Consider the following 56,890-nt stretch of genomic DNA (forward strand, 5'->3'; position numbering starts at 1 on the left):
AAGGTCTTCGCCTCCGTGTTGCCCAGCTTGGTCTTCGTCTGACCCTCGAACTGCGGCTCACCCAGCTTCACCGAGATGATCGCCGTCAGACCCTCACGGATGTCCTCACCCGCGAGGTTGTCGTCCTTCTCGCGCAGGAACCTCCTCTCCCGCGCGTACCGGTTGACCAGACCCGTCATCGCCGCGCGGAAGCCCTCTTCATGGGTACCGCCCTCGTGCGTGTGGATCGTGTTCGCGAAGGAGTACACGCTGTCGGAGAACTGGGTGTTCCACTGCATCGCGACTTCTACCGACAGCAGGCGCGCGGTGTCCTCCGCCTCCAGCGAGATGATCGACGGGTGGACGGGTTCGCCCTTGCGCGCGTTCAGATACTTCACGAAGTCGACGATGCCGCCCTCGTAAAAGTACTTCACCGTCCGCGCCACCGGCTCGGACACGTCCGCGTCCGGGTCGTCGGCGCCCACCGTGGCCTTCGCGGATTCACGCTCGTCGGTCAGCGTCAGGGTCAGGCCCTTGTTGAGAAAGGCCATCTCCTGGAAGCGGCGCGACAGCGTCTCGAAGGAGTACTCGGTGGTCTCGAAGATGTCGCCGTCGGCCCAGAACGTCAGCGAGGTGCCGGTCTCGGAGGTCTCCTCGTGCTGCTCGAGCGCGGCGGTCGGCACGCCCTTCTCGTACCCCTGGATCCAGCGGTGCCCGCCGTAGCGCACCTCCGCCTCCACCCGCGTCGACAGGGCGTTGACCACCGACATGCCCACGCCGTGCAAACCGCCGGAGACGGCGTAGCCGCCGCCGCCGAACTTGCCTCCCGCGTGCAGCACCGTCAGTACGACCTCCAGGGCCGGCTTGCCCTCGGACGGCACGATGTCCACCGGGATGCCACGCCCGTTGTCGACGACCTCGATCCCGCCGTCGGCCAGGATCGTCACGTCGATCCGGTCCGCGTACCCCGCGAGGGCCTCGTCGACCGAGTTGTCGACGATCTCGTAGACCAGGTGATGCAGACCGCGCTCGCCGGTCGAACCGATGTACATGCCAGGCCGCTTGCGGACTGCCTCCAGGCCCTCCAGGACCTGGATCTGGCTGCCGGTGTAGGACGTGTCCCCCACATTGCCCGTGGTGGGCGCGGGTGCGGTGGCGTCGGCCGAGGGGTCGGAGGGAATGCCGGGATCGGTCACAGGGGCGCTCTCTTTTCTGGCACGACGAACCGCACCCCCACCCGGTGGGGCGGGAGCGGCATGAGTCGGACGGAGGTCGGTGCAGGGCCCCGCCGACCGGCCAGGCCCTGTTCCGCAAGGTTCACCATAGAACCGAGAACTAGGTTTAGCACACCCCGCACGAGCATTGCGAGTAGGACTACAAGCCCCTCACGTGCCATCGTGAAGGCCGAAAAACCATAGAGACGATCCCCCCTGCACGTGACGCACGGGAGCCCCTTAAATCGCCATACAGAGATTCTCCCGTCTGGTGTCGCGGTCCGCTGAAAAAGGGACCCGGGCGCGGCCTGGAATTGCTCCGTAGAGCTCCTCGAAGCCGCGCACAGAGGCATGCGACGTCCACCTCAAGGTCATCTACCCGCTGTCCCGGGTGGAGGCGCCCACAGCGCATTGCCGCCGATTCGTGGGCGGCGGCGTGAAGGGCCTCGGGGCACTTCGCGGTGGCGGTAGAGGAAGGTGTGGTCGAGACCGGCGGGGATCGCCACGACATCACGGTCGGCGACTGCCTGGAGCTGGCGGAATTCCTGAGCGCCCTCGGCAGCCGCTCGACCGATACGAGCCCGTACTACTACCCAGTTGCACCGACGCCTGCGGGCACACATGCACGTGACGATGTTGGTGACGTGATGCGCAACGGGATTGGCGGGTCCCAGGGCCAGAGCGCTTCCCGGACGGCTGCAACTCCGACGAGACAGCCTTGGCCGAAGTCGGTCAGGTCATGGACGACATCCGCAGTGAACAGCTCTTCCAACCGCTCAAGGCTTCCATCGTCGACAAGGTGGCCGTGCAACGAGACCGATTCGGAGATCGCCAGGCGGTCTTCGGGAGCGAGCGCCACACACGTGTCCCCTCCGACCCGACAGCCCGAGCCGTACCGTTGGTCAACATCAGGGTGGCACCACTCCAACTACGCACGGCTGGAGACACACATATGCAGAAGCGCAGCGCAGGGCTTGCTGGGCCCGCACGCGTCCCACACCCAGCGCCAGCCCCCGGGCAAGGATGTCCAGAACGCAGGTTCCGTCCTCTCCCAGGCAGAAACATGGAAGACAACTGCCGCTGACTCCGAGACCATCAGCCAATGACCACAGAACCGCATCTGCTGTCCCTCCGCATCGTCGTGCCACCGCTGGGAAGTCGACACGGCAGCGTGGAATGCCGACCGCTCATCAACGGACGAGACGTCCTGGCCGAAGTGTTCGATGAGGGTCCGGCAGATGACCTTCGCTATCTCCTGGGGCCGGATACGCCGCTTCACGCGACAGACACCCCCCGTGAGGTTCGGCTTGCCACGGCCGAGTGCACAGAGGGATGCTGCGGCGCTGTCTACGTGACCATCAGGCGCGAAGGGCAACACGTGATCTGGAGCGGCTGGCGCAATCCGGACCAGGAGGACGTCGATCTCCCAGAGTTTCGATTCGACGTCGATCAGTACGAAGCGGAGGTCCGCCGGGCCTCGACGGACCACAGCTGGGAATGGCCGGCCCGAACAGTCGCCAGGCTTCTGGAGGAAAGGCTCCGGGAGGACGTCGGTCGGCTGGCGGCTTGGGAATGCGAGCTGGGAGCCGTCTCGGCTTGGCACTGGGAGCCTGACCAGATCAATGTCTTCCTGTTCCATCCCGGCCGTTCCGCGATCAGGGAAGACCGTCCCTGGCTTCAGTTCAGAATGGTCCTTCCGATCTCCGCAGACGAACCGGCCGATCAAGCAGTGCTCCTGGAGGCGCGTCTCACGGCCGAGGACCCCCGCGAGGTCGCCGAGATCTGCGGCGGCTCGCAGGGGTCCGCTGATCAGCTCGGCTAACCCTGGCCGGGCCCCCGGCGGCGTGCATGAAGCACGGTTGAGGCGAGGAATACGACACACCAGGAGTAACGTGCCGGCCCGCGACAGACTTTGGGCCAGTTGGTCTGCGGATTTCGGCAAGCGGGTGGTTCAGCAGGCCGTGGTGCGGACGTGCACCGGCTCGGTGCCCGGGTTGTGCCGGATGGGTCGTTTGGCGGCGCGGTCGGAGACCAGGGCAGCGATGGCGAGGTGGGGTTCGCCGTAGGTTTCTCTGCGGCCTGGGTACCGAGGACCCCACCTCGTAGTGCACGCCCGACGCGTCATGGGTGAACCAGATCCGCAGATGGACCAGTGTCACCAGGAGCCGGTAGGTGAAGGCCGGTTCGTACTTCGGCCCGGCCCACACCTCCCACCGGCGTTCGCCTTCCCGTCGCCCGTGACGTCCTGACTCTCAGCGCGCCACCCGGCGCGGGGAGAGTTCCGCGGCCAACTCGCCCAGATACCGGCGCGACAGCCTGCAGAAGGCACGGTGGGACATGACCGCGCGGGCCTGTTTGATCTCCACGCACCAGGCAACTCACGCGGCCGACTCCACGCCCCCGCCCCTACCGACCGAGGTCACTCGCAGGTCGGCTCGTCAGGGTCGGAGGCATGCCGGCACCCCTTGCCGGCAGTGCCTTCGACTCGCTCCGCCTCGACGCCGTGCCCGACCAGGAGTCGCTGCGCAGGGCCTACGATTTCCCCAGCGAAGCAGCCGTGCGCAAGCAGATGACCGAACTCACCGAGCACACCCGGCGGTTGAAACGCCTCGTGGATGTCGTCGCGGATCTCCCAGCGGATTCGTAGCCGTCGGAAGCCGTGGATCCACGCGTTCGCCCGCTCGACTACCCAGCGGACCGAGCCCAGGCCGGAGCCGTGCGGAACTCCACTTCGGGCGACGACCGGCTTGATGCCGCGCTTCCACAGGAGCCGACGGTACTTGTCGAAGTCGTAGCCTCGGTCGGCGAACAACTGCCGCGGCCCGTGACGGGGGCGACCGGTCACTCCGCGGATCCGCGGGATCGCGTCGAACAGGGGCAGCAGCTGGGTGATGTCGTGGCGGTTGCCACCGGTCAGGGTGATGGCGAGCGGGGTGCCGCCTGCGTCGGTGATGACGTGGTGCTTCGAGCCGGGCCTGGCACGGTCGACCGGGCTCGGCCCGGTTCTGGGCCGCCCTGACATGCCTGGTGGCTCCTGCGGCAGCCACTCCCACTGGATCCCGGTGTGCAGCACGAACAGAATGCCCTGCAGGCAGCCACGGTTGTCCAGTGGCAGCCGGCCGGGATGGCGCGGACGCCGCTGCCTGACCGGCAGCAACGGCTCGATCCGCCCCCACGGTCATCCTGCACCATCCACGGAGGACCGTTCCCCTTCCCATGACTCGTTCAACGAGCCAGCCAGGAAGGGGATATGGCTACGACCAGGCCTTCCATCAGGTGCTCAAACTCCCGCAGCTGACGGCCTGGAAAATAGGGTGCAGTCGGCTGAGCCGGGGTGATAAGCAAGCGATGTGACAGAGAGTCCTGAGTACTCCGCCCTGCTGCAACTGATCGACGAGCGGTCGGCCGCGTTCCGGAGTGCGGTTGCCGCCGCGCCCAGCCTTGACGCGCCGGTGCCATCCTGCCCCGAGTGGACGTCGTTCGATCTGGTGCAGCACCTGGGTACGGGCCAACGCTGGTGGGCCGCGATCGTCGCCGCGGGCCCGGCCGAGGCTCCGCCGGCCAAGGGCGCCGCGGAGGTGCCGCGCGAGCTCGAGGCGCTGCTGGCCTGGTACACCGAGTCGAACGAGCTGCTGCTGAGTGCGCTGCGCGAGGCCGGCCCGGAGCGCGAGTGCTGGGCGTGGTGGGGCGCCGGCGTGTCGCCGGCGAATGCCTGGGGCGTTGCCCGGCGCCGGGTGCACGAGCTGCTGGTGCACACCTACGACGCCCAGCTCGCCGCAGGCGCCGTGCAGCCGATGCCGACGGACGTCGCGATCGACGGCGTGGCCGAGTTTCTCGACACCTGCAACTCCACCCCGGCGGCCTGGCCGCACGAGGCCGCCACCGTCCACTACCACGCCACCGAGGGCCGCTCCTGGCTCCTCGCGCTGGACGGCACCGGCGCCTGGCCCGCACCCCTCACGGACGACACCGCGCCCGCCTCCGCTTCGGCCACGGGAACGGCCGAGCAGCTGCTCCTCTTCGTCTGGGGCCGCCTCACGCTGAGCGACCTGAAGATCGAGGGCGACCAGCAGGTGTTCGAGCAGCTGATCGCCTGGGAGCCCGAGGAGTAGCCAGTCAGTCCCGCCAGCGGACGGCCTCGATGACGTCCGCGTCGGTGAACATCGCGAACAGCTCCGCCTCCGCGCGGCGGACGGCCAGTACAGCCTCGTACGGCTCGGGCCCGAACGCCCTCCACAGCACTGCCGACTCAGCCAGGAAGGGGATACGGCTACGACCAGGCTTTCTGTCAGGTGCTCTAAACCATCACGGCTCGGCCGTAGCGCGGCACCTGGAGATACGAGTTCACAAGTCGCACCCCTGACGCAGCACCCATGCCCCGCGGCTCCGCACCGGCCCGCGCCGCGCGATGTGGGCTGCCCCGTCCCCAGGTCGGCATCGTCCTCAACTTCTGCTTGGGAACGACGCGCAGCCGGTTCTCAGACGACCAGGACCCGGCGCCCGCGCGTGTGACCGGCCTGGCTGTCGATGTGTGCCTCCACGGCCTCGGCGAGCGGGTACGACTTCTCGACCGGGATGCGGAGCTTTCCCCGCGAGATGAGGCCGACGGCCTCGGCGAGCGCTTCCGGCACGCTTCCGGCCACGCCGGAGAATCGGACACCGAACTCCGGCGCGGCGAGGTCGGCGATGGAGATCACCTTCTGCGGATCCCCGGTCAGCTCGACGAGCTCGCGGATCACGCCCGAGCCGGCCAGATCGAGAGCCGCGTCGACATGGCCGAGCCGCCGCACCCGCTCGACCCAGCCTTCGCCGTACGTCGTGGCGAGGGCACCCAGGCCGCGCAGGTAGTCCTGGTTCGCGGCTCCGGCCGTGCCGATCGTCCTGATGCCGCGGTCGCGGGCGATCTGCAGCACCGCCGATCCGACTCCTCCGGATGCACCGTTGACCAGCAGCGTCTGCCCGGCCTGCACACCGACCTCGCGGATGATCCGCAGCGCGGTCTCCACCACGGAGGGGTACCCGGCGGCCTCTTCGAAGGTCAGCCTCTCGGGCATGCGGGCCCAGGCCGACAGCACGGCGAACTCGGCATAGGTGCTCGATCCTTCGCCGAACACGTGGTCGCCGACCTCGACCCCTTCGACGCCCTGGCCGACCTCGTCCACCACCCCGGAGGCGTCCAGCCCGACTCCGGAGGGCAACTCGAGCGGATGGGCCTTCAGGATCTGCCCTTCGCGGATCCTCCAGTCGACGGGGTTCACGCCCGCCGCCCGCACGGCGATGCGTACCTGGCCGGGGCCCGCGTGGGGCTCCTCGGCGTCGACGAGTCGCAGGACGTCCGGACCGCCGAACTCGGCGAAGCTCACTCTTTTCATGCCGTCGACCGTAACCCTAACGGCTAGCGTTTAACAACGGTTACATCTTTGTATCTGATAGCGTGAGGATATGACCGTGCCATCGGGGCGACGCGAACGCAAGAAGGCCGCGACCCGCCAGAAGATCACCGACACCGCCCTGCGACTCTTCCTGGAACGCGGGTACGACACGGTGGGCATCCGCGATGTGGCCGCCGAGGCAGACGTCGCCGTCACCACGGTCTTCTCCCACTTCGCCTCGAAAGAGGCCCTGGTGTTCGAGCGGGATCAAGACTTCGAGCAACGCCTCACGCAGGCGGTCACCAACCGGGCACCGCACGAGCCGCTCATTCCCGCGCTGCGCCGGGAGATCCAGGCCCTGGTGCGACATTGCACGGCGGACAGCGCCGCCCCGGTCCGGCGCATGATCGACGAATCCCCCGCCCTGCGCGAGTACGAGGAGTCGATGGGACTGCGCCATGCAGAGTCGCTGGCGACGGCCATCGCCGCCGATCCCGACCTGTCACAGACCACAACGGCCTGCCGGACGATCGCGAGGTTCGTGATCGACGCCTACTCCCTGGCCCGTGACGCGGCCGATCCACAGACCGCGGTGGACGAGATCTTCCAGATGATCGAGGCCGCCTGGGCCGTCACCCGCCCCTCCGGAAATCCCACCGGCACGGCCTGACCCCGGTCAGGACTCGGCTCCGCCCGGCGCCGTCCCGCCGAACCCCAACGGCAGAGCGAAAGCGTCTGGGGCCGGTACGCCACCGACGATCACCATCCGGCCGGGCACCGGGACGAACCGACGACAGGCGAATGGGAGAGCCCACCGGTATCACGCCCGCACTCGCCGTTCAACGACTCGTACGCGAGCCGGCCGCCGCAGTACTTCGCATCTCACACAAGTACCGAAACCTCCACCGTTTCCCACCGAACCCGTCCCCGGAACGGTGGCCGTCACCCTTGCGGTGGGCGGGGAAGACCGGAACGAAGTCCGGCACCGAGGTCGGTGGTGCCGCGTTGGTTCCGACGGCCGGCCTCGGCGCTCGCAGCGATGCTTCGTACGCCTCACGGTAACGTAAGTACCCGATCAGAAAAGGGACTTGGCAGCAACTCGTACATCGGCGCAGCCGTTGGCACTGGGAGCGATCATGGTGTCCAGGGCCTGACCCTGATCACGTGACGGGACAGGCAGTCTCCAGGGTGGGAGTCTGCACGGGGCCGGCGAACGGCTCCGAACCGGCAGGTGTTAGCTTCCTTCCCGTGGTGGAGCACCAGGACGAGACCAGGGCGGCCTACAACGAGGTCGTCGAGTTGTATGCGTCGTTGTTCGCCGATCGGCTGGAGACGCAGCCGTTCGCGCGGGCCATGCTCGGCACCTTCGCCGAGCTGGTGCGCGGGACGGAGAACCTGCGGGCAGCCGACGTCGGGTGTGGGCCCGGACATCTGACAGCCATGCTCCACGACCTGGGGCTGGACGCCTTCGGGCTCGACCTCTCCCCCGGCATGGTCGACCACGCCCGGCGGGCCCATCCGGCGCTGCAGTTCGACGAGGCCCGGATGGAGGCCCTGCCGGTCGAGGACGGGGCGCTCGGCGGCGTGCTGGCCCACTACTCGATGATCCACACCCCTCCTGGCGAACTACCCGCGCTGCTCGCCGAACAGGTGCGTGTCCTGGCACCGGGAGGCCTGCTCCTGGTCTCGTTCTTCGCGACCGCCGGATCCGAGCCGGTTCGGTTCGACCACAAGGTGACGCCCGCCTACAGCTGGCCGGTGGACCGGTTCGCCGAGCTGCTGGCCGGGGCCGGGCTCGTCACATTCGCCCAGCTGATCCACGATCCGGCCTCCGAGCGGGGCTTCCTCGACGCCCACTTGCTTGCCCGCCTCCCCTAGGGCCTGTCTGGAGTCGTGATCGCTTGGCCTGTTCTTGCCCGTCGGCGGTACGCACGAAAGCGGCTTGAGCTGACCTTGTGCGAGCACTGTGAAGCGGGAGTTCCCACTTCGTGGTGATCCTTACCCGGATACGACAATGCTCGCGCACAGCGATGTCGGCGGAATTGCCGTGTTCGACAACTGCCCGAAGCAATGGGAGTAGTCGACTTGGTCGGTGATGACGCCGGCCCAGAAGAGGGTGTCGTGGACCTGCTCGTGGATCTCCCGGATGCCCGTCACACGCTCCGAGTCCGTGAAGGCGGCACGGGCGAATGGGTCTTTGGTCCATCCGTGCTCCATGACCTTGAGCGGTTTGAGGCTGCGCTTGCCCGCGACGCCCCGGAGCACCTCGAGGGCTTCTGCGTGGCGTTGGCGAGCGGGCATGGCCAGCAGACGCTCAGCCTCCGCCTCTTCGGCTCCCGCGGAGACGATCCGCCCCGAGCGGCGCGGTGCTCCCATGGCCTCACTCCTCAGCCACCACGGCACGCCCGCCTCGACGACGTGGTCGGCGTCCTGCGGGAACACCGGCCGGGCGAACTCCATGAGGCCCTTCGAGATCGCGAAGTGCGGCACAGCCTTGAAGGCGTCCGCCTCCTTCGGCAGCACCGGGGAGTTCGACGGCGCAGGCGTTCAGCACAGCCACCGGCGGCGCCACCACCGCGGCACGGGGCGGTAGGTGACGCGGCGCCCCTGCCGTTCGGCTTGGACGACCACTGCGCCTGGAAAGTGTTCTGATCACAAAGGCGGTCAGGGACTCGGGCGCTGCCACGGTCCAAGGGCTCGCGCACCGGAAAGTCCCTGCCCGCGTCGAGCACGCCTTCGCCCGGACGTAGACCTGGAAGATCCTCCGCGACTGCCGCCTCAAGGGCGACGGCGTCCACCACGTCATGCTCAGCATCGCCCGCCTGCACAACCTCTCCCTCGCCTGGTGACGAAGGCACAAGCAAGTCAGCGAACACGTCATAGATCATTTACGGGACAACGCTCAGGCGCGGTTGGCCCGGGAGGGGTGGGCCCTGTCGGCGGCCACCGTGTCCGTGCGGGCGCGCGGACGCCCGACCGGCCCGCGCACCGCCCCGGTCTGCCGGGTATCGGCTGCCCCTTTTCCTCGGCAAGCGCAGTCCAGCGGGCCGGGACAAGCCAACCGATCAAGACTCCAGGCAGGGCCTGGAGCGGCATCTTACCGGTGAGCTCTCGTATTCAACTGTCGTCAGTTGCCGGTGGAGTCCAGCCCGCTGGTGACCTTGTGTGATCGTCAGCGGCGTACGGCTCCGGGCCCCGCCGGTCTCCTCCAACGAACGCGGCAGAGGGCCTTCGAGTCCGCTGATAGATTCCTACGGTGAGCGAGCAACTGCCCCGCGGCGGCATCGAGCTGTCACCCGACGAGATCGAAGCCCTCCATGCCAGGTGGGCATCCTGCTGGACCCCGAGTGAGGTCGCGCAGCGGTTGGCCGGGGTCAGCACACCCTGGTACGTGGCCGCGGGCTGGGCGCTGGACCTGTTCCGCGGCAGGCAGACGCGCGCTCATGGAGACATCGAGATCGCGATTCCGGCCGCGAGCTTTCCCGAGATCCGCTACCGCTTCCCCGAGTGCGTCTTCGATGCGGCAGGCAGCGGACGGATCTGGGAGGACGCCACACCGGAGGTGCTGGCCGCCGTACACCAGACTTGGCTCCGCGATCCGGTCAGCGGAAACTACCTGCTCGACGTGTTCCGCGAACCACACGACGGTGACACCTGGATCTGCCGACGCGATGAGAGGATCCGGCTTCCCTACAGCGACATCATCCTCCACACCCAGGACGGCATCCCGTATCTGGCACCCGAACTGGTCCTGCTGTTCAAGGCCAAGCATCTCCGTCGAAAGGATCAATCAGACTTCGACGCGACCGTCCCGCACATGACCCTGGCTCAGCGCGAAACCCTGACCGAGCTACTCGCCCGCGTGCACCCGGGGCATCCCTGGCTTGCGGACCTGTAGCCGACCCTCTACCGGTGGGCTCTCGTATCAACTGCCGCCGGTTCCCCGAGGAATCCAGCCCGCAGTGGGGGCTGGACCTGAATCCTCTCGCGCGGGTCGACCTTCTCGGCGGTAGCGGATCCGGAGCCGCCTGAACCGGTGGAGCGGACGCGAGCCGGCCGGCCCGGAGTGATGCGGAGTTCGTCGCGGGCGAAGTCGACGAGGCGGCAGGTGCAGCCACCGTCGGCCCGGGCGAGGCTGGTCTTGCGGTAGTGGGCAGCCAATTGGAGCAGCATGGCGTTGGGGCCGCCGCCTGTTCGGTTCGTTGATCCAGACCTGCTGCCGAAGCACCGGCCTTCGCCGGATCAGGCCGGATCGTCTGGTCGCGGCCGCCTCCCGGCCGCTTCCTGGCGCATCCTTGCGGCGAGGGCCAGGAAGACCGACAGATTCTCGACCATCTCTACGGGGAGCCTGGCCCACGGCTTTCCGTCGCCGTGCCGATGGATCTCCAGCCGGCCTTGTTTCACCGTGACCCGGTCGACCTCGCGCCAGCCGAGCCGGTGGTCGAGGTACCCGACTCCGGCGGGATCGAGGTGGGCCCCGAAGAAGTCGACTCGTTCGCCCGCCTTCAGCCGGTCCCTGTCCTGCGGCAGCCGTACGCGCGTGAATGTCTTGTCCAGTTCGTCGATGAACCGTGCGACCCCCTTGTACGCGTCGGTCAACGTGATCTCGGCACCCTCACGGGGACGCACCCAGAGTTCGTGTGTGGTGACGCTGGTGATCCCGTTCGTCACTTTGGTGCTGCTCCGCCGAATGCCGTCGATCTCGTCCCATGAGTACGCCTCCGGCAGGTGCCCGGCAACCTCCCGGACGATGCCGTGCTGGTAGTGACCTACCCAGACCTGCGCCTGCCGTCTTGTGAGCGCGAGGAAGAGGAAATACCCGGCTGCAGCGACTATGGCGGCCCCCAGGATGAGCAGCGGCAGCCCGTAGTACCAGGCGCCGTGGCTCCGCTGACCCTCCACTGCGGCCGAAATCCCCAGCCAGAGCACCGGCAGTCCGACCAGTGCCGGCAGCAGCACCACGATCCACGGAAAGCGCTTGGGCTCGGTCCATACCAGCCCCTGGCGCGAACCAAGTTCGAACTCCCGCGCGACTCTGCGCATGGAGGGCGGAACAGGAGTGGAACCACGATCCGACACAAGCCCCCCCAAGGCCAGACAGTTGGGGGCCATTGTCGGGGAGAGGAGCCCGTACGGGAAGAGCGCCCCGGCCCGGCGCATCGGCTACGCGGATGGTTCCGCGCCCTCGGACCGGGACGGTCCCCCGCTCTCCTCGCCCCCCACTTCCCGGCTCTCATCCTCACCCCGGACTGGTCCAAGGTCCCGTACCAACGGTCTCCTCGGGCCGCGAGTGCTCGGGACGAGTCGTGGGCCCGACGCACCGTTCGGTGCCGGTGGGGAAGCGGTCGAGGAAGCGTCGTCTCCCTCTCCGGCCCACCGTGCCGGATTCGACGTGCTCCGGCACGGTGGCGTCGCTGTCCTGGGCCCGGCTCCTCGTGCTCCTGGGCCAGGGTGTCCTGTCGAGCAGCGACTGAGCAGGGCCGGGGACGGGAGGCGGAGCATCAGGCCACCGCGTCGGCCCCGATCCTGTTGAGGCGGTCCTGACGGGTTCCGCGGCCGGGCCCGCGTGGGCGGTAGCAGGAACACCGCCGCCGACCCGGCGCCGCCTCAGGACACGCCGAGGGTGCCGGAGTGTGTCAGGCTCCGCGCTCGACCGGACCGATGAGGGTACCGGCGGCCACGTTCAGCCTGCCGTCGGCGAAGGACGTGCCGGGGATCTCGCCGTCCGGGGCCCGCAGTGTGAACGATGCTTCCTGCGCGGCGGTGCCGCGGCCGCTGTTGGGAACCTGGATGTCGAAGTGGATCGGGTGTCCCGGACCGAAGGTCACTACGGTTGTCTGGTCGCCGTAGCGGCCGGGGATGATGCCGACGTCCGAACCATGGTTCGAGAACCGCACGTCGGTGGGCGATCCGGCCAGCTCGCACGGCTCGTACCCGCGCGGCGCCGTCAGCGTCACGCGGTAGTGGCTGTGCCCGCTGCTGGCGGGCCCCTCGGTGATCTTCGCGAGGTGGTTGGCCGGTCGGCAGGCCGAAGGGGCGGAACCGTCGGCCGTCGCGGGCGAAGCCTGTGCGGTAACCGCACCGACGCCCCCCGTCATCAGCGCGGTAGTGGCTACGGCGACGGCGAACTTTCGGGTCATGCGCATCCTGAACACTCCTTGCCTTGCTCAATGGTTCTGCGGGTGTTCTCCACCGGAACCATGGTCAATGCCATTGATGCCCCCGAACAGCCGCGGGGAATGTCTCAGGACTGCCACGGCGTGCGGCCAGGAAGCCAGGACCACGATGTACGGGAGGAAGCCGTCGGCGACGGCAGGTACGGGAGCGGTCCGCCTCCGTCCAGAACGGCTGCCTGGTGCTGTGGACGCAGAGGTTCGGGAATCGTGATGAATCCGACGCCGGGGAGGACCGGATGGCCGGGGCCGTCGTCCAGCGCCACGAACACCCCGAACCGCTCGATGGCCGCAATTGTGCCGGAAAGGATCTCGCCGCGGTGGCGTGATCGCAGGAACGTCCACAGTTCCGGGCTCTCGGCGGCGGTCAGTGACAGCCGGGCGTGGCCCTCGTCCAGCTCAACGGCGATCACCTCGGCGGTGATCCGCTGGCCGACCTCAACGGCCGCCGAGCGATTCCACTCCCAGGAGACGTCCGAAGGCCAGATGGTCCCCAGCGGGCTCGCGGAGAAACCGTCCAGGGTGACCGTCACTCCCTGAGACCGCGTGACCTCTGTGACGGTCCCGGTGCAGAGGTCGCCGATGCGGATCCCTGCCAGGAACTCCCGAGAATCCTGACCGTCCGACGCTTCCCCCATGCCGTCCAGCCTCTCATGGAGAGCGGTACGCCGGCTCGGCCATGGTGTTGTCAGGCTGCGGCCCCAAGCAGGCGCCCGCCCCGGCGGATGTCTTTCTCGCTGCGGACCCGCGCACGTCCCGGTCGGCCGATCCGCCGAAAGGATGAGACGGCCGTCGTCTCCCGCGCCGGAACCGGCCATCGGGTGGATGCCCCGTCGAAGGTCCGTGGCCGAGGGTGGAGCCATGGACGACGAAACACTGTTGGCTCCCTCGGCCACCGAATCCGGCGCTGTCGGGCGCCCGCGCCACCGGCGCTGCCGCCTTGTGCCCATGAGCGCGGGTGCGCTGGGAACCGCTCTCCTCACGGTCGTGACCGGGACGTTCCCGGCACAACCGGCGCACGCCGCGCCTCCCGGACCGGTGATCCGAGCGGACACGAACCGGGACGGCCTGATCGCTCCGGACGACGACGCCGGCAAGGACACCTGGACCAGCCGCCGCGGTGCGCTGATGCTGCCCAACGTGGACGACGACCAGCGGCGTTGCCCCACTGCCGGCCCCGGAGGGGCGCGGTTGCCCGACGAACGCCTGGCGGACTGCAACGATGCCGCGGACACCGTGGTCAACGGCCCTGCCGACCTCGCGGACCTCGCGCCGGTGCACATCACCGCCGCCCCGCGCGTCATGGCCGGCACCACCGCCACCGTCGCTGCCGACCCGGCCTCCCGGAAGCGTGTCCGGATCTTCGCCGAGCGCCGTGGCCGTATGGTTCCGCTGGAGCCCGACGACCGGCTGACCACCGGCGAACTGCGCCACGGCGTCCGACTGGGTGTGGAGGCCGAGGACTTCGTACGCGACCCTCAGAAGTGGGCGGGATTCACCGACATCGTTCTCAAGGTGGAACGCGGTGGTGCCATGGCCGAGGACCGGGTACGACTACGGGTCGCGCCCATCGTATTCCAGCACGACCTGATGCCTATACAGCACATGATGACGGCCGATCACAACATCTCGCCGGCCGAGGTGGAGCGCGGCAAGCACTACGATCCCGCCGCGCAGCCACGGCCCGTGCGACCGGGGGAAGCCGCGTTCCGCCGCGATCTGCGACGCGGCCTCGACCGGGCCGGGCTGCCCGCCCCGCTGTACAACTACCCCACCGGCGGCGATGTCTGGATGCAGGACCTGTTCAAGGCCGCCTACGCGTCCATTCCCGCGCCGGGCGGCCGTGAACACCGCGTCACCGTCATCGTGCGGTCCGCGGACGTGATGCCCGGCACGGCCACAGGCGCTTTCCCGCTCAGGGATGCCTCGCGGAGCGTGTTCCCGCTGCTCCGCGGTCCCGGCACGGGAGTGCTTCAGCAGTACGATCCCCAGCGCGTCGGCAGCGACGACAGCCTGTACTACGGCTCGTTCAGCTCCACCGGGAACTTCGGCACCGTCCCGCCGTACACCTGGCGGGGCCACCGCTACCCGGTGGGCCGGGTCATCTACGGTGGCACGGGAGGCAAGGAATCCCCGGACGCCTCCTTCACCCGGATGCTCGCCGCGCAGGGCTACCAGCGGCCGATATCGGTGGACACCAGCTGGCTGGGGGTCGGTCACATCGACGAGTTCCTGTCCTTCGTCCCGGCCAGGAACGACCGGGGCTGGGTGGCCGTTGTCGCCGACCCCGGCCTGGGACGGAAACTGCTGGAAGATCTCGTGAAGCGCGGCCGGGGCGAGGAACCGCTGGTCCGCGGAATCGCTCCGCAGGACACCGAGGACCCCGGTCTCACGGTCGCCGACGCGTTGCGCAAGCCCTCACTGACCCGGGGCACGGAGATCGCCCGAAAGGGCATCGAATCCGCTCTGCGTACCCTTCGCGAGCAAGCGGGGCTGGCGGAACGCCATGTCGTGCGTGTTCCGGCTCTGTTCAACCGGCTCGACGTGCCCGCCGGGTATCCGCGCCGGGACGTTGTTGCCAACTACCTGCCCGGCGCGGCCAACGGCGTGAGCACCGGCACCGGGGTCTACCTGGCACCACGCCAGCACGCTCAGGAGACCGCCGGCCGGGATGTCTTCGAGCGGGCGGCCGAGAAAGCCCTGAGCGGCACGGGCACCCGGATCCACTGGGTGGAGGACTGGGCCTACTCGCACCACCTCGGCACCGTCGGCGGGGAAGTGCACTGCGCGACCAATGCGCTGCGAAGCCCGTCCGGGACCCGGCCGTGGTGGACCGAGCGGGACTGATCCCGGTCCCGGGGCGCCGTCCGGGCGAACCACCCCGCCTCTTAGGGTGGTTGCTCATGAGCGATCGACACCTGCCCGTCCTGCGCGTCCTCGGCGGCCTTCTGTTCCTGGGGCTGGCCACCGCCGCGTGGGCGACGGCGTCCACCGCGGGTGTCGCGATCGTCGCCGTGGGTCTGGTGACGGCCGGTACGGCGGTGGCGACGGCGGCCCGCCTGCCGCTGCCTCATGCGGCCGGGCGGCCGTGGCTTGCCGCCGCTGCCTCCTTGGTGTTGACGGCCTGCTTCCAGGGGCCGGTTGTCAATGCCACGGGCTGGTGGTGGGCCGTGGAGACGTGCGCGCTGCTCGCTCTTCTGGTGCCGACGGTGCGCCGGATGAACGGGCGGGCCGGGGCGATCGCATGCGCCATGGCGCATGGCGCGGCGGTAGCGGTGCTGCCGCTGCGGATCGGCCTGCATCTGACGCCGCCCGCGGCAGCGGCGGAGATCGGCGTGCTGTGTCTGTTCTCGTCCTTGCTGGCGGCGGGCGCCGCGGCGCTGGGCGGGTACTTGCGCGGCCAGGACTCCCGGAGGCGCCGGGCGCTCGCGGACCAGCGACGTGAGCAGCTTCTCGAAGTGGCCCGTGATCTGCACGACTTCGCCTCGCACGATGTCATGGGCGTGGTGGTCCTTGTCCAGGCCGCTCGGCTCCTGGCATGCGAGGACCCCGAGCGGGCGGTGGAGTTGCTGCCGCGGATGGAGGAGGCGGGTATGCAGGCGCTGGCCGCGATGGACCGCACGGTCCGGACGCTCAACGGGCAGGAGGACCGGGACGGTGAAGCGGATGCTGCCGGTTCGGGCGACGCCCGCGGCGAGCCGTCCGGACGGCCGCCCCGCGCGGAGTGCACCGCCCGTACCCTCGACCGTCAGCGCGACCTGAGTGAACTGCCCGCCCTGACATCACGGTTCACCCGCACCGGCACCGTTCCGGCCCGGCTCGATGTGCCCGCCGGTGTGCTGGAAGGCTTACCCCCGCACGTCAGTGCGACCGGATACCGCATCGTGGTGGAATCCCTCACCAACGTGCGCCGCCACGCCCCCGCTGCCGTCACCGTCTGCATCGCCGCCCGGCGGGTGCCGTACGGCAGTGGGACGGCCCTTCACCTCACTGTCGCCGATACGGCTGAGGCCGGGGCCCGGGCCGCCGAGCGGACCTCCCCGCTCCCGGAGCGCTCGCGGGGCGGCCTCGGACTGGCGGGCCTCACCGACCGTGTCGAGGCCCTCGGCGGCACGCTGGCTGCGGGGCCGCACGGGACCGCGGGCTGGCAGGTCGCGGCCACGCTGCCGCTGCCCGACAGCGCGGCACCGACCAGCGGCCGGCACGGGCGTACGGCCGCCGCCCGGCACACGGCACCCGAGGAGACCGTCGCATGAGCGGCACCGGCACCATCCGCATTCTGCTGGCGGACGATCAGGAGACCATCCGCGCCGGTTTCCGCCTCGTCCTGGACGCCCAACCCGACATGGCCGTGATCGGCGAGGCGGCAGACGGTGTCACCGCGCTGTCCGCCGCCCTGAGGCTCCGCCCCGACGTGCTCCTCGCGGACATCCGGATGCCGGGTCTCGACGGTCTGGAGCTGACTCGCCGACTCGCCGGACCCGGCGCGGACCCGCCCCTCCGGGTCGTGGTGGTCACCACCTTCGACCTCGACACGTACGTGCACACCGCGCTGCGCGCCGGAGCCTCGGGTTTCCTGCTGAAACGCTCCGGACCGACGCTGCTGGTCGAAGCGGTACGCGCGGCGATGTCCGGCGACGCCCTCATCAGCCCCCAGATCACCGCGCGCATGCTGCACCGGCTGGCCCCACCGGTGCTCGGGGAGGGGAAGCCGTCCCCCGAGCCGCTGACGCCGCGCGAGGAGGAGGTCGCGGCGCTGGTGGCCGGGGGGCTTTCCAACACGGACATCGGCGAGGAGCTGTTCATCTCGCTCGCCACCGTCAAGTCCCATGTAGCCAGCCTTCAGCGCAAGCTGGACGTCCGTAACCGCGTCGGCATCGCCGCCTGGGCCTGGCAGTCCGGTCTGGCACCCACCGATCAGGTCCGCTAGGACGTTCTCCTGTGTGGTGATCGCTCGTTGGGCCGTTCATGGGGCGGGCTACGTGGATCTGCATTGTTCCGGATGGAGTGTGGGAGTCAGGAGCACGAGGACAGGTGCCTGGCCGGGGTCTTCTCCTGTCAGGCGCCCGTCTGCCACTCGTCAGGTGCTTCGCCGGCCGGAACGCAATCGCGCTGGACTACTGGACGGTCCCGCCTGCCCAGGCGTGGGCCCATGCCTGGAGTTCCGGTTCGGCCAGAGTGCGCAGCCACAGGTCGGCTCGGTCAGCTCCCTCCTCGGCCGGCCGAGGTCCCACGCCGAGCACGCGCATGCCTGCTCTGCGGGCCGACTCGACGCCGGTGACGGAGTCCTCCACAGCCATTGCGTCCTCCGGCTGCACGCTGCAGAGGCGGACCGCGGTGGCGTAGACGTCGGGATGGGGTTTCGGCAGCAGCCCCTCCCCCGCGACGACGACATGGGCGAAGTAGCTGCGCAGGCCGACCCGGGCGAGGCAGAACTCGACCACATCCAATGGGCAGTTGCTGGCGACCGCGAGCGGGACATGGCGGGCGGCGAGGCGGACCAGTGCCGCCGCACCCGGCATGGTCACCGGGTCTTCGGCGACGAGCGCCATGAAGTGGCTCAGGAGCGCCTGCGCCATGTCGTCCGCGAGTTGAGGCTTCCCGGTCTCTCTGGCCATGAGGCTGCCGCATTCGATGTAGTGCACGCCCTTGGCCCGCTCGGCGAAGCCCGGGCGGGGCTTCAGCCCGAACTCCCTGAAGACCCGACTGCGCGCGTCCTGCCAGTGCCGTTCGGTGTCCACCAGGGTTCCGTCGCAGTCGAAGACGATGGCAGCCGGGGACCAGGTGAAAATGTGACGAGATGTCATTTGCCTGCCGTTCTCGAAGAGCGCGCCACCCCGCTTCGTCAGTGCTCGCAGTGCGAAGCAGGGGACTGCGGAGAGGCCCGCTCGGCCGCAGAAGGTGCGCGGCCGAACGAGCCCCGCTCGACCACGCGTGAAGGCCGATGCTTCGCCTCCGGGTCCTCCAGCGATGGACGTCGTCCGCTCTTCTCCGGATGACCCCAGAAACATCGTGATGACTACGTTAATTTCCCGTCAGAGAGGGCGCAATCATCATTTTGAGTGTTTGACGGCACGCCTATTTCCAAGTACTCGCGAGGCGCGCGCGGCAACCGGCGACCGGCGGATGAAACGCCACACCCTTCCAACTCCCATGCAAATGGCGTGACTTGATCCCAGAGATCGAACCCTGGAGAGGGCGACCGCACTCGGCAGCACCGGGGAAGCATGATTTTCCGCCATTGGCCGTACTCACACACAGCCCAAGAACAATAATAATCTCCACGCATTAACGGCACGGAGCGCCGTCAGTGCGCCGCGGCGCACGACTTTCCCGTATCAAGAGAATTGGCACTGGTGAACGAAGGCGGAACACACATGCAGGACAGGGCGCGCGCGACCCGAAGGTCTCTCCTGGAAGCCGCAGCACATCTTTTCGTTGAACAAGGGTACGTACGGACGAGCATCAATGAGATCAGCAACCTTTCGGGGCGCACCAGCGGAGCCGTCTACTTCCACTACTCCAGCAAGGAGAGGCTCGCGCTGGCCGTCGTGCGCGAGCAGTTCGCAGCCTGGCCGTTGCTGGCCGACCGCTATGCCGCCCCCGGGATACCGCCGCTGGAGAAGCTGGTCGCCCTCAGCTTCGATATCGCCGCGGCGCTGTGCGACGACGTCATGACCCGGGCCGGCGCGCGGCTGTGGGCTGAGCGCCGCACCATCGACATCGCCATACCCACGCCCTTCGCCGTCTGGACCACTGCCGTCACACGCCTTCTGGCCGAGGCCCGTGCCGACGGCGAACTGGCTGACGAAGTCGAGCCGTCGGGCACCGCCACGACCTTGGTGTGCGCGTTCTTCGGGCTGTACGACCTCACCGAGGAGATGGCGGAGCGTGAGGACCTCTCCGACCGGCTGCACCGGTGGTGGCTGCTGATCCTCAAGGCGTTGCAGGCACGCCCCGAGCCCGCCGCCCTGGTCGCACGGGCCCTGGCACACCACCGGCCGGCGCCCACCGGATGAGCCTCCCGTACTGACCGTCGGGCCCGGTCTCCACAGAGACGTACCGCACCCGCGACGCCGCCACCGGACTCGATCACGAGCCGACCGGCCGACGCAGGGCCGTAGCGGTCCGGCACCGTTCCGCGTGATCGCTGCGTGATACGCAGGCCGCACGTGACACCAGCGGGTGAACGGTCCCCGAGGCCGACCACGATCACTCCGCTGGCTCGCGGGCGTACCTCGCTGATCGGGTGACATCGGATGGTTGTGGCCGCGTGTACCACCGCGCCACCGCCGAGATGTGGGCGGATGTCGCTCCGCCGTCCCACAGCTGCGATGCACCGGGATTCGTCCCCGCCCGCGCCCCGGTGCAGCCCCTTCCTGACAGGGCACGCACCACTCGCATGCAGTACATCGAGGCGCATGCGCGGCTCATCGCCGTACCGCCGGGCAAGGTCGTGGACGAGTAGTGGACCGGGAGAGCCATTGCCGCACCACTGCCACCGGGTTCGAGTGGCAGCGGTGCGGTGGTCGGCTAAGACTGAGGCAGCGGTTCGGGATCAGGACAACAGATCCCGATCTCGTGGTTTCCGGACCACTCGCTCCGGCCATCGAAAAACGCGAGTGCGGGGCGCCGACCGTAATGGCGGCGACGCTCGAAAGTTCCTCAAGGAGCTCGCATGGAGGAGAAAGCCCTCGACGTCCTGACGCCCGGGCCGGACGAATCCGCAGTCGGCATACGCAAGTACACCAGCCCGGAGGGCGGCGTCGAGAAGGACCTCGCAGAGGTTCTGGCTGATGTCATGTGCGTCGAACGGGTGTCGATCGACGACCATTTCTTCGATGACCTCGGCGCCAACTCATTGGTCATGGCACATTTCTGTGCACGTGTCAGGAAGCGCACGGACCTTCCCTCGGCGTCGATGAAGGACATCTACCGGCATCCGACGATCCGCGGTCTGGCGACAGGGCTCGCGAATGCCGCGCCCGTCGAGCCGTCGGTCCCGGCACCGACCGAGGTGGTGACCCCTGTCCGCACGGCGCGGTACGCGCTCTGCGGAACCCTGCAGTTCCTGCTCTTCCTGGGCTACTCGTTCCTCGCCGGGCTTGTTGCCGACCGAGGCTATTCATGGGTCTCCGCCGGGTCGGGCGTGATCGATGTCTACCTGCGGTCGTTCATCTTCGGGGGCGTCGGTTTCGTCGCTCTGTGCACCTTCCCCATCGCAGCCAAGTGGCTCCTCGTCGGCCGTTGGAAACCACGCGAGTTCCCGGTCTGGGGTCTTACCTATCTGCGCTTCTGGACCGTCAAGGTCCTGATCCACGCCAACCCGATGATCTTCTTCGTCGGCAATCCCCTGTACGTGCTGTACCTGCGAGCGCTGGGCGCACGGATCGGCAAAGGGGTCACGATCCTCTCCCGCAACGTTCCGGTCTGCACCGATCTGCTCACGGTCGGCGCCGGCACGGTGATCCGCAAGGACTCGTTCCTCCTCTGCTACCGGGCGCACGCCGGCCGTATCCAGACCGGTCGGATCACCCTCGGCCGGGACGTGTTCATCGGCGAGAAGACCGTGCTCGACATCGACACGTCGATGGGTGACGGGGCTCAACTCGGCCACACATCCACGCTGTACAGCGGCCAGGCCGTGCCGGGCGGTCAGCGCCGGCACGGGTCCCCGGCGCAGCTCACGGAGCACGACTACGTAAGGATCGGGCCCGCCCCATGCGGCACGCTGCGCCGGGCCGGCTTCGGTCTCGTCACCTTGCTCCAGTTGTTCTTCCTCTACCTGCCGCTGGCGGTCGGGGGCGCGTACATGCTGGTCACCCTGGTTCCGGCGCTGCACGACCGGCTGGCAGCGGGCACGGTGCAGCTCACATCGCCGGACCTCTACCTCGACGCGCTGCTCCTCTCCCTGCTGCTGTTCTTCGGCTTCGTCGTCGTGGGCATGGCCGTGATGTTCACCGTTCCGCGCCTGCTGAACCTGGTCGTCAAGCCGGACAAGGTCTATCCGCTGTACGGGTTCCATTACTCGGTGCACCGGGCGATCGGGCACCTGACCAACATCAAGTTCTTCACATGGCTGTTCGGTGACAGCTCCTACATCGTCCACTACTTGCGCGGCATCGGATACGACTTGTCCCGGGTCGAACAGACCGGGTCCAACTTCGGCACGGAAGTCCAGCACGAGACCCCGTTCCACTGCTCGGTCGGGAGCGGGACGATGGTCGCCGATGGACTCTCCATCATCAACGCCGACTATTCGAGCACGTCCTTCCGGGTTTCCCGGGCCTCGATCGGGTCGTACAACTTCCTCGGGAACAACATCGCCTTTCCCTCGGGGGCCAGGACGGGCGAGAACTGTCTCCTCGCGACGAAGGTGGGGGTTCCGCTCGAGGGCGAGGTGCGCGAGGGAGTGGGGCTGCTCGGCTCGCCGTGCTTCGAGATTCCCCGGTCGGTCGAGCGCGATTCCCGGTTCGATCATCTGCGCACCGGCGACGAGTTGCGCCGCAGCCTCGCTGCGAAGAACCGCTACAACATCCGCTCGATGGTCTTCTTCCTGCTCGTGCGGTGGCTGCACTTCTTCGTGCTCACGATGTTCGGCCTGGCCAACGCCGAGCTGTACGACTCCTACGGGCACGTCATGATCGCCGCGTTCCTGGTGTTCAGCCTCGGGTTCACCGCCGTCTATTTCGTGCTGGTGGAGCGCGGCATCGCGGCATTCCGCACTCTGCAACCGCGGGTGTGCTCCATCTACGATCCCTACTTCTGGTGGCACGAGCGCCTCTGGAAGGTTCCCGACACCTACCTCAACATCTTCAACGGCACGCCCTTCAAGAACGTGATCTGGCGAATGCTGGGGGTTCGGATCGGCAGCAGGGTCTTCGATGACGGCTGCTACATGACGGAGCGGACGCTCACCACCATCGGGAACGACTGCACGCTCAACGCGGGAAGCAAGGTCCAGTGCCACTCGCAGGAGGACGGCACCTTCAAATCCGATCGCAGCACCCTCGACGCCGGCTGCACCATCGGTGTGGGAGCCCATGTCCATTACGGCGTGACGATGGGCGAAGGCGCGGTGCTCGCACCCGACTCCTTCCTCATGAAGGGCGAAGAGGTCCCCCAGCACGCACGTTGGGGAGGAAACCCCGCCGCGGAGATGCGAGAAGCCCCCCACCGGCCCGAGGCGCTGACGCGGAAGGGATAGCGGCTGCGCCCCTGTCGGCACGGAACAGCACGGTAGCGAAGGCGAATGGAGAGAGACGGCCAGATGGGAATCCAAGCGCAGGCCGACCGCGAATTCTGGCGCGATGTGCTCGCCGCCGGCGGATTCACCGAGATCCCGCGGTGGACGCTCGATGGGGTGCGAGGCGTCGGCGAACACGTGGTGCCGGTCCCGGACGATGTCGTGACGGCGTTGGAGCGGCTGGCCGAGGATCTGACGGTGCCGCTCGGCTCGGTACTGCTGGCAGCGCACGCCAAAGTGATCGCCGCCCTGTCCGGCGAGCACGAGGTCGCAACCGGATATGTCGGTGCGGAGGGCGGCCCTCCACTGCTGTGCCGGCTGACGACCGAGCCCGGCTCGTGGCGGACGCTGCTGCTGGACGCCCATCGAGTCGCGGCGGACCTGCTCTCGCACAAGGACTTCCCGGTCGATGAGCTCAGACGCGAACTCGGCCTGGCCGAGCCGTCGATCGAGGTCGTGTTCGATCCGCACGGCATGAGCGGCGAAGTCACCGGTGACACCGTGCTGTGGGTGGGATTCTCACAACGCGACAGCCGCCTTGTGCTGCGGCTGCGGTTCCGGACCGACGCGCTCGACGAGGACTGCGCCGTCAGGATCGCCGGTTACCACCTCACCGCACTCGCGCGGATCGCCGCCGACCCCGACGCCGAGCACGGGCGGCAGAGCCTGCTCTCCGCCGGGGAGCTCCACTTCCAGCTCGAAGAGCTCGCCGGTCCGCGACGGGAACTGCCGGACCACCGGTTCCACGAACTGTTCGAGCAGCGGGTGGCATCACACCCGGACGCCGTCGCCGCGGTGCACGGGGAGCTGCAACTGACGTATCGAGAACTCAACGCGCGCGCCAACCGGCTGGGACGAGCCCTGCTGGCGCGGGGGCTGCGCCCCGAAGGTGTCGTCGCGGTGGTGACCGAGCGCAACCTGGACTGGATGGCCGCCGTCCTCGCGGTCTTCAAGGCCGGCGGCGTGTACCTGCCCATCGAGCCGCATTTCCCGGCCGACCGCCTCGCGACCATGCTCTCCCGTGCCGAATGCGGGCTCGTGCTGACCGAGCCCGGCAGCACCGCCACGCTCGACCAGGCCCTCGGCTCACTGCCCGGGGTCCGGAAGCTGTTCATCGGCGAAGCCTGCGAAGAGGACCATCCCGACGATGATCTGGGCCTCCACGTCGCTGCGGACCAACTCGCCTACATCTACTTCACCTCCGGCTCCACGGGTGAGCCCAAGGGCGCGATGTGCGAGCACGCGGGCATGCTGAACCATCTCTACGCCAAGATCGACGACCTGGGAATCCAAGAGGGGCAGGTGGTCGCCCAGACCGCACCCCAATGCTTCGACATCTCGCTGTGGCAGCTGGTGTCCGGGCTCCTGGTCGGGGGGCGGACACTGCTGGTGGAGCAGGAGGTGATTCTGAACGTCCAGCGGTTCGTCGACAGGATCGTCGACGGCCGGGTCGCCGTACTCCAGGTCGTGCCCTCCTACCTGGACGTGGTCGTGTCCTGGCTGGATCAGCACCCCCGCGAGCTGCCGGACCTGCGGTGCGTGTCGGTCACCGGCGAGGCGCTGAAGAAGGAGCTCGTGCAGCGCTGGTTCGCCGCCCAGCCCGGGATCAAGCTGGTCAACGCCTACGGTCTGACCGAGACCTCGGACGACACCAACCACGAAGTCATGGACCGTGCGCCCGACGGAGACCGGGTCCTGCTGGGCCCCGCGGTCAACAATGTGCGCGTCTACGTCGTCGACGAGCACCTGGTCCCGGTGCCGCTCGGGGCCCCCGGCCTGATCGTCTTCTCCGGCGTCTGCGTCGGCCGCGGATACGTCAACGACCCCGAGCGCACCCGGCAGGCCTACCTGACCGATCCGCACCGTGAGGACGCCCGGCTCTACCGGGGCGGCGACTACGGCCGCTGGACGCCCGGAGGGAAGCTGGAATTCCTCGGCCGCCGCGACACCCAGGTGAAGATCCGTGGCTTCCGCATCGAGATCGGCGAGATCGAGAACACCCTGTTGCAGGTACCCGGTGTCCGCGACGGTGCGGTCGTGGTCGCCGAGCGGGCCGACCGGAGCAAGTACTTGGTGGCGTTCTACTCCGGTCGGCGGCCGCTCGATGCCGACGTCGTGCTGGACCGGCTCGGTGCGTCGCTGCCCGCGTACATGGTCCCGTCGTCCTTCCACTGGCGGGAGACCCTGCCGCTGACGGCCAACGGCAAGATCGACAGAAGGACTCTGGAGGCGCTCGCCGGGGAACCCGATGCCGTCCGGGACGACTTCCAGGCGCCGGATACGCCCACCGAACGGCAGGTGGCGGCCGCCTGGGCGAAGGTGCTCGGCATCCCGCAGGACCGGATCGGACGGCGGGACCACTTCTTCGACCGGGGCGGCACGTCGCTGTCGGCAGTGAAACTGGCCATCGTCCTGGACCGTGCGGTGTCCCTCAAGGACGTCACCCGCCACCCGGTCCTCGCCGATCTGGCCGGGCTGGTCGACGGCAGGTCCGAGCGGCGTGCCGGGCTGCTTCAGCCGCTGTCGGAAGCGGAACCGGACGGTGCCCGGACCGCGGCCCTGGTGTGCTTCCCCCACGCCGGTGGCAACGCGGTGAACTTCCGGCCGATGGCCAGGGCGCTGCCGGACGGCGGACCGGCGGTCTACGCCGTCGAGCTGCCTGGTCATGACGTGGCAGCCGAGAGCGAACCGCTCGCACCGATGACGCAGGTGGTCGAGCAGGTCGTCGGCGAGATCACCGGGCGTGGTCTGACCAGGGTCCTGCTGTGGGGCCACTCCTCGGGCGCCGCGTTGGCCGTGGAGACGGCCAGAAGGCTGCGGGAGCGCGGGGTGGACGTCCAACGGGTGTTCCTCGGCGCGCAACTGCTCGGTGATGCCGAGGACCGGCGCGCGGCCGTCGCCGGGCTGACCGGGCGGAGCAACGCCGAGATCGCCGCGAGCCTGGGCACGGACGGCGACCGCATCGCACTCGGTGAGCTGGGTGCGCGGCACGCCGAGCACGTCGGCGCCGCCTACCGGCACGACTACGTGTCCGCTCACCGCTACTTCACCGACGCCCTGGAGCACCCGCCCGCGCAGAAGCTGTCCGTACCGGTCACCGTGGTCGTTGCCGCGGACGACCCGAGCACGGCGGAGTACCCGCACCGGTTCCACGAGTGGCGGCTCCTGGCCGAAGAGGTCGACCTGCACGAGCTCGCCGACGGCGGCCACTACTTCCTGCGTACCCGTCCGGCCGAGGCGGCGAAGGCCGTGCTGCAGGCCACCGAATTGTTCGCTTCTTCCTGAGTCTCAGTCGAAAGGAAACCGAGATGTCGTCCACATCCACGGCGTCGCTGGTCGACGTGGAACTGGAATCCGGCAGACCCCCGCGGCTGCGGGCCGAGCCCACCGGCGACGCGCCGGCCTGGGCGGCCGAGCACCGGGACGCGCTGCGCGCAGTCGTCGCCGAGCACGGATCGGTCCTGGTCCGCGGCCTCGGGCTGCGTGACGCGGCCGAGACCGGAGCCGTCTTCTCGAAGCTGGCCACCGGTCTGATGACCGAACGGGAGGCCTTCGCGCCCCGGGAGGCCTACTCCGACGGGGTGTACTCCTCATCGAAGTGGCCGCCGAACCAGCCCATGTGTATGCACCACGAACTGAGCTACACGCTTGAGTTCCCCGGCCTGATGATGTTCGCCTGTCTCAGCGCTCCCACCGACGGCGGGGCGACCGCGGTGGCCGACTCACCGACCGTGCTCGACGCACTGCCCACCGAGCTGACCGAGCGGTTCGAGCGCGAGGGCTGGCTGCTGACCCGCAGCTACAACGACGAGATCGGCGCGTCCGTCGCCGAGGCCTTCGGCACCGAGGACCGGGGCGCCGTCGAGCGCTACTGCCGCGCCAACGCGATCTCGTTCGAGTGGCAGCCCGATGGCGGACTGCGCACCAGACAGCGCCGCAGCGCCGTGGTACGCCACCCGGTCACGGGCCGACGCTGCTGGTTCAACCAGATCGCGTTCCTCAACGAGTGGACGATGGCCCCCGAGGTGCACGAGTACCTGGTGGATGTCTACGGCGCCGACGGGCTGCCGTTCAACACCCGTTTCGGCAACGGCGACCCGATCGGCGAGGACGTCGTGCAGCTGCTCAACGGCGTCTACGAGGCGAACACCGCACGCGAACCGTGGCAGGCAGGAGACCTGATGATCGTCGACAACGTCCGCACCGCGCACAGCAGGGAGCCCTTCGAGGGACCGCGCGAGGTGCTGGTCGCCATGGCCGATCCGGTGCGCCTGGACGACTGCTCGCCGACCGTGGAGGTGACCGCGCGATGACCACCGTCGACTCCACCACGAGAGAGCCCGCAGGGGCCTCACCACCTGCCGTGCCACCGTTCGCGGTGATCTCCGGTGCCCAGGTCCAGCGCGCGCTGCACGGCTGCGAGAAGCGGATCACCGAGCTGGTCGAGGCCACCTACCGGGTGCACGGCGCCGGTGATTCGGTGAACCCGCCGTCGTACTTCCTGCGTTTCCCCGACCGCCCGTCCTCCCGGATCATCGCGCTGCCCGCCTCGATCGGCGGGAAGACACGGGTGGACGGCCTGAAGTGGATCTCCAGCTTCCCGGAGAACGTGACGGCCGGTATCCCGAGGGCATCGGCGGTGCTGATCCTCAACGACCACGACACCGGCTACCCGTTCGCCTGTCTGGAGAGTTCGATCATCAGCGCCACCCGGACGGCCGCGTCGGCGGCGTCCGCGGCCGACTGGCTCAGCCGCGACCGGCCGCGGCCGACGCGCGTCGGATTCTTCGGGGTGGGCCTGATCGCCCGCTACATCCACAGCTTCCTGGTCGGCACCGGCTGGTCGTTCGACGAGATCGGCGTGCACGACCTGTCCCCCGACAGCGCGGCAGGTTTCCGGTGCTACCTGGAGCAGTCGGACACCGTCGGCCGGATCACCGTGCACGAAAGCGCCGAGCAGCTGATCCGGAACAGCGATCTGGTCGTCTTCGCCACGGTCGCCGGTCAACCGCACGTCAGTGACCTGTCCTGGTTCGCACACAATCCGCTGGTGCTGCATGTGTCGCTGCGCGACCTCGCGCCGGAGATCCTGCTCGCCTCGACCAACATCGTCGATGACGTCGAGCACTGCCTCAAGGCCGACACCTCGCCGCATCTGGCCGAGCAGCTCACCGGCGGCCGTGACTTCCTGCACGGCACGTTGGACGACGTGATGGCCGGGCGGGTGACGGTGCCGGCGGACCGGCCGGTGGTGTTCTCGCCCTTCGGCCTAGGGGTCCTCGACCTCGCGGTGGGCAAGTACGTGTACAGCGAAGTGGCCCGCTCCGGGGAGTTGCACGTCGTCGACGACTTCTTCCACGAACTGAGCCGGTACGGATGAGCTGCCGAAGAGCGCAGGACGCGCCTTCGAGGCCGATCCCAGGAGAGACCACCGGTCACGTCGCAGCAGGTCCTGACGAGCAGGACAGCGGCTGCTGACGCAGGGCCCGTCCCGCCGGCCGGAGACGGGGGTCCCGCCCGCACGAGCGAGGAGCCCGCCCATGGCCGGACGGCTCCGAAAGTGCTCTGCACCAGACAGAGGAGATCATGGTGCCTGTCGTATCCACTCCCTACGCCTTCAACGAAGAGAACCTCTATGTCGACCTCCGGTCGATCTTCGGGCAATCGCTCTTCCTGAAGTGTGAGGGCTTCAACTTCGCCGGCTCGATCAAGTTGAAGGCCGCGACCGCGATGGTGGAGGCCGCTGAGCGGGATGGAATCCTGACACCGGAATCGATCCTGGTCGAGTCCTCGTCCGGAAATCTCGGCGTGGCGCTGAGCATGATCGCGGCGAGCAAGGGCTACCGGTTCCTGTGTGTGACGGACTCCCGCGGCAATCTGTCGAACAGAATGATGATGGAGGCGCTGGGCAGCCAGGTGCATGTGATCACCGAACAGGAGGCGGGCTGCGGTTTTCTCGGTGCGCGGCTCGAATACCTCCGTGCGCTGTGCGCCTCCGACGACCGGTATGTGTGGCTCAGTCAGTACACCAATCCGAGCAACTGGAAGGCGCACTACCGTACGACCGCGCCGGAGGTGGCCCGTCAGTTCCCGCGGCTGGACGTGCTGTTCGTCGGGGCCGGCACCACCGGGACCCTGATGGGCTGTGCGCGCTACTTCCGGGGATGGCACCGGCCCGTGCGGATCATCGCGGTGGACAGCGTCGGCTCGGTCTCGTTCGGCGGTGCGCCGGGCCGCCGCATGATTCCCGGTCTGGGTATGAGCATGCGTCCGCCACTGCTCGACGAGTCCTATGTCGACGAGGTGATTCGTGTCGAGGAGGCGGACACCATACGTGCCTGCCATCGTCTGGCCAGGCGCGGGTTCCTGTTCGGTGGCTCCACCGGCACGGTGATCAGCGGCGCGACGGACTGGTTGGCCCGGCACGACGCGGACGAACTCACCGCGGTGGCCGTGGGCCCGGACCTCGGCGAGCGCTACCTCGACACCATCTACCAGACCAACTGGCTGCAGGATCTCTACGGTGAGGACGTGCTCGAATCCAGGGAGGAGGCCGCCGGCTCCTGGGCTGTCGCTCCCCCGCCGGCGACACGCTAGGCCCTGTCGGCCGGGCCCTGCGGACCGGCAGCCGGCATGGGCGCCCGCGTCGGGCGCGACGCTCGGGATCCCTGTATCGCCTGCGCTTTTGAGGAGCGGTGCTGGGCCATTCGTGTTGTGATCGATGTCGGAGGAGGCGGCGCTTTCGGAACGGGAGGAAATCATGACCGAGAAACTGCGGGCGCGAGACATCATGTCCGGTGGCGTGCAGTGCGTCGGTGCGCACCAGTCGTTGTTCGACGTGGCGAAGACGATGCGCGATCTGAACGTGGGCTGCCTGCCGATCTGCGGCGACAACAACAGACTCACAGGCTTGATCACCGACCGTGACATCGTCGTCAAATGCTGCGCCGAGGGCATCGACCCGGCAACCGTGCAGGCCGGATCGCTCATGGGCAAGGTTCACTGGATCGACGCCGAAGCGGATGCCGGCGATGTCCTGGCGACCATGGAGGAACACCAGATCAAGCGGTTGCCGGTGATCGATGTCCAGGGCGGCCACCGACTGGTCGGCATGATCACGGAGGCGAATCTTGCGAGGAATCTGAGCGACGAGCAGATCGCCGAGTTCGCGAGCCACGTGTACGCGGGCGCCGGGATGTCCGGCGGGTCCGGGGGCTGAGGTCACGCCGCCGAATCCCACAGGAGAAGCCGGCCCTCGGGTGGGATATCCGTCCCCGGGTGCGTGATCCCGGCACGCGGCCGGTCAGCTGTGGGTTCTCAGGGCCTGGAGGAGCATCGGTAGCGAGGAGTGCAGCTCACGCTGCCAGTAGGGCCAGCCGTGCGTCCCCGGTCCGTAGAAGTTGGTGGTCACATGCTTCGCGCCCTTGCGTTCGAGTTCGCTCGCGAGGGCTTGGTTCTGTCTGTTGAAGTCCGCCTCGAGTTCGCTCACGGTGCCCGGCGGGTCCAGGGGGCCGGTGGTGCCGTCGCCGCACGACAGGTACACGGGGAGCGACGTGAGGCGCTTGGCCAGGTGGAAGGGGTCGTGGGCCGCCCAGACGTCACGTTGCGCGACGGGGTCGCCCCAGACCCTCAGCGGGTCGTTGCCCTGGCCGGCGAAGAACCCCATGATGCGGTTGGCCGACTCGTCGTCGAGCAGCGGGTGCACGGAACCGGAGTACGCGGCGGCCGCCTTGAACAGCCCGGGATGCCGGGCGGCGTACAGCAGGGCGCCCTGGCCGCCCATCGAGAGTCCCGCCACGACGCGGTTCCCGCCGGCCCCCCAGCCGTGCTCCAGGAGCAGGCGCAGTTCCTTGGTGTGGAAGGTCTCCCATGCCGGGTCACCGCCCTGGCCGTAGTTCCACCAGTCGCTGTACCAGCCGTTCCAGCCGGCCTCCGGCATGACCACGAGGACGTCGCGCAGGCTGTCGGTCCGCGCGATGTCGGTGCGAGCGGTCCATGACGTGTAGTCGCCGCAGCAGCCGTGCAGCAGCCAGAGCGTCGGCCAGCGCCGGCTGCGGTCGCCCGGGTCCCAGCCATCGGGTGTGAGCAGGCGTACGTTCACCGTCCGGCCGCCGAGGGCCGGTGAACGCACCGACAGGTCGACCTGCCGGTCGGCGACCCGGGTGACCGCGACGACCTCGGCGCCCCGGGACGGAACCCCGGCCCCGTCCACTTCCCGGGCAGGTGACATTACCGAAGCGGTGGCGAGCGCCGGCGGGGTCGTTGCGACGGCGAGCAGCAGCGCGGCAAGGAAGAACAGGAAGCGCGATCGGTGGATCGGGACGGCGGTCATGGCGGCTCCCGGCGGTCGGTGGTCGATGGCTGCGGTGTTCTCGGACCGGGCCGGCTCAGCCCCGGTCCGGCAGGATCAGCAGTGCATCCCCGACAGGGCGTTCACCGGCCGCGTCGGACGGGTTGTTGATCACTTCTCCGTCGACCACCGTCGTGGTCGACCCGCCGCCGTCGAGGTTGACCGCGTCGCGCAGGCCGAGTGCTCTGGCGACGGCGGCGCTCTCGGGGATGGTCAGCCCGAGCGCGGCCGTGCTGCGTCCGTCGGCGGTGACGAACACGGTCCTGCCGGCGGCGTCCACCCCGGCCAGCGTGCGTGGGTTGCGCTTGTGCACCCAGCCGTAGTAGAAGCTCTCGTTGCCCGGCTGCACCATTCCGTCGGTGGCGGGCGTGATGTGCAGCCGTCCGTCGCGGACCAGTTCGGGGCCGCCATTGACGATGTCGGTCGCCGGTGACGGGGAGACCGTGCGACCGCTGCCGTCCCGCAACGTCCCCTCGATGCGCAGGGGTCGGCCGACCTGTGCGAGTGCGGCCAGCTCGGCGACGCGTGTGCCCGTCGCCTGCACGGAGCTGCCCTCGGCCGGCAGTGGTCCGCCGCGCGGTGAGCGGAGTTCGAGGACCCGCCCGCGGGCGTCCAGTACGGCCTCCAGGCCGTCTCCCTGTGGCGTCCGCCGCCCGTAGTCCGGTGTGAACGCCACGAGTTCGTCGCGGTCGGTGCAGGTCACGTCGTGCAGCGGCAGCCGGGTCGGGGTGTCGTCGGCGGTGCCGCCGCAGTTCCTGATCAAGCCCGGTACGCGGTCGACACCGTCCAGGGGTCGCGACGCGCCCCGGCCGATGACCCGTCCCTTCCAGGTGAGCCGGACGATCCCGCTGTGCCGGCCGGAGTCGCGTATCACCAGGCCGGGGCGCCCGTTCACCGGCTCGCTCAGCAGCCGGCCGTCGTAGACGCCGACGCCGGCCGGATCGCCCGGTGCTCCGGCGCTCGGGTCGAGGACGAAGAACCCGCCGTTGACCGCCGCGGTCGCGCCGGCGACGGCCGCCAGCTCGCTGGTCCTCTCGCGGTTCTCCAGATCGGAGCCGTACGATGCCGTGAGCTCGCCGCGGAAGCGGTGCGGGTCGATGGTGAGTACGTCGATCCGCCACGGACCGCGGTCCGCCGGGTTCCCGTCCCAGCCGGTGTACACGACGGACCCCGTGTATCCGGCTCCGCTCAGCCGGGTGCGCTCCGCCGTCCCGGTGGACTGCGAGTCGAACCGTCCGACCCGGACCCGCCATCCAAGCGTTCCACCGGCGTAGTCGGCGACCGCCGGAGTCGTGACCTCCTCGACCCGGGCCTCGAAGCCGTCCTCCCGCAGGTCGCCGGCCAGCTCGTCGGCGCTCGCCCGGTCCTTCAGCGCCGTCGGCGGCGCGTCGGGGTCCGGCGAGGTGGCACCGCCCGGGATGGAGACCTCGACCGTCCACGCGAGCGCCGCGGCGTCGGTACCGCGCACGATCCGCGTGAGGGTGACACCGGGCTGCAAGGTCCGCGTGCTGCGGGTCTCGGTCAAGCCGACGGCGCCCAGCGGCAGGGCACGCGTCGGCGCCGGCCGCGGTTCGGAGGCGGCGGGCACCGGCAAGGCACCCACCACGGCGAAGAGGGCCAGACCCGTACACGCACCGAGCAACTTGCTGTTCACGTACCCCCCTTGGAAAGAACGGCTCAGCAACGGTGCGTGCGGGGGCGGCCACCCGTCAAGACGTGTGCGTGTCCATCTCCTCTCCCGTTCCGGGCAGTTCAACCATGCCGAAGGACGCAGGGCATGGCCGGTCGGGGAAGCCGGCTCGGTAGGTCCGCGGAGTGCTGAGTGCTCCCCTTCGCGGCAGGCCGCGCCTACGCTGGCACGTATGACCATGGGGGACGAACTGCTCCTGCTCGCGATAGTGCCGGGCAGGCGGCGCATACGGATACGGGGCGGGGACCGGATCCGGTTCGCCCTGCGGGCCTCGGAGTTGGCGGATCTGGGCCTGGCCGGACGGATCGCCGTCGGGCCCCGGCGGATCGAAGTGGTGGACCCCCGGCCCGTCGAGGACCGCCGCCTGAGCAACGTCCTGCACACTCTCGGCGCGGCTGCTCCCCCGCCCGACCTCAAGGACTGGCTGCGCCGGACACCGCGCTCCCTGACCGTCGAGTACCTCTCCCGGCTGCAGGACCAGAAGGCGGTCCGTGTGCGTAGGTGGCGCGACTCCAGCGGCCGTACCCGCCACGACATTCTCTCTGTTGACCTGCCGCGCCGCCGGGCAGTGCTGACCCGCCTCGACAGCGTGGTCCGCTCCGGCTCCGCAAGGTCCACCGCCGACCACGACCTCACCCTCGCCGTGCTCGTCCAGGCCGCGCGCCTCGCCGCTGCCGCCTATCCAGGACTGCGCGGCATCACCGACCGCCGCCGTATGGCCGCCCTCGCCACAACCCGCCGTCTCGCCCCCGCAACCGCCGAAGCGGCCCCGGTGGCCGACGAGGAACTCGCTGCGGCACTGACCGCCGGCGCCGATGTTCTCACCCGCCAACTCCTCGGCGAGCTCCGTGACCTCTACGCCGACTTCACCACCGGCGGCCACGGCATCGGCCACAATCTGGACCCGGGCAGTTGGTCCGAGGGCGGCGCAGGCCACCACGGCACCGGCCACCACGGCGGCGGGCACGCAGGCTGGTGACACCGACAGCCGGAGCCGTGCGACTCCTGACCGAGCCCGGACCCGGCGCGGCGGGCCGTGGGTCCTGATCCAGGCGATCAGCGTACGGACGCCGATCGGTTCGGTGTCGAGCAGGCCAGGTCAACCGCCCCGACCGCGCCGAAGGCCGCCGTATCGGCAGGTCAGACCCCATCGACGCCTACGCCGCCGCCCGCGCCTCACTCTCCGGGTGCGCGGCCGGCACACCCAAGGACGAGACCGTCACCGGCGGACGCGCGCTCCGCAACGCCGCCCGGTCAACGGTCAAAGCCCGCACCGACGGCGCTGCGCACCGCGCTCCGGATGCTGTTACCCGCGCCCGGCTGTCGGCGGGGTGCGCCGTCGCAGGCGCTCTCCTTGCGGCCCGAACATGATCAGGTATTCCACCGGTCCGCCGGGGCCGGCGTTCGCAACTCCGTGGGCAGAGCGTGTGTCGAACTCGGCGAAGTCCCCGGCGCCCAGGACGAGGTCCTGCTCGCCGAGTGCCAGCCACAGTCTTCCGTACAAGACGCACACCCATTCGTACCCTTCGTGGGAGACCTGCCGCGGCCGCGTCGGCGGTACGTCGACAGCGGGCAGAACGTGCTTGTGGGCGTGCAGGCCCCCGACGTATTTGGTCAGCGGAAGCACCGTCTTGTTGTCGCCGGAACGCCGCGCCACCGGGGTGCGCGAGCTTGCCCCTGCGGCGGGTGCGGTGCCGGCCAGCTCGTCCAGCGAGGCGTCGTACGCCTTCGCCAGCTGCAGAAGCACCTCCAGAGTCGGCTTGCGCCGGCCGGTCTCGATCCGCGACAGCGTGCTCAGCGAGATGCCGGTCGCGCAGCTGACGCCGGTGAGCGTGGCACCGCGCTGCTCGCGCGCAGCCCGCAGCCGGGGGCCCATGGCCGCCAGCGTGTCGGCTACGGCGTCATCCGTCATCGTCGTCCGCCTCTCTCTGCCCATGCCGTCCTCACCGTCATGTCCTGCAAGTTTGCCAGATTGGCAAGGCTGATCGCGTGGGGCGGTCGCCCCGTCGCATGATCAGTGTGCAACCGCGGCCGCCCGTGACCCGAGGAGAAGCCCATGCACCAGCCCCTGCCGTCCGCCGGACTACGCCACCGCACCATCGAGACACCCGCCGGGCGACTGCACCTGGTCGAGCAGGGCACCGGACCGCTGGTCCTGCTTGTCCACGGTTTCCCCGAGTCCTGGTACTCCTGGCGCCACCAGCTCCCGGCCCTCGCATCAGCCGGGTTCCGGGCCGTCGCGCTCGACGTGCGCGGCTACGGTCGCTCCTCCAAACCCGCCGCTGCGAAGGCCTACCGGATGCTCGACCTGGTGGAGGACAACGTCGCCCTCGTACGCGCCTTGGGTGAGGAGACCGCAGTGGTCATCGGCCACGACTGGGGGTCCAACATCGCAGCGACCTCCGCTCTGCTCTACCCCGAGGTCTTTCACGCCGTCGGTCTGTTGAGCGTCCCCTACGCCCCGCCGGGCGGCCCCCGTCCCACCGACCTCTTCAGTCAGATCGGTGGCCCTGAGCAGGAGTTCTACGTCTCGTACTTCCAGGAGCCAGGCCGCGCCGAGGCGGAGATGGAGCCGGACGTCCGGGGCTGGCTCGCGGGCTTCTACGCGGCGCTGTCCGCCGACACCATGCCCGCCCGGGGGGAGCCCGACCCGCACTTCGTGACCCGCAACGACGGTCGGATGCGTGACCGCTTTCCCACCAACACGCTCCCCGCCTGGCTGAGCGAGGACGACCTTGACGTGTACGCCGGGGAGTTCGAGCGCACCGGTATGACCGGGGCCCTCAATCGTTACCGCAACATGGACCGCGACTGGGAGGACCTCGCACCACACTACGGCGCCCCGATCAGACAGCCGTCCCTGTTCATCGGGGGCGCGCTGGATGCCTCCACGACCTGGATGGCCGACGCCATCGATGCCTATCCGGCCACCCTCCCCGGACTGGTCTCCTCCCACGTCCTGAACGGCTGCGGGCACTGGATTCAGCAGGAACGTCCCTCAGAGATCAACCGTCTCCTGACCGACTGGCTCGCATCTCTTCAGAACTGAACCACCGGGCCGACTGTCTCACGCGCCGCTGTGGACGGGCAGCAGCCGGACCGCTCCATGGCCGCCACGCGCCAGCCCATCAGGCGGTGTCGAACCCTGACCACAGGATCCCCTCGATGCCCTGCTCACGCAGGATGTCGTACCAGAGCACGGCGACGTCCCGGTCGCCCGTTGCCGGGACGGACTGGATCAGCGGCTCGACATCGGCAAGAAGCTCCAGCCGACGTCGAGGCCCTCCTGGATCTCCCGCTGGAGGTCGCGGTTTGTTCACGGGGCCTCAAGAGCTGATGCCGGAAGCCCAACCTCCAGCCCCCGACGGGAAGGCCGGGCGTGCCGTGTGTCGGACGTGACCACCGCACCCCCCGGAGGCTTCAGCCCGTTCCGGAAGTCCTGCGGTGGCCACCAACGACGCCGAAGGGAGGCGCAGAGGCTGTCCAGTTGGCTACAGCCCGACCGGGTTGAGGTAGGTGGCCGGGCGGGTGGCGCCGTCCTGCTTGAGGATCTGGCCGCCAAAAGGCCACTTCAGGGTGAAGAACTTCGTCTCGTTCGGCGGAGTGACCAGGAACTTCGCCGGAACGAACTTTTCCTTCTGCGGCGTGGACTTGGCCACCGGGAGCAGGTTGATGCTGAAGTCCACCGTGTCCCCCTGATTCAGGATCATCTTTTCGGGCTTCCTGGAGGAGCGCGCCAGCGACCAGGTGCCGTCGGTGTTCTGAGCGCCGATCATGTCGACACCGGCGTAGCCGGACAGGGTGCAGGTGCGATTGCTCCGGTTGGTGAACCAGATGTACGCCTGAGTCTGCTTCCTGGTCTGCTCCATCTCGGGCTTCGCGTCATCCCCCATGGCGAAGCCGGCCTTCAGGTCGGCGGTGTGACAGCGGGTCGGCGCGGCCGTGGCGGGGGCGGCCGAGGCCGGGTTGGCGGCAGCGGCAGTGCCGGCGACGACGACGGCCGCAAGGGCCACGGCGGTCAGCTTGCTCTTCATGAAGTTTCGCGTTCCCCTCGCATAGGAATCGGCGCGCGAGGTCAGTGCGCGCCTGCGCACATGAAGATGTGCAATGACCGAGGCAGGTTCGGTGTGCCGGAGGACCTTTTGCCGACGGCCAGGCTCCCGACCGTGGCCGCGTACAGGAACTCATGCGGTGCGGGCCCGTTGCAGCGTCGTAGGGGGCACCGCGACGGCCCGCGACGCGCAGCGTCCGGTGCAACGCAGCGGGACCGACGGTGGTCGCGTGCGATGTCCGGGGGCTGGGACGCCGGTGGACGGTGCGTCTGGACACCGCCGGCCGGCGATGACGCCCTGGCAATTGATGGAATGCCGGTAGTTCTTGGACTGCTCCGCCACTGTGTGGTCCCGGGTGGGCATCAAACTGCCGTCCGCGATGAGTACGGTGTCCTTGCGGATCGCGCCCGCTCCGTCGCGCCGCAGCGCGGTCACCGGTTTGACGAACCGGCGCGGGCCCAGCCCGGTGAACGGGCCTGTCCAAGACGGCTCTGAAGCCGTGGTCACACCAGCCACATCGTGATCATCCCGTCCCAACCGGACGGAAGCGCCATCAGACCTCTGGGATGAAGGACGGCTCGATGCCCATCGCAGCGACGCCCTCACGCACGGAGCGGTCGAACTGCTCGATCTCCGCCACGAGAACATCCCGGGCGACGGGCGAGGTCCAGTAGTCGGGCGTGAAGTTGGAGCCGATCCGCCAGCCTCCGTCGGAGCTCATGATGCGGATCAGTCCCGCATCCGCTTGCATCGAGTCGAACTCGAAACCCTCCTGGCCGGCGGCCGGGCTCCGGAGCCAGAGCGCCAGGTGGTACGCAAGCTCGGCCACGGGAAACGCCTCCTCGGACCACACCGCCCTCCCCTCTTCCCAGATGGACAGCTCTGCCTCGATGTCGAGGAGAAGGACCTCCAGCGGCGCCTCGTGCGGGGCGAGACCGCGCCGCGGCAGATCCGACAGTCCAAAGTTCCGGCAGACGAACCGCACCGCTCGGCCTCCATGAAATCCGAGGCCCACTACATATCAGGGCCGCCCAAATGCGGACAACCGCACCAAGTCATGCCAGGCATCCTACTCGGCGCACCATTCGCGGGACATCGCTTGGGCGCTGGGTGAAGCCCTGGAAGTACGCCGTCGTGGCGGCCCGTGCATACCTCTGACACTTCGGGTCCGTCGCCGGATCCGCGGTGGTTCGAGGCAAGTGCACGACCGTCGTCTCTGGCGTGACACGCTCCGGGTCCAGCTGCATACCCATCCCCGACCATCTGGAGCCGGTGTTGAGACAGCCGACTGAGAGAGCGAGACACCGTCTCGCGTCGACCGCCGAAGTCGTGGCGGCCACTGTGACGGCCATCCTGGTCGTCGCACTCGCCATCCAGCACGAGACCGTGCTCGCCGTCGTCTTCGGGGTGGGCTCCGCCTCGTTCGTCGTCGACGCGCTACGCCGGATCCGTAGAAGCTCACGAGCAAGGACAGACTGAATACACCGGGGTACCCGCCACGAGGCGGGTACCTCGGCGCCTTTCCTCGACATCGATGCCAGGCACCTTCTCTCGTCGCCGAGGGACGGCCGTCGGGTGTTCGGCCCTTCCGTGGTCAGTCGGCGGCGGCCTCCCGGTGGGCGCGGATGATGTCCGCGTACCGCCTCCCGCTCGTCTTCATGGTCCGCTTCTGCGTGGCGTAGTCGACGTGGACCAGTCCGAAGCGCTTGTCGTAGCCGTAGGCCCATTCGAAGTTGTCGAGCAGGGACCATGCGTAGTAGCCGGCGAGCGGGACACCCTTGCGCAGGGCACTGGCGCAGGCCGCGAGGTGCTGCTCCAGGTAGCGGGTGCGCTCGGGGTCGTCGATCCGGCCGTCGGGGCCGATGGTGTCGGGGAAGGCCGAGCCGTTCTCGGTGACGTACAGGCGGCGCACGCCGTAGTCCTCGGTGAGACGCAGCAGGAATGTCTCCAGGCCGTCGGCGTCGATCTGCCAGTCCATGCCGGTGCGGGGCACATCGGGGAGGCGCACTTCGCGGGCGTACGGGACGGGCCCCGCCGGGTCGTCGGAGACCGTGACCGGGAAGTAGTAGTTGAGGCCGTGCCAGTCGAGAGGGGCGCCGATCGTCTCCGGGTCACCGGGCCGCTCGGGGAGCTCGACCCCGTACAGCTCGCGCATGTCGGCGGGGAAGCCGCGGCCGTACACCGGGTCGAGCCACCAGCGGTTGGTGTGGCCGTCCATGCGGGCGGCCGCCTCGATGTCCTCGGGTCGCGTCGAGGCGGGCGCGACGGTCGAGTGGTTGGTGACCAGGCCGATCCGTGCGCCCGGTGCCGCGGCGCGGACGGCCTGCGTGGCGAGGCCGTGGGAGAGCAGGAGGTGGTACGAGGCGCGGACGGCGGCCGTGAGATCGGTCAGGCCGGGAGCCATCCGCCCTTCCAGGTGGCCGATCCATCCGGAGCAGAGCGGTTCGTTGAGGGTGGCCCACTGGGTGACGCGGTCGCCGAGCCGTTCGGCGACGACGGAGGCGTAGGCGGCGAGATGTTCGGCGGTCTCGCGTACGGTCCAGCCGCCGCGGTCCTGGAGCGCCTGCGGCAGGTCCCAGTGGTAGAGGGTCACGGAGGGGGCGATTCCGGCGTCGAGGAGTCCGTCGACGAGCCGGTCGTAGAAGTCGAGTCCGGCCTTGTTGACGGGGCCGTCGCCGCTGGGGAAGACGCGGGGCCAGGCGACGGAGAGCCGGTACGCGTCGGTGCCGAGTCCCTTCATCAGGGCGATGTCCTCGGGCCAGCGGTGGTAGTGGTCGCAGGCGGTGTCACCGTGGTCGGCGTTGTCGACCGCGCCCGGGACGCGGGAGAAGGTGTCCCAGATGGAGGCGCCACGGCCGTCCTCGGCCACGGCACCCTCGACCTGGTAGGCGGACGTGGCCGTCCCCCAGGCGAAGTCGCGGGGAAATGCGGCAAGGTCAATCGGATCGGACACGGGGAACCTTTCGGAGAGGCAGGAGGAGTCCGCTCATGGGCGTCACTTGACCGCGCCTGCGGTGAGGCCGGTGACGAGGTAGCGCTGAAGCAGCAGGAACCCGGCGACGACGGGCACGCTCACCACGAGCGAGGCGGCCATCACCTGGTTCCAGTAGACGTCGTTCTGGGTGGCGTAGCCCTGAAGACCGACGGCGAGCGTCCGGGTGGTGTCGTTGGTCATGACGGAGGCGAAGAGGACCTCGCCCCAGGCTGTCATGAAGGCGTAGACGGCGACGGCGACGATGCCGGGGACCGCGGCGGGCACGATGACCCGGAAGAGCGCTCCGAGCGCGCCGCAGCCGTCGACCTTGGCGGCCTCGTCGAGGTCGCGCGGGACCGAGTCGAGGTAGCCGATGAGCATCCAGATCGAGAACGGCAGCGAGAAGGTCATGTAGGTGAGGATCAGACCGCCGCGCGAGCCGAAGAGCGCTATGCCGGTGGCGTTGCCGATGTTGACGTAGATGAGGAAGAGCGGCAGCAGGAAGAGAATGCCGGGGAACATCTGGGTGGAGAGGACGGTCACGGTGAAGGTCCGTTTGCCGCGGAAGGAGTAGCGGCTGACCGCGTACGCGGCGAAGATCGCGATCACGACGGAACAGACGGTCGCGGATCCCGCCACGACCAGCGAGTTCACGAAGTAGTCGGCGAGCGGGACCGTCTTCCAGATGTCGCGGTACGGCGTGAGGGTCAGCCCGGAGGGAATCCACTGGAACTTCCCCGAGACGTCCTCCAGCGGCTTGAGGGAGCTGGAGACCATCACGTACACCGGCAGCAGCACGAAGCCGGTGAGCAGGGTCAGGAAGATGCGCCGGGTCCACAGGAAGGAGCGGGGTGCCGCCATGGGCGAACGCGGCCTGACGTTTCTAGACATCGGTGGCCTTCCTTCCCCGGGAGGTGACGAACAGGTAGACGCCCGTGACGACGAGCAGGAACAGCAGGAGCAGCACGGACATGGCCGAACCGGTGCCGAAGTTCCAGGTCTGGAACGAGGACTGGTAGATGTGCAGGGAGATGAGGTCGGCGGCCTCGGGGGCCGCCTTGCCGAAGAGGACGAAGGGGGTGTTGAAGTCGTTGAACGTCCAGAGGAACAGCACCAGGACGAGGACCTGGTTGACGGAGCGCAGTGACGGCAGGGTGATCCGGCGGATCTGCTGCCACATGCCCGCGCCGTCGAGGGCCGCGGCCTCGTAGATCTCCCGGGGGATGTTCTGGAGGCCGGCCATCGTGGTGAGGAAGGCGAAGGGCCAGCCCTTCCACACGGAGACGACGAGCAGGGTGATGAAGCTGTTGTCCCCGATCAGCCAGAACGGCAGGCCGTCGGTGAGTCCGAGCTGGTCGTGAAGGACGTGGTTGATGAGGCCGTTGTCGCGCTGGAACATGAATGCCCAGGTGATGACGGCAGCGTAGACGGGCAGGGCGTACGGCACGAGGAAGATCGCGCGCAAGAGGCCCCGGCCGCGGAACGTCTCCTGCAGGAAGACCGCGGCGGCGGTGCCCAGCAGCCAGCACAGGCCGACCGAGCAGAGAGTGAAGAGGCAGGTCGTGAAGAACGACTTCAGCAGCGCCTCGCCGACCGGGGCGTCGAAGTCGACCGAGACGGCGTAGTTGTCCAGTCCGGCCCAGGGGGCGGTGCCCCAGTCGCGGATGTAGAACTGGGTGAGCTCCTTGAAGCTCATCACGATGCCGATGAGCATCGGCACCAGGTGTACGAGGAGTTCCAGGACCAGGGCGGGCAGGAGAAGCAGGTACGGCAGACCGATGGCCCGCAGCCGCCCGGGGCGGCGCCTGCGGGGCGCCGTCCCGGGAAGGGCCTGCTGCCCGGTCCGCCCGCCGGTCGTGTCGATGGCGGTGGTGGTCGTCATGATGGGCGTCGGGCTCACTTCTTGGGCATCTGCTGCTGGGCCTTTTCGAGCTTGGCCCTGACCGAGGCGGTGGTGACGGGGCGGCCGGCGGCGGCGTCGGCGAAGAGTTCCTTGACGGCAGTTCCGACAACGGTCTCGAACTGGGACTCTTCGGGGACCTGCGGCAGGGCTGAGGCGCTGGTGCGGAGCGTGTCGCGCAGAACTCCCAGGGCGGGTGCGTCGAAGGCGGGGTCCAGCTGGGCGATCTTGACCGGCGGAATCGAGCCGTAAGCCTTGTTGAGGATCCGCTGCTCCGTGTCGCCGGTCATGAACTTCACGAACTTGAGGGCCCCGTCGATGTTCTTGGTGTTCTTGAAGACCGCCATGTTGATGCCGGCGACCATGGAGTTGGTGGACTTGCCGGGACCCGGTGTGCCGGACTGGACCGGCGCCGCCGCGACACCCCAGTCGTCGTCGTTCATGCCCTGGGCCTTGAACGTGGCGGAAGCGGTCTGCCAGAGAACCATGGCCGTCTTGTTCTTGGCGAAGTCGCTGAGGGACTGGTTCTGGGCGTACTCGGCGTTGCCGGGGGCGACGATCTTGTCGGCGGCCATCAGGTCGACGTACTGCTTGACGGCGGCGACGGCTCCGTCCGAGGTGAAGTCGGCCTTGCCGTCGGAGGTGAAGAAGTCGGCGCCGTGCTGCTTGCCGAGGACGAAGACCTGGTGGATGTTGTTGGAGAGGTTGGAGCCCTCGACGCCGATGGCGGACTTGCCGTCCTTGCTCAGCTTCTTGCCGGTGGTGACCAGCTCGTCCCAAGTCGTCGGCGGCTTCTCGATGCCCGCGTCCTTGAACATCTTCTTGTTGTAGTAGAGCGCGTAGGCCATGGAGTAGAGCGGAACGGCGGCGGGGTCCTGGCCGTCGGTGCCGGTGGAGCCCAGAGCGGATTCGACGAAGCGGTCCTTGCCCCCGATGGCCTCGAAGTTCTTCGCGTCCCAGGGCAGCAGGGCGCCGCTGGACTGGAGGGACGCGCTCCAGGTGTTGCCGATGTTGAGGATGTCCGGGCCCTGTCCCGAGGTGGTAGCCGTGAGGATGCGGTTGAGCAGGTCGGCCCAGGGCACGACCTCCAGCTTCACCTTTATGCCGGTCTGCTTCTCGAACTTGTCGAGTTCGGGCTGGAGGACCTTCTTGTCCACCTCGATGCTCGCACCCTGGTTGGACGCCCAGTAGGTGAGGGACTTGGGCTGGGAGTTGGACCCCGACCCGCTCGTGGAGCCACCTCCGCAGGCAGCCGCCGTGAGGACGAGGGAGAGGGTGACGGCACCGGCAGCTGCGACTCTGATCCTGCGCATGATTTCAGAGGCCTTTCATGGAGTCCTGGAAGCCGGGGAGGAGAGGGCGCAACGTCCCGCGTTCAACCTCCGAAACCCGCTCCCGACTTAATTTAGATCGTGATTTAAACCTCAAGCGAAGGTGGCGTCAAGAGGCTGGACAGGGGTATGTTGCGAGTCAGGAGCTAGCGAAGAGGGTGCTTGGTGACAGTTCGCGGTGGCCGGACAGTGCGTGACCTGCGGCGAGAGAACCGCACAGCGGTATTGCAGCGGCTGTATTTCGACGGGCCGATGAGCCGCTTCTCGCTGGGGCCCGCGACCGGACTGAGCTCGGGCTCGATCAGCAACGTGGTCACCGAACTCGTCGCGGAGGGCCTGGTCGAGGAGGCGGGCAGTGTCGACTCGGCGGGCGGACGCCCACGCACCCTGCTGCGGATCGCCCAGGAGAGCGCCTACATGATCGGCGTGGATGTCGGCGAGACCCGCGTCCGTGTCGAGCTCCTGGACATGGCGCTCACCGAACTCGCCCGCATGGAGATGCCACTGGAGGCCCAGGGCCCTCGTCAGATCGACCGGTACGAGGTCGGGGTCGTTGTCGGTCATGTCCGCGACGGCGTCAAGGAGGTCGTCCGGCAAGCGGGCATCGACCCCCGTCGTCTGCTCGGCGTCGGCGTCGGCGTGCCCGGCATCGTCGTACAGGACCCGGATGGCCTCGCCGTGGTCCATGGGCAGACCATCGGCTGGGACGCCGTCCCGCTGGAGCGCCTGCTCCGCACGTCCGTGCCACTGCCGGACTCGGTGCCCTACTTCATCGACAACGGGGCCAAGACCCTCGGCCAGGCCGAGATGTGGTTCGGGGCCGGGCGGGGTGTACGCAACGCGGTGGTGGTGCTCTTCGGCTCCGGCGTCGGCGCCTCGGTCGTCTCGGACGACCTGCGGACCGGGCGGGCCCTGGAGTGGGGCCATCTGACCGTACGGGTCCGGGGGCGCCGCTGCCGCTGCGGCGCCCAGGGCTGCCTGGAGGCGTACGCGGGCGCCGAGGCGCTCCTGGAGCGGTGGCGCGAGGCGGGCGGTCGGCCGCCGGCCGACGCGGACGAAGAGACCGCCCTGACGTCGATGCTGGCCGCCGCCTACCCGGCCGATCCGGAGTCGGAGGCGGACACGAGGGCACTGGCCGTCCTGGAGGAGACGGCCGAGTATCTCGGAGCCGGGTTCGCCGACCTGATCAACCTCTTCCAGCCCGAGCGGATTCTCGTCGGAGGCTGGGCCGGCCTCCAGCTCGGCACCCGCTTCCTGCACACGGTGCGCGAGTACGCCCTCTCCTACGCCCTCTCCTTCCCGGCCTCCCGCGTACGCATCGACCTCGGCACCCTCGGGCCGGACGCCGTCACCGTCGGCGCGGCGATCCTTCCGCTCGCGGACTTCTTCGCCCACGGCGGCCGCCGGGAACCGGCGGACGCGACGGAGACGGCCCCGGCGTGGCGGGAGGCGCTGAAGGAACGGACGGCCCGCTGAGGGCCATAGGTGGAGGGAACAGGACTTCGCTCGTCGACGCAGGGGGGCGGAGCATCGCGTCGGTCACGGCACGGTCCAATCCGGTCCGGTCAGGTCAGGTCAGGTCAGGTCAGGCCGATTCCCGTACGACAAGCTCGGGTTCGAAGACCAGATGCGTCGGGCCGGCCACCGAACCCTGGAGCTGCCCCGCCAGGAGTTCCGCCATCGCCGCGGCCATCTCCTCCACGGGCTGGCGCACCGTGGTCAGCGGCGGCCGGCAGGTCACGGCGACGCTGGAGTCGTCGAAACCCACCACGGCCACGTCGTGGGGCACGCGCAAGCGCCGGTCGCGCAGGGCCTGGCACGCTCCCTGGGCCATCAGGTCATTCGCTGCGAAGACCCCGTCCACCTCCGGGTGCCCGGCAAGCAGCCGGAGCATCGCCGCCGCGCCGCTCTCGACCGTGAATCCGCCCTCCGCCACCGCCGGCCGGATCCGCCCGGCGTGTTCCAGGGCATCACAGAATCCGGACAGCCGGTCCCGGCCGGCCGGGAGGTCCTGGGGGGCGCAGATCGTCGCGGGGTGGCGGCATCCTCGGTCCAGCAGGTACCCGGCGGCGAGCCGCCCGCCCGCGTAGTGGTCCACATCCACGGAGCTGACCTCGGGCCCGTGCGGGGAGCGGGCGAACAGCACGAGCGGAATCTGCGCGTCACGGAGCATCTGCGGCAGCGGGTCGTCTGCCTGGATCGAGACGACCAGCGCACCGTCCGCGCTTCCCTGGCGGAGGTAGTCCACGACCTGCCGCCTGGCGCTCTCGGACTCGGCGAGCATCAGCACCGGGTGCATCGCGCGCCCGCGCAGGTAGGCCACTGCGCCGCTGACGATCCGGCCGAAGAAGGGGTCGGCGAACACCCGGGCGGCGAACTCGTCCCCCGCTCCGGAGATGAGCAGCGCCACGGTCTCGGCACGCCTGGTCACGAGTGATCTGGCCGCACCGTTGGGGGTGTATCCCGTGCGTTCGACAGCCTGCCGTACGACGTCCTGGAGCGCGGGGTCGACATTGCGCACCCCATTGACGACGCGGGAAACGGTCGCCCTGGAGACGCCCGCCTCGCGCGCCACGTCCTCCAGAGTCGGTCCCCGCCTGTTCACTCCCGCACTCTAACGTGCTGCTTTCCCGTACCTCGCGTCCCCTCGGACCGGGCCGCCGCCCACGGGCGGCTCCGTCGGAAGGAGCGCATCCGTCCGGTCGGAAGCGGTGGGGTGACGTGCCGGGCCGGCCCTGCTCTCCGGGTTCCGGCAGGGGCCCGGCCACCCCGACGGGCGGGGCGGGCCGGGCCGCGGTGGGGCTCCGGACGACTCAGGGCAGCCGGTAGTCCTCGTTCAGGACCGCGCCGCGCTCGGGGTTCGTCTCGTCATAACCGCGCGGGTCGCACTGCAGGCCGCCCACGATGCAGTGGTCGACCATGGCCTTGAGAGTGCGCTCCTCCCAGGCGCTGAAGAAGTCGTAATGAAAGGAGTAGCCACGACCGCTGGCCAGCCGGACGTTCGACATGTCGCCGTCGACCGGGAAGGCCATCTTGAACTCGATCATCGGCAGTGCGACCGGGTGGTCGGCCGGGCACACATTGTCGTTCGTGCCCGCCTTGACCACCGGATAGGCCATGTGGCTCTGGTGATCGGGCGTGTCCAGATACAGGCCGTCCCAACAACTGGGCGCCTGCATACGGATGTTCACCTGGGTGCCCGTCGGACACTGCTTCGGGAAGTCGACGTTCTTGAAGTCGTCCCCGCACTCCCAGCCCTCCACCCAGCCGGGGTGGGCCCGGAATTCCTCCGCGCTCTGCATCGGGTTGCCGACGACGAATCGCAGCCCCTTCGGGAAGGGCCGCACACTGGTGTAGTCGGTCACACCGGACTTGTAGTAGATGGTCTGGGGACCCGTGGGCAGCACCTTCTGGTCGCCGTTGAACATCGACGGCATCCAGTAGGCGGAGGCGTCGGCGGGCGCCAGGCAGGCGGTGTCACCTCCGTAGAGGGAGTCGGTGACACTGTTCGCGTTCGTGGACGTGTTGCCCATGAACGTGTGGTCGTGCGACTTCCCCGGCTGGCCGGGGAAGACGATCGGGTCGTCCGGAGCGGTGTGGGTCGCGGAGCAGTGGGCCTGGAACTCGTGGAAGTACCGATGGGGCGGATTCGCGGTGGACGGCGTCACGCCGGTGATCTGCGGAACCGCGGGGATGTAGCCGTCCCCGTCCACGTCGTCACCCGATGCCTTGAGGGACGGGGTCATGATGTGTCCGCCGTGGGCCGCTGCGGCCGGGGGCGGGGCGTCCTTGCCCGGGTCCGCGGCGGAGGCGATGGTGCCGATGCCGAGGAGACTGGCGACGAGGGCGGTGCCGAGGAGAAGTGCGGGGAGACGCTTGGGACTCGATCTCATGGGGGGGATCTCCTTGGGTGGGGTTCGCGCGCACGCGGGACGCGTCACACGCCGGTATGCGATGCGAGGTGGCGGAGCTTCGCCGTCGGCTCCGCCACCCGTCGCGGGGAGGTCAGCCGTAGACGCCGAATTCGTGGAGGGAGTAGCCCCACCCGGTGCCACGGGACGTCAGTTGGAGACGTACGTGGCGGGCCGCCGTATCGAGGCCGATCGTGTCGACATCCCCGTTGCCCGTGGTGGTGGAGTGGACCGTGCGCCAGGTGGAACCGTCGTCGGAGACCTGGACCTCGTAGGACTTGGCGTACGCGGGGTCCCACACCAGCTGGACCGTGCGAATGCTCTTGACCGCGCCGAGGTCGACCTCGATCCACTGGGGATCGCTCCAGTCGCTGGCCCAGCGGGTGTCGGCCCGGCCGTCGGTCGCCTGGGAGGGCAGGCAGGGGCAGTCGCCGTAGGCGGCCTGGTAGGAAGAGGCGGTGGTCGGCTGGTTGAGGGCCAGATTGGTACCGGCGACCGGAGGCGCGACGACCCGGACGGACTTGGTCTCGATGCCGGCGTTGCCGTGTCCGTCCTCGGCCTGGATGTACACCTTCCAGACACCGAGCTTCTCGGGAGCCGTGACGGCGAAGGTACCGTCGCCGGCAGCGCGCCAATTCGCCTCGACGAGCCGCTTGTCGCCGTTGGCGTAGTTTCCGCTCAGGTAGATCTTGGGAGTGACGCGGTCACCGTCGGGGTCGCGGATGTCGGCGCGGACGGTGAACTCGCCGCCGGCCGGGGTGGCGCCGGCTGAGGAGACGGTCATGTCGCTGATCACGGGCGGAGTGTTGTCACCGCTGGTGGAGCCGGTGTACGCCTTCTTGACGGCGTAGTACGACAGACGCCTCAGCCCGTCGGGCAGCAGGTTGAACCAGACTCCGCCGAAGTCGTGCTCGGTGCCGTAATGGAACATCGTGGCACCCAGGGCGACGCCCTGGTGGCCGGTGATGCAGTTCCATGCCTTGGTGTATCCCTCGGCCTTCTGTACGTCAGTCGGCTCGTCGGGGATGCCGTTGGCGTCGTCGGGCATCTCCCATTCGCCCGCCGGACCCGTCTCGGTGATGATGTACGGCTTGGTGTAGTCCCCGTCGATCCAGTCCTGGCGCACCTTGCAGAGACTGCCGTAGGAGTTCATGGAGTACAGGTCGAGGTCGGGAGCGTTGCGCTTGTAGTAGGGCCAGGCGCCGGTCCAGGCGTCGGTCGAGGTGACGGGGTGGTCGGGGTCGATGGCGTGGATCTTCTTGGCCACGTCGTTGACGAATCCGGTGTAGGCGTTTCGCTGGTTCTCCAGTGCTGTGCCGCTGTAGCAGTTCTGGAGTCCGAGACCGATTCGTTGCCGACGTTCCACATGAGCGTCGCCGGGTGGTTCTTGTACTCCTCCACCCAGCGGGCGAACTCGGTGAGCATGGAGTTCTTGTACGTGGTGTCGGTGACGTAATCGACGCAGCCGCCCGAACCGGGGCCACCGCCGGGCTGAAGCCAGAAGCCGTTGATGACCCGGATGCCCTGGGCTGCGGCCGAATCGAGGAGCGGCTTGGTGGAACCGTCGGTGCCCCAGGTGCGGATGGTGTTGACGCCCATCGACTTCACGTCGGGCAGGTACTTCGGGGCGTCGGCGATCGACGGGCCCCAGGTGAGTCCCTTGACGGTGTAGGGCCGGCCGTCCACGGTCAGCTGCCAGTTGCCCTGGGTCCCGGACACGCGGACGGTGCCGTTCGTGGGCTCGGGTCCGGAGCCCGCGTCGCCGTAGACCTGGAACTCCCACAGGGAGTAGCCGTAGCCGCCGGACCGGGCGACCCCTTGCATCCGGACGTAGCGTCCCGAGCCGGAGACGGCGATGTCGTCCGTGCCGCCGTCACTTCCGGTGACGGTCTTCAGGGTGCGCCAGTCGGAGCCGTTGTCGGACGTCTGGATCTTGTAGTCCTTGCCGTAGGCGGCCTCCCAGGTCAGCACGATCCGGCTCAGGTTCCGGCTCTCTCCCAGGTCGACCTGTATCCATTCGTCGTCACGCCACTGACTGGCCCATCGGGTGCCCGTGAGGTCTCCGTCGAAGGCGGCACCGGCGGAGAGGGCATCCCCTTCCTGGGAGGAAGCCGTGGCGGGGCGGCCCTGGGAGAGGAGCGTCTCCGCCGCCTGCGCCTGCTGGGGCAGGCCGAACGCCAGGGTCGAGACGACGACGGTACAGACCGTGGCGAGGGACAGACCTCCGTACCGGAATCGGGGGGCGAGGAGAGAGGTGGATCTTGACACGTGTGCTCCTGGATGGCTTGGGACGCCGCATGTGCCCGGCTTCACGGGCTGGGGCTCTGCGGTGTCTGCGGGGGGAAGGAGATGCACGATGGGCCTGGGGCCTGAGGCCTTCCGGGCCGGGGTAGCGGGGACAGGAACACCCGGCCCGGAAGGATTCGGTGTCCGCGCGGCGGGGAGGCAGGCACGGACCGGACCGGACCGGACCGTGCGGCCCGGTCCGGGCGGATCAGGGGAAGGAGACGACGGTGGAGGGGACGGTGGAGGTACCGGCCGGCACGGTCGACGCCCCGGTGTCATTGATCACGTGCTCGTAGTGGCCGTTCCCGCCGAGGGAGACCGTGAGCAGGCTGTGGAACTTCACACCCGGCTTCACCGGGGCCTTGAAGCCGTGGTCCTGACGGATCGTCGGGTCGACGTCGTAGTTGCAGTAGCTCCCCAGGCCCCACGCCTCGTGGGTGTTCACCGAGTCATCGACGCGGTATGCGGCGTAGCCCTTCGTGCTGCCGTTCTGGACAGCGGCCTGGTTGGGGGCGTCGTATGCCTTCTCGTTCTGATAGAAGATCGTGCGGCCGCGTTCGCCGTACCATTCGACGTCATACTTGTTGAAGTGCTCGACGAACAGGCCTGTTGCCAGAACGTCGTCGCCGTTGACGCGGACGCCGTAGTCGGCCCGGTTGGTCTCCCAGCCCACTCCCTCGCCATGGTCGGCACGCCAGACCCAGGTGTGGTCGACGATCGTGTCGTCGCTGTTGACGACCATGCTGGTGCCGGCCTTGCCGGCACCGGCGCCGCCGACACGGATGTACACGTCCTGGACAGTGGTGGGATTGGCCGCGTGATCGGAGGCGGCGCCCTGGGGGCCGACCTCCAGCAGCGTCGGTGAGTTGACCGGGCCCGCATCGATCAGGAAACCGGCCAGTCGGACACCGTCGACGTCGGCCACCTTCATGGCCGTCACCCCGTTGTCCGGGATGATGGTGGCGAGACCCAGGCCGAGCACGATCGTGTTCGCGCGGTCGACATTGATGGTGCGGTCGACGTGGTAGACACCCGGGGTGAACAGCAGGTGCAGCCCCTGGGCGAGAGCGGCGTTGATGGTGGCCGCGGTCGCCCCCGGCTTGACGACGTAGAAGCGGCTGAGCGGGATCGACTCGCCCTGCGGGGTCCCGTTGGCCCACGTGGTGCCGCGCGCGTTGACACGCTTGGCGGGGGCGAAGACCTTGTACTCGTTCCCGTCGAGGTAGAGGAAGGGCTTCTCACGGGAGACGGGGGTGGTGTCCAGCGTCGTGTACGGGGGCGTGGGGAAGCTCGTGGCAGGAGCGCCCTCGACGCCGGAGAAGGTCATGTTCCAGACGCCGTTGGTCCAGCCGCCGACCGAGCTGTCGCGGGTGTACCACTGCTGCTGCGAGTACGGTCCGACCGTGCCATCGATCTTCGAGTCGGCGATGTAGCCGCCGCTGGCCCAGCCGTACCCGTTCGGTGCGAGGTTCAGGCCGCCCTTGACATGCATCCGGCGGAACGAGGCCGCCTGGGAGACAGCCCAGCGGTCGGTGCCGTTGACCGGGTTGACGGCCAGGTTCTCGGCGGCACGCCAGAAGTTCTGGGTGGCGTTGCCGTTGAACCAGCCGGCGTCGACGGTCACATCCCCATTGATGGTGGTGTCGTCAGGGCGCAGTCCGAGGCCGGCGATCTGGGTGTAGAAGCCGATCTGGGCGTTGAGGCCGTTGTACGTGCCCGGCTTGAGCAGGAAGGCGTGCCGGCCACTGCCGAACTGGGCTGATTCCTGTTGCTTGAAGACCTCGTCGAGCTTGCCCTGGATGCCGGGCGTGGACGGGTCGAAGACGTGCACGTTGGGGCCGAGGTCACCGCCGCCCGGCAGCGTCGGACCACCGCCGTCACCGTTGTCACCGAAAACCTGGAACTCCCAGAGCGAGTAGCCGTACCCGGTCGCACGTGTCACTCCGTGCATCCGCACATAGCGGGCGGTGCCGGAGACCGGGACGGTCTCGGTGCCGCCGGCACCGTTCGCCGTGCTGTAGGCGGTCGTCCAGGTGTCACCATCGGTGGAGAACTCGATGCGATACGCCTTGGCGTAGGCCGTCTCCCACTGGAGCACGACCTGGCCGACCTCAGCGGGAGCGCCGAGGTCCACCTTCAGCCACTGGTCGTCGGTGGCACTGCTCGACCAGCGGGTCCCGTTGTCGCCGTCCACCGCGGCGTCTGCCGGAGTGCCGTAGTTCTCTTGGCTGGAGGCCGTGACCGGCCTGCCCTGGGACAGGAGCGTCTGGGCAGCTTGCGCCGCTCCGGCCGGGAAGGCCGACAGAAGGGCCGCCACCAGAGTGGTGACGATGCCACCGGCGAGGCCGCGCCGTACACGACGCCCGGCGGTCGCCGGAGGTGGTGGCGCGACAGGTATTCCAACTGCAGGCATGACGGAAGTCTCCTTGAAACAGAAGGGAAACGGGAGAGCGCTCTCCGGAACCTTGCAGGGACCTGCCAAGTGGCGTCAATACATCAGTCACTACTTTTCTTTTGTCTTGTATTAAGATCTTGGCTACCAGACGGAGGGCGCCACCCGCCTACACGGCACAAGGGAGGGCCGCGGCCGCCAGGTGGCGGGCTCGCGAGCGGGCTCCGTGCACTTCGGGCGGACTCCGGACCCCTGTCGTCGCCGTCGACGGATCCGGGAAGACCCGGATCGGGGTGGAAGTCGCGAGCCGACTCCCCGCGAAGCGCTGGACCTGGCCCCGGTCCCGATGCTCGACCTGCCGACCCGGATAGCCGGGGCGTGGCGGCGCGGCGCGTGGGCTGGGGTGGGGCGATGGTCGGGGTCTGCGGGCTGCCGGCCGAGGAGCCCGAGGAATTCCCTGCGCCATCGTCGCCGGTGGACTGGTGGGGTGGGAGCGAGGCCTGGATGTAGTGGCGGAGTTCGCGACGTACGCCTCGGCGGGAAGGGGGCACCGTGCATACTCATCGGTGTCCGGTCCGAAGTAGAACCAGACGGGCTTCCTCGCCCCGGAATCAGCCAACCCGGCGCCTGGCTGGCCGTCCCCGGCGCGGCGTACGAGGGCCTCTTCGAGGCCATGGGACTGCACGACCGCGTCCCCTGCACGATTTCCATGGGGCTCTCCGCCATGGACAACGACACCGCCGCGGTCGTGGACCCCGACGGCACGGAGCACGCTGCGTTCCGGGTGTTCGTCACCCCGGAGCTGGCGGCTGGCGGCTGGCGGCTGGCGGCTGATCTACGCAGACACACCGCTGGGCAGCATGAACTGGGACATGGACGAACTCCTCAGTCGCCTCAGTGCGGCCTGCGGCCAGGCCCAGTTCTACTGCCAGGACGAACACAGCGACTCGATGACCTGGTCGGTCGCTCTCAACGGCGTGCCGCGCCGCCGGTACTGGCGCAACGAGCACCCGGAGTGGCGGGGCGAACCCATGGACTGGGAGGAACCGCTCACCGACGACTCCGACTACGACCACGCCCCCACGCCACCATGGAACGCGACGTCAGCAACACGGCCTACTACCTCTCCGGCGATCCGGTCGAGGTCGGACCCACCACCACACTGCGCGGCCACGGCTGGCTCGCGGTGACTCGCGCGGGCGTGGGCCACGGAGCGTTCACTGGGGTAGTGCGCATCTGACTTATCGTGGCATCACCGCCATCCGGGGCGACTGCGCGTTCCCGACCGAACGGCTCTCGCCGGCGTCATGTATGCACTGCGGACCGGCATCGCTTGGCGGGACATTCCCCCGGAGAGCGTGGGCTGCTCCAGGGTGACGATCCGGCGCCGGCTACGGGACTGGACCGCGGCCTGCGACCGGCCACGCCTGCACGCTGTCCTGCCGAGCGAGCTGCGCCGCGCAGCCCTGCAGGGTCCTGCGGGCTCCAGAGCAGCGGTGATGTGCTGATTGCTTGAGGTCGCCAAGGTTTCCTGACGGCTGTCAGGGCCGGGTCCCTCTGGGGGTCTCGTTCCCCAGGCAGCTGAGCGCCTGCATGGCCTCTCGCTCGATACGTGAAAGTTCGCCGAGGACCGAGCCCGCCTGGACGAGACACTGCGCATTGTCCGATTCGCCAGCTTTCTTGATCAGCAATGCCGCTTCCGTCCACAGGCCGGCTGCCTCGGTGTACAACGTGTGGCCGGTGCGCAGATGGTTGCTGTCGAGCAGATTGGTGCATTCGGCGAGGAAGTCGCGGTAGAGGTTACGGAACAGGGCGCCGCCGGTGCCGGCCTTCTCCATCAGGAGGGCAGCCTGCGGCAGGTCCCGCTGCGGGGCGTCAGTGCGCTGGAGCCATGTACGCACCAGTTTTCCCGCCTTCTCCACGCCTCGGTGACCGAGGTTGGCAATGGGCGGGTTGAGGAAGGCGTCGGCGCAGGCGGTGATGGCGGGGACGATGTGCCCCTGTGGGGAGGGCGGGTTCCTCGGTACGGTGAGGGTGAAGGAGCGGTGCTTGGCGGTCATCGGGCCGCGCGCTGCCCTGGCCCGGGCGAGGCTGGTCAGGCTGGTGGATACCGCTCCGCCTTGCTGGTCGGTGTCCACCAGGTAGGCGTTGTCGTCGTCGTAGCCGTACATGGCTACGACGTGGCCACCGAAGTGGACGTTCGAGCCGAAGTAGTCCAGGTAGCAACTGTCGAGCTGCAGTCCGACCGGGCGGCCAGCCTCGATGGAGGCCACCACGTTGCCCCATGCCTTGCGCGGGGAGGTGGTCTCCTGGACCAGGAGCTCCAGCCCGAGTCCGGTTGCCAGGTTTCTGGTGAGGTCGAAAGGCTTGACCCGTCCCCCGAGGAAGGGGAAGCCCATGCTCTTGCTGTCCCAGTAGATGAAGGACAGACCAGAGCCGAGGCCGAACAGCATGGGCTCGGACAGATCAAGTCCTTGGTGCCGCAGCAACACCCCCAAGGCTGTCGTCTCGCAGTGCTGCGTACCCCGGGCATCGATGTCTATTACCTCGGTCATGCCACACTCTCCTGGACGGGGATGATCAGTCGGGTCATCAGTTCCTCTTGCGATGCCTCTGCCGGTCCGACGAGATACGCCTCGCGTACGGGTGTCCGCGGGTGCAGTCCACGCTCGTGGATGGCGGCGAAGAGCGCGTTGTAGGCCAAAGGGAGTTGTGCATAGGGCCCGATGTGCGTGGTCTCGGCAACGAGTCCGTCGGGCAGCACCTCAATATCCAGGCCGGGCATGGCTTCTCCTTGCGGGATCTGTGCTCCGACGGTGATCTCCATCCGCTCTTTCAGATCCAGCGGGTACAGCCCCCACAGCGGCGGCTCCCACGCGATTCCCGTCATACCGAGCACGGGCAGCAGTCGGCCTACGCACTCCTCGACCGTGCCTCCGATCCCTGCAGGGGTGCAGACGGCTCGCACCACTGCCAGTCGTCGCTCCGGCTCTCTGTTCATCGTCACCTCATAGCCGGGCAGACCGCCCTCCGCCAGCCGCTCCAGCAGCTCCAGCCGGACCTGGTCCCTGCTGATCCGCTCGGCCAGCCGGTCCCGCTCAGCGCGCAGGACCTGTGCCCTGCGCTCAGGCTCGGCAGTCAGCGCCTGGGCGATCACAGCCAAGGGAATGTCCGTCTCGCGGAGCAGGGCGATGGTCAGGGCATCACGCGCCTGTTCGGGCGCGTAATAGCGGTAGCCCGAGCTGACGTCCACGCGGACCGGGGCCAACAGCCCTATCTCGTCGTAGTGCCGTAGCTGCTTGACGCTGAGGCGGCACAGGCGCGCGAAGCGCCCTATGGTGAGAAGTTCTTCTTGCATACCATCATGCTGGACTCTCCCACGATGGGAGAGTCCAACGCTGCTTCAACGGGCTCAAGAACGTTCCACTCGCTGACGTCATCGATTCGGGAGTACAGGCCATACGGCTGGCAAAGCCAACCAAAATGGTGCCCGAAATCCCACAAATCGGGTGTCCTGTGCCGGTGAGAACCGATCGTTGTCGCCGAAGGCTAATGATCAGTGGGTGTGGGGCGTCGGCGGCCAATGGTTGGTAGCCACAAGCGACAGAAGGGGGAAAGCCACACCCGACTTCCCTGGGTGGGCCAGCCATACGAAGAGCTTGCCCGGTCTCGTGGAAGAACGTAGGGAAGGTTGAGCGCAGCTGAGACGTGACCGATTGGGGAGATGTGGGAGCGGCAGCTGCTTCGCACGAGGACAAGCGAGTGGCTCATCCCGGAAGTCACCCATCGTGACATCCTCGTCGGCCACGTGCCCAAGAGCAGCGACGACGCCCTCGCCGTCTGGGCCAACAACCACATCAACTCCCACAAATTCACTGCCATGCACGGCGTGCACCTCTACGACGCGTTGTTCCCCGGCGAGTCGATTCGCGCACCAGACGAAACCCGCTGCACTCACATCAGTCCGATCTGCCCCTACCGCTACAGCTACACCAGGACCGGGAGGGGCAGACTGGCCCGTATGAAACGGCTATGGGTGGATGTGGACAGCGTAACTACGCGGCTGGTTCGTCGATTCGGTCCACAGGTGGCCGAATGGTGCGCTGATACGCCGAATCTGATTGCACGGTTGACGTCCCGTTGGGACCTTTCCCTCGGTGAATCCCTCCCGGACGGCGCTTCGTCGGTCACGCTGCGGTGCCAATGGCCTGACGGCACGCCCGCGGTCCTGAAGATCAGTCCGGATCGAGCCCTTTTGGCCGAGCAGGTCGGAATGCTGGGGTGGTTCGCCGCCTCGGGCCGGGTGCCCGCTGTGCTGGCCGTCGACGAGTACGCGGGCGCAATGGTGTTGGAAGAGGTCGTGCCAGGAACGCCGGCGGAGGACATGCCTGCTGCTTCGCTTCCCGGGCAGTGGTCGGATCTGCTGGCCGCGCTGCACGGGGTCGCTCCACCTCCACGGCCGCCGCGTGTGCTGCGCGACCGGTGCGAGGAAGCCTTCGCTCGTGTCGGTAGGCGGCTGTCCGAGCCTGCAATCGGTGCACGTGTCGATGCCACTGTGTGGAGCAGGGCCATCCAGCGGTGTGAGCGACTGCTGGACACGGAAGAGACAACCGTGTTGCTCCACGGTGACCTGCACCTGGGCAACGTGCTCGACGGTGGCGTGGACCGCGGCCTGATGGCCATCGATCCGAAGGCATGTGTGGGTGATCCGTGCTTCGACGCTGTGGACTACGTCGTGGCCGGCGCCGGGATGGAAGGCGTCGAGACCCGCTGTGGGCGCGTGGCGGCAGCGTGCGGGCTCGATGGCGACCGGCTCCACGCCTGGAGCCGGGTGATCGCGCCGTTCGCGGCCATCGCCCACCTCGGTAGCGGTGGTGAGGAGCCGGTGATCGATGAACTGCTCGCATTGACCCGGTGAGAGCACCTGACATTTCCGAACGCCTCGCGCCTCGCACGCGCAGTCCCCGAGGCACAGGGCACGACCTAGCCTGGCCTGGCCCAACTTGCCCAGATGGTCCGT

48 protein-coding genes and 4 pseudogenes are annotated in these 56,890 nt (G+C 68.7%); 24 read left to right on the forward strand and 28 right to left on the reverse strand.

From position 1 onward, the window contains the following. Together ACWCPY_RS34135 and ACWCPY_RS34140 are read right to left on the reverse strand one after the other, a co-directional pair. A partial coding sequence (locus ACWCPY_RS34135; RefSeq protein ID WP_451271589.1) for an ATP-binding protein occupies nt 1-1,175 on the reverse strand: 1,175 nt, incomplete at its 3' end. Nucleotides 1,176-1,782: 607 nt separating this feature from the next. Next, a complete protein-coding gene (locus ACWCPY_RS34140) occupies nt 1,783-2,052 on the reverse strand; it encodes a nuclear transport factor 2 family protein (RefSeq protein ID WP_451271591.1) in 270 nt (89 codons plus the stop codon). A 243-nt stretch (nt 2,053-2,295) separates the two neighbouring features. Here ACWCPY_RS34140 and ACWCPY_RS34145 point away from each other — a divergent pair, with 243 nt between their 5' ends. Beyond that, nucleotides 2,296-3,015, forward strand: a complete 720-nt coding sequence (locus ACWCPY_RS34145) for a hypothetical protein (RefSeq protein WP_451271593.1) — start codon at nt 2,296-2,298, stop codon at nt 3,013-3,015. 597 nt (nt 3,016-3,612) lie between these two features. On the opposite strand, the gene ACWCPY_RS34150 is transcribed toward ACWCPY_RS34145, so the two are convergent. After that, nucleotides 3,613-4,385 (reverse strand): transposase gene (locus ACWCPY_RS34150; RefSeq protein WP_451271595.1). Its coding sequence is split into 2 segments (ribosomal slippage): nt 3,613-4,370 and nt 4,370-4,385, totalling 774 coding nucleotides; the frame shifts between segments, so codons are not numbered across the junction. Nucleotides 4,386-4,543: 158 nt separating this feature from the next. On the opposite strand from ACWCPY_RS34150, the gene ACWCPY_RS34155 reads away from it, so the two are divergent. Then, complete coding sequence (locus tag ACWCPY_RS34155) at nt 4,544-5,305, forward strand: maleylpyruvate isomerase family mycothiol-dependent enzyme (RefSeq protein WP_451271597.1); 762 nt, start codon at nt 4,544-4,546, stop codon at nt 5,303-5,305. Nucleotides 5,306-5,309: 4 nt separating this feature from the next. On the opposite strand, the gene ACWCPY_RS34160 is transcribed toward ACWCPY_RS34155, so the two are convergent. Beyond that, nucleotides 5,310-5,435 carry a hypothetical protein gene (locus tag ACWCPY_RS34160; protein WP_451271599.1) on the reverse strand — a complete coding sequence of 42 codons (126 nt, stop codon included), beginning with the start codon at nt 5,433-5,435 and terminating at the stop codon, nt 5,310-5,312. A gap of 236 nt (nt 5,436-5,671) precedes the next feature. After that, on the reverse strand, nt 5,672-6,565 hold the full coding sequence (locus ACWCPY_RS34165; protein WP_451271601.1) for an NADP-dependent oxidoreductase: 894 nt from the start codon (nt 6,563-6,565) through the stop codon (nt 5,672-5,674). Between the two features lie 70 nt (nt 6,566-6,635). Here ACWCPY_RS34165 and ACWCPY_RS34170 point away from each other — a divergent pair, with 70 nt between their 5' ends. Both ACWCPY_RS34170 and ACWCPY_RS34175 read left to right on the forward strand, forming a co-directional pair. After that, nucleotides 6,636-7,235, forward strand: coding sequence for a TetR/AcrR family transcriptional regulator (locus ACWCPY_RS34170; protein ID WP_451271603.1), 600 nt, complete (start codon nt 6,636-6,638; stop codon nt 7,233-7,235). 578 nt (nt 7,236-7,813) lie between these two features. Beyond that, on the forward strand, nt 7,814-8,443 hold the full coding sequence (locus ACWCPY_RS34175; protein ID WP_451271605.1) for a class I SAM-dependent methyltransferase: 630 nt from the start codon (nt 7,814-7,816) through the stop codon (nt 8,441-8,443). Between the two features lie 120 nt (nt 8,444-8,563). Here ACWCPY_RS34175 and ACWCPY_RS34180 read toward each other — a convergent pair whose 3' ends face one another. After that, nucleotides 8,564-9,088, reverse strand: coding sequence for an FAD-dependent oxidoreductase (locus ACWCPY_RS34180; RefSeq protein WP_451271607.1), 525 nt, complete (start codon nt 9,086-9,088; stop codon nt 8,564-8,566). Between the two features lie 176 nt (nt 9,089-9,264). On the opposite strand from ACWCPY_RS34180, the pseudogene ACWCPY_RS34185 reads away from it, so the two are divergent. Both ACWCPY_RS34185 and ACWCPY_RS34190 read left to right on the forward strand, forming a co-directional pair. Then, nucleotides 9,265-9,414 (forward strand): annotated as a pseudogene (locus ACWCPY_RS34185) (IS5/IS1182 family transposase); the annotation flags it as partial. Nucleotides 9,415-9,821: 407 nt separating this feature from the next. Beyond that, nucleotides 9,822-10,463: a nucleotidyltransferase domain-containing protein gene (locus ACWCPY_RS34190; protein ID WP_451271609.1), complete on the forward strand. Its 642-nt coding sequence runs from the start codon at nt 9,822-9,824 to the stop codon at nt 10,461-10,463. A gap of 8 nt (nt 10,464-10,471) precedes the next feature. Here ACWCPY_RS34190 and ACWCPY_RS34195 read toward each other — a convergent pair whose 3' ends face one another. The 4 genes from ACWCPY_RS34195 to ACWCPY_RS34210 all read right to left on the reverse strand — a co-directional run bounded on the left by ACWCPY_RS34195 (nt 10,472) and on the right by ACWCPY_RS34210 (nt 13,376). Continuing rightward, nucleotides 10,472-10,726, reverse strand: a complete 255-nt coding sequence (locus tag ACWCPY_RS34195) for a hypothetical protein (RefSeq protein WP_451271611.1) — start codon at nt 10,724-10,726, stop codon at nt 10,472-10,474. Between the two features lie 81 nt (nt 10,727-10,807). Then, nucleotides 10,808-11,608 carry a DUF6585 family protein gene (locus ACWCPY_RS34200; protein WP_451271613.1) on the reverse strand — a complete coding sequence of 267 codons (801 nt, stop codon included), beginning with the start codon at nt 11,606-11,608 and terminating at the stop codon, nt 10,808-10,810. Nucleotides 11,609-12,201: 593 nt separating this feature from the next. Further along, nucleotides 12,202-12,711 carry a DUF4232 domain-containing protein gene (locus ACWCPY_RS34205; protein WP_451271615.1) on the reverse strand — a complete coding sequence of 170 codons (510 nt, stop codon included), beginning with the start codon at nt 12,709-12,711 and terminating at the stop codon, nt 12,202-12,204. A gap of 98 nt (nt 12,712-12,809) precedes the next feature. After that, nucleotides 12,810-13,376: a hypothetical protein gene (locus ACWCPY_RS34210; RefSeq protein ID WP_451271617.1), complete on the reverse strand. Its 567-nt coding sequence runs from the start codon at nt 13,374-13,376 to the stop codon at nt 12,810-12,812. A gap of 223 nt (nt 13,377-13,599) precedes the next feature. Between ACWCPY_RS34210 and ACWCPY_RS34215 the strand changes: the two genes are divergently transcribed. From ACWCPY_RS34215 to ACWCPY_RS34225, 3 genes are read left to right on the forward strand one after another with little or no spacing between them, the layout of a single operon-like run. Beyond that, a complete protein-coding gene (locus tag ACWCPY_RS34215; protein ID WP_451271619.1) occupies nt 13,600-15,585 on the forward strand; it encodes a protein-arginine deiminase family protein in 1,986 nt (661 codons plus the stop codon). A gap of 56 nt (nt 15,586-15,641) precedes the next feature. After that, nucleotides 15,642-16,994, forward strand: coding sequence for a sensor histidine kinase (locus tag ACWCPY_RS34220; protein WP_451271621.1), 1,353 nt, complete (start codon nt 15,642-15,644; stop codon nt 16,992-16,994). Beyond that, nucleotides 16,991-17,668 carry a response regulator gene (locus tag ACWCPY_RS34225; RefSeq protein ID WP_451271623.1) on the forward strand — a complete coding sequence of 226 codons (678 nt, stop codon included), beginning with the start codon at nt 16,991-16,993 and terminating at the stop codon, nt 17,666-17,668. Before ACWCPY_RS34220 ends, ACWCPY_RS34225 begins: the two co-directional genes overlap by 4 nt. Nucleotides 17,669-17,855: 187 nt before the next feature. On the opposite strand, the gene ACWCPY_RS34230 is transcribed toward ACWCPY_RS34225, so the two are convergent. Next, complete coding sequence (locus ACWCPY_RS34230; RefSeq protein WP_451271625.1) at nt 17,856-18,545, reverse strand: HAD family hydrolase; 690 nt, start codon at nt 18,543-18,545, stop codon at nt 17,856-17,858. A 570-nt stretch (nt 18,546-19,115) separates the two neighbouring features. Here ACWCPY_RS34230 and ACWCPY_RS34235 point away from each other — a divergent pair. The 8 genes from ACWCPY_RS34235 to ACWCPY_RS34270 all read left to right on the forward strand — a co-directional run bounded on the left by ACWCPY_RS34235 (nt 19,116) and on the right by ACWCPY_RS34270 (nt 30,203). Continuing rightward, the gene (locus ACWCPY_RS34235; RefSeq protein WP_451271627.1) at nt 19,116-19,757 is read left to right on the forward strand and encodes a ScbR family autoregulator-binding transcription factor; all 642 of its coding nucleotides are present in this window, start codon (nt 19,116-19,118) and stop codon (nt 19,755-19,757) included. A 254-nt stretch (nt 19,758-20,011) separates the two neighbouring features. Beyond that, nucleotides 20,012-20,206, forward strand: a complete 195-nt coding sequence (locus ACWCPY_RS34240; RefSeq protein ID WP_451271628.1) for a hypothetical protein — start codon at nt 20,012-20,014, stop codon at nt 20,204-20,206. 210 nt (nt 20,207-20,416) lie between these two features. Next, complete coding sequence (locus ACWCPY_RS34245; protein ID WP_451271630.1) at nt 20,417-22,945, forward strand: Pls/PosA family non-ribosomal peptide synthetase; 2,529 nt, start codon at nt 20,417-20,419, stop codon at nt 22,943-22,945. A 63-nt stretch (nt 22,946-23,008) separates the two neighbouring features. After that, nucleotides 23,009-26,269: a non-ribosomal peptide synthetase gene (locus ACWCPY_RS34250; protein WP_451271632.1), complete on the forward strand. Its 3,261-nt coding sequence runs from the start codon at nt 23,009-23,011 to the stop codon at nt 26,267-26,269. Nucleotides 26,270-26,292: 23 nt separating this feature from the next. Continuing rightward, nucleotides 26,293-27,297, forward strand: coding sequence for a TauD/TfdA family dioxygenase (locus ACWCPY_RS34255; RefSeq protein WP_451271634.1), 1,005 nt, complete (start codon nt 26,293-26,295; stop codon nt 27,295-27,297). Continuing rightward, nucleotides 27,294-28,364, forward strand: a complete 1,071-nt coding sequence (gene sbnB / locus ACWCPY_RS34260; protein ID WP_451271636.1) for a 2,3-diaminopropionate biosynthesis protein SbnB — start codon at nt 27,294-27,296, stop codon at nt 28,362-28,364. The genes ACWCPY_RS34255 and sbnB overlap by 4 nt, the downstream gene beginning before the upstream one ends. A gap of 209 nt (nt 28,365-28,573) precedes the next feature. Beyond that, complete coding sequence (sbnA, locus tag ACWCPY_RS34265; RefSeq protein WP_451271682.1) at nt 28,574-29,581, forward strand: 2,3-diaminopropionate biosynthesis protein SbnA; 1,008 nt, start codon at nt 28,574-28,576, stop codon at nt 29,579-29,581. 163 nt (nt 29,582-29,744) lie between these two features. Continuing rightward, a complete protein-coding gene (locus tag ACWCPY_RS34270) occupies nt 29,745-30,203 on the forward strand; it encodes a CBS domain-containing protein (protein WP_451271638.1) in 459 nt (152 codons plus the stop codon). An 84-nt stretch (nt 30,204-30,287) separates the two neighbouring features. Here the strand turns inward: ACWCPY_RS34270 and ACWCPY_RS34275 are convergent, their stop codons facing one another. Both ACWCPY_RS34275 and ACWCPY_RS34280 read right to left on the reverse strand, forming a co-directional pair. Beyond that, on the reverse strand, nt 30,288-31,316 hold the full coding sequence (locus tag ACWCPY_RS34275; protein WP_451271640.1) for an alpha/beta hydrolase: 1,029 nt from the start codon (nt 31,314-31,316) through the stop codon (nt 30,288-30,290). Nucleotides 31,317-31,371: 55 nt separating this feature from the next. Further along, the gene (locus tag ACWCPY_RS34280; protein WP_451271642.1) at nt 31,372-32,988 is read right to left on the reverse strand and encodes a phosphodiester glycosidase family protein; all 1,617 of its coding nucleotides are present in this window, start codon (nt 32,986-32,988) and stop codon (nt 31,372-31,374) included. Between the two features lie 208 nt (nt 32,989-33,196). On the opposite strand from ACWCPY_RS34280, the gene ACWCPY_RS34285 reads away from it, so the two are divergent. After that, entirely contained in the window at nt 33,197-34,003 is an 807-nt protein-coding gene (locus ACWCPY_RS34285; protein WP_451271644.1) for a GOLPH3/VPS74 family protein, read from the forward strand. Between the two features lie 327 nt (nt 34,004-34,330). Here the strand turns inward: ACWCPY_RS34285 and ACWCPY_RS34290 are convergent, their stop codons facing one another. Beyond that, nucleotides 34,331-34,936 carry a helix-turn-helix domain-containing protein gene (locus tag ACWCPY_RS34290; RefSeq protein ID WP_451271646.1) on the reverse strand — a complete coding sequence of 202 codons (606 nt, stop codon included), beginning with the start codon at nt 34,934-34,936 and terminating at the stop codon, nt 34,331-34,333. 144 nt (nt 34,937-35,080) lie between these two features. Here ACWCPY_RS34290 and ACWCPY_RS34295 point away from each other — a divergent pair, with 144 nt between their 5' ends. Beyond that, entirely contained in the window at nt 35,081-36,073 is a 993-nt protein-coding gene (locus tag ACWCPY_RS34295) for an alpha/beta fold hydrolase (protein WP_451271648.1), read from the forward strand. A 79-nt stretch (nt 36,074-36,152) separates the two neighbouring features. Here ACWCPY_RS34295 and ACWCPY_RS34300 read toward each other — a convergent pair whose 3' ends face one another. The 4 genes and pseudogenes from ACWCPY_RS34300 to ACWCPY_RS34315 all read right to left on the reverse strand — a co-directional run bounded on the left by ACWCPY_RS34300 (nt 36,153) and on the right by ACWCPY_RS34315 (nt 38,061). Further along, nucleotides 36,153-36,344 carry a hypothetical protein gene (locus ACWCPY_RS34300; RefSeq protein ID WP_451271650.1) on the reverse strand — a complete coding sequence of 64 codons (192 nt, stop codon included), beginning with the start codon at nt 36,342-36,344 and terminating at the stop codon, nt 36,153-36,155. 171 nt (nt 36,345-36,515) lie between these two features. After that, nucleotides 36,516-37,058 carry a DUF4232 domain-containing protein gene (locus tag ACWCPY_RS34305; protein ID WP_451271652.1) on the reverse strand — a complete coding sequence of 181 codons (543 nt, stop codon included), beginning with the start codon at nt 37,056-37,058 and terminating at the stop codon, nt 36,516-36,518. Between the two features lie 306 nt (nt 37,059-37,364). After that, nucleotides 37,365-37,592, reverse strand: a pseudogene (locus ACWCPY_RS34310) (IS5/IS1182 family transposase); the annotation flags it as partial. Nucleotides 37,593-37,629: 37 nt separating this feature from the next. Beyond that, nucleotides 37,630-38,061 carry a DUF7878 domain-containing protein gene (locus ACWCPY_RS34315; protein ID WP_451271654.1) on the reverse strand — a complete coding sequence of 144 codons (432 nt, stop codon included), beginning with the start codon at nt 38,059-38,061 and terminating at the stop codon, nt 37,630-37,632. Nucleotides 38,062-38,405: 344 nt separating this feature from the next. On the opposite strand from ACWCPY_RS34315, the gene ACWCPY_RS34320 reads away from it, so the two are divergent. Next, nucleotides 38,406-38,555 carry a hypothetical protein gene (locus ACWCPY_RS34320; protein ID WP_451271656.1) on the forward strand — a complete coding sequence of 50 codons (150 nt, stop codon included), beginning with the start codon at nt 38,406-38,408 and terminating at the stop codon, nt 38,553-38,555. 115 nt (nt 38,556-38,670) lie between these two features. Here ACWCPY_RS34320 and ACWCPY_RS34325 read toward each other — a convergent pair whose 3' ends face one another. From ACWCPY_RS34325 to ACWCPY_RS34340, 4 genes are read right to left on the reverse strand one after another with little or no spacing between them, the layout of a single operon-like run. Further along, nucleotides 38,671-40,029 carry a GH1 family beta-glucosidase gene (locus tag ACWCPY_RS34325; protein ID WP_451271658.1) on the reverse strand — a complete coding sequence of 453 codons (1,359 nt, stop codon included), beginning with the start codon at nt 40,027-40,029 and terminating at the stop codon, nt 38,671-38,673. Between the two features lie 42 nt (nt 40,030-40,071). Next, a complete protein-coding gene (locus tag ACWCPY_RS34330) occupies nt 40,072-40,911 on the reverse strand; it encodes a carbohydrate ABC transporter permease (protein WP_451271684.1) in 840 nt (279 codons plus the stop codon). A gap of 22 nt (nt 40,912-40,933) precedes the next feature. Beyond that, nucleotides 40,934-41,932 (reverse strand): carbohydrate ABC transporter permease, encoded by a 999-nt coding sequence (locus tag ACWCPY_RS34335; protein ID WP_451271660.1) that lies wholly within the window; start codon nt 41,930-41,932, stop codon nt 40,934-40,936. Between the two features lie 14 nt (nt 41,933-41,946). Further along, on the reverse strand, nt 41,947-43,263 hold the full coding sequence (locus ACWCPY_RS34340; protein ID WP_451271662.1) for an ABC transporter substrate-binding protein: 1,317 nt from the start codon (nt 43,261-43,263) through the stop codon (nt 41,947-41,949). 183 nt (nt 43,264-43,446) lie between these two features. Between ACWCPY_RS34340 and ACWCPY_RS34345 the strand changes: the two genes are divergently transcribed. Beyond that, nucleotides 43,447-44,757 carry an ROK family protein gene (locus ACWCPY_RS34345; RefSeq protein ID WP_451271664.1) on the forward strand — a complete coding sequence of 437 codons (1,311 nt, stop codon included), beginning with the start codon at nt 43,447-43,449 and terminating at the stop codon, nt 44,755-44,757. A 109-nt stretch (nt 44,758-44,866) separates the two neighbouring features. On the opposite strand, the gene ACWCPY_RS34350 is transcribed toward ACWCPY_RS34345, so the two are convergent. The 4 genes and pseudogenes from ACWCPY_RS34350 to ACWCPY_RS34365 all read right to left on the reverse strand — a co-directional run bounded on the left by ACWCPY_RS34350 (nt 44,867) and on the right by ACWCPY_RS34365 (nt 51,891). After that, a complete protein-coding gene (locus tag ACWCPY_RS34350) occupies nt 44,867-45,886 on the reverse strand; it encodes a LacI family DNA-binding transcriptional regulator (RefSeq protein ID WP_451271666.1) in 1,020 nt (339 codons plus the stop codon). A 208-nt stretch (nt 45,887-46,094) separates the two neighbouring features. Then, nucleotides 46,095-47,174, reverse strand: a complete 1,080-nt coding sequence (locus ACWCPY_RS34355) for a DUF1996 domain-containing protein (RefSeq protein WP_451271668.1) — start codon at nt 47,172-47,174, stop codon at nt 46,095-46,097. A 112-nt stretch (nt 47,175-47,286) separates the two neighbouring features. Continuing rightward, nucleotides 47,287-49,373 (reverse strand): annotated as a pseudogene (locus ACWCPY_RS34360) (discoidin domain-containing protein). Between the two features lie 313 nt (nt 49,374-49,686). Then, on the reverse strand, nt 49,687-51,891 hold the full coding sequence (locus ACWCPY_RS34365) for a discoidin domain-containing protein (protein ID WP_451271670.1): 2,205 nt from the start codon (nt 51,889-51,891) through the stop codon (nt 49,687-49,689). Between the two features lie 839 nt (nt 51,892-52,730). Between ACWCPY_RS34365 and ACWCPY_RS34370 the strand changes: the two genes are divergently transcribed. Next, nucleotides 52,731-53,060: a hypothetical protein gene (locus ACWCPY_RS34370; RefSeq protein WP_451271672.1), complete on the forward strand. Its 330-nt coding sequence runs from the start codon at nt 52,731-52,733 to the stop codon at nt 53,058-53,060. Nucleotides 53,061-53,132: 72 nt separating this feature from the next. Beyond that, nucleotides 53,133-53,378: pseudogene (locus ACWCPY_RS34375) on the forward strand (transposase); the annotation flags it as partial. A 33-nt stretch (nt 53,379-53,411) separates the two neighbouring features. On the opposite strand, the gene ACWCPY_RS34380 reads toward ACWCPY_RS34375, so the two are convergent. Then, on the reverse strand, nt 53,412-54,425 hold the full coding sequence (locus ACWCPY_RS34380) for a BtrH N-terminal domain-containing protein (RefSeq protein ID WP_451271674.1): 1,014 nt from the start codon (nt 54,423-54,425) through the stop codon (nt 53,412-53,414). Continuing rightward, entirely contained in the window at nt 54,422-55,228 is an 807-nt protein-coding gene (locus ACWCPY_RS34385) for a MerR family transcriptional regulator (RefSeq protein ID WP_451271676.1), read from the reverse strand. Before ACWCPY_RS34385 ends, ACWCPY_RS34380 begins: the two co-directional genes overlap by 4 nt. 684 nt (nt 55,229-55,912) lie before the next feature. Here ACWCPY_RS34385 and ACWCPY_RS34390 point away from each other — a divergent pair. After that, the gene (locus ACWCPY_RS34390; RefSeq protein ID WP_451271686.1) at nt 55,913-56,788 is read left to right on the forward strand and encodes an aminoglycoside phosphotransferase family protein; all 876 of its coding nucleotides are present in this window, start codon (nt 55,913-55,915) and stop codon (nt 56,786-56,788) included. Nucleotides 56,789-56,890: the final 102 nt, after the last annotated feature.

The organism is Streptomyces sp. NPDC002403, assembly GCF_053593015.1.

What these genes read in the sequence shown, in the direction of transcription:
- ACWCPY_RS34145 (WP_451271593.1), top strand. Translation starts at nt 2,296, where the DNA reads ATGACCACAGAACCGCATCTGCTGTCCCTCCGCATCGTCGTGCCACCG.
- ACWCPY_RS34165 (WP_451271601.1), bottom strand. Translation starts at nt 6,565, where the DNA reads ATGAAAAGAGTGAGCTTCGCCGAGTTCGGCGGTCCGGACGTCCTGCGA.
- ACWCPY_RS34170 (WP_451271603.1), top strand. Translation starts at nt 6,636, where the DNA reads ATGACCGTGCCATCGGGGCGACGCGAACGCAAGAAGGCCGCGACCCGC.
- ACWCPY_RS34200 (WP_451271613.1), bottom strand. Translation starts at nt 11,608, where the DNA reads ATGCGCAGAGTCGCGCGGGAGTTCGAACTTGGTTCGCGCCAGGGGCTG.
- ACWCPY_RS34205 (WP_451271615.1), bottom strand. Translation starts at nt 12,711, where the DNA reads ATGCGCATGACCCGAAAGTTCGCCGTCGCCGTAGCCACTACCGCGCTG.
- ACWCPY_RS34210 (WP_451271617.1), bottom strand. Translation starts at nt 13,376, where the DNA reads ATGGGGGAAGCGTCGGACGGTCAGGATTCTCGGGAGTTCCTGGCAGGG.
- ACWCPY_RS34215 (WP_451271619.1), top strand. Translation starts at nt 13,600, where the DNA reads ATGGACGACGAAACACTGTTGGCTCCCTCGGCCACCGAATCCGGCGCT.
- ACWCPY_RS34220 (WP_451271621.1), top strand. Translation starts at nt 15,642, where the DNA reads ATGAGCGATCGACACCTGCCCGTCCTGCGCGTCCTCGGCGGCCTTCTG.
- ACWCPY_RS34225 (WP_451271623.1), top strand. Translation starts at nt 16,991, where the DNA reads ATGAGCGGCACCGGCACCATCCGCATTCTGCTGGCGGACGATCAGGAG.
- ACWCPY_RS34230 (WP_451271625.1), bottom strand. Translation starts at nt 18,545, where the DNA reads ATGACATCTCGTCACATTTTCACCTGGTCCCCGGCTGCCATCGTCTTC.
- ACWCPY_RS34235 (WP_451271627.1), top strand. Translation starts at nt 19,116, where the DNA reads ATGCAGGACAGGGCGCGCGCGACCCGAAGGTCTCTCCTGGAAGCCGCA.
- ACWCPY_RS34245 (WP_451271630.1), top strand. Translation starts at nt 20,417, where the DNA reads ATGGAGGAGAAAGCCCTCGACGTCCTGACGCCCGGGCCGGACGAATCC.
- ACWCPY_RS34250 (WP_451271632.1), top strand. Translation starts at nt 23,009, where the DNA reads ATGGGAATCCAAGCGCAGGCCGACCGCGAATTCTGGCGCGATGTGCTC.
- ACWCPY_RS34255 (WP_451271634.1), top strand. Translation starts at nt 26,293, where the DNA reads ATGTCGTCCACATCCACGGCGTCGCTGGTCGACGTGGAACTGGAATCC.
- sbnB (WP_451271636.1), top strand. Translation starts at nt 27,294, where the DNA reads ATGACCACCGTCGACTCCACCACGAGAGAGCCCGCAGGGGCCTCACCA.
- ACWCPY_RS34270 (WP_451271638.1), top strand. Translation starts at nt 29,745, where the DNA reads ATGACCGAGAAACTGCGGGCGCGAGACATCATGTCCGGTGGCGTGCAG.
- ACWCPY_RS34275 (WP_451271640.1), bottom strand. Translation starts at nt 31,316, where the DNA reads ATGACCGCCGTCCCGATCCACCGATCGCGCTTCCTGTTCTTCCTTGCC.
- ACWCPY_RS34285 (WP_451271644.1), top strand. Translation starts at nt 33,197, where the DNA reads ATGACCATGGGGGACGAACTGCTCCTGCTCGCGATAGTGCCGGGCAGG.
- ACWCPY_RS34290 (WP_451271646.1), bottom strand. Translation starts at nt 34,936, where the DNA reads ATGACGGATGACGCCGTAGCCGACACGCTGGCGGCCATGGGCCCCCGG.
- ACWCPY_RS34295 (WP_451271648.1), top strand. Translation starts at nt 35,081, where the DNA reads ATGCACCAGCCCCTGCCGTCCGCCGGACTACGCCACCGCACCATCGAG.
- ACWCPY_RS34305 (WP_451271652.1), bottom strand. Translation starts at nt 37,058, where the DNA reads ATGAAGAGCAAGCTGACCGCCGTGGCCCTTGCGGCCGTCGTCGTCGCC.
- ACWCPY_RS34330 (WP_451271684.1), bottom strand. Translation starts at nt 40,911, where the DNA reads ATGGCGGCACCCCGCTCCTTCCTGTGGACCCGGCGCATCTTCCTGACC.
- ACWCPY_RS34335 (WP_451271660.1), bottom strand. Translation starts at nt 41,932, where the DNA reads ATGACGACCACCACCGCCATCGACACGACCGGCGGGCGGACCGGGCAG.
- ACWCPY_RS34340 (WP_451271662.1), bottom strand. Translation starts at nt 43,263, where the DNA reads ATGCGCAGGATCAGAGTCGCAGCTGCCGGTGCCGTCACCCTCTCCCTC.
- ACWCPY_RS34355 (WP_451271668.1), bottom strand. Translation starts at nt 47,174, where the DNA reads ATGAGATCGAGTCCCAAGCGTCTCCCCGCACTTCTCCTCGGCACCGCC.
- ACWCPY_RS34365 (WP_451271670.1), bottom strand. Translation starts at nt 51,891, where the DNA reads ATGCCTGCAGTTGGAATACCTGTCGCGCCACCACCTCCGGCGACCGCC.
- ACWCPY_RS34370 (WP_451271672.1), top strand. Translation starts at nt 52,731, where the DNA reads ATGAACTGGGACATGGACGAACTCCTCAGTCGCCTCAGTGCGGCCTGC.
- ACWCPY_RS34380 (WP_451271674.1), bottom strand. Translation starts at nt 54,425, where the DNA reads ATGACCGAGGTAATAGACATCGATGCCCGGGGTACGCAGCACTGCGAG.
- ACWCPY_RS34385 (WP_451271676.1), bottom strand. Translation starts at nt 55,228, where the DNA reads ATGCAAGAAGAACTTCTCACCATAGGGCGCTTCGCGCGCCTGTGCCGC.